Source organism: Neisseria sp. P0019.S002 (assembly GCF_051957155.1).
GTDB classification, from domain to species: domain Bacteria; phylum Pseudomonadota; class Gammaproteobacteria; order Burkholderiales; family Neisseriaceae; genus Neisseria; species Neisseria perflava.
In genome coordinates this window covers 1-56,623 of sequence record NZ_JBQCWS010000005.1, presented here as the reverse complement: position 1 = coordinate 56,623, position 56,623 = coordinate 1, and the positions used below count along the sequence as shown (strand labels likewise).

The 56,623-nt window shown below is 50.1% G+C and carries 49 protein-coding genes, 5 tRNA genes and 2 pseudogenes (1 of these 56 cut by a window edge); 27 read left to right on the top strand and 29 right to left on the bottom strand.

Translation table 11 applies throughout. The features are described from left to right. From ribA to ACTHTY_RS09025, 3 genes are all read left to right on the top strand, one after another. On the top strand, positions 1-68 hold the 3' portion of the coding sequence (gene ribA, locus ACTHTY_RS09035; RefSeq protein WP_440367291.1) for a GTP cyclohydrolase II. Its footprint begins 526 nt before the window's first position; 68 of the gene's 594 nt are visible here — the last part of the coding sequence; the start codon falls outside the window, past its left edge; it ends in the stop codon at positions 66-68. Positions 69-193: 125 nt separating this feature from the next. Then, a tRNA-Val gene (locus ACTHTY_RS09030) sits at positions 194-269 on the top strand. Positions 270-301: 32 nt separating this feature from the next. Continuing rightward, positions 302-378 (top strand) — tRNA-Asp (locus tag ACTHTY_RS09025). Between the two features lie 192 nt (positions 379-570). On the opposite strand, the gene parE is transcribed toward ACTHTY_RS09025, so the two are convergent. Continuing rightward, the gene (gene parE, locus ACTHTY_RS09020; protein WP_440367290.1) at positions 571-2,556 is read right to left on the bottom strand and encodes a DNA topoisomerase IV subunit B; all 1,986 of its coding nucleotides are present in this window, start codon (positions 2,554-2,556) and stop codon (positions 571-573) included. Positions 2,557-2,624: 68 nt separating this feature from the next. Continuing rightward, a complete protein-coding gene (locus ACTHTY_RS09015; RefSeq protein ID WP_004520487.1) occupies positions 2,625-3,161 on the bottom strand; it encodes an RNA pyrophosphohydrolase in 537 nt (178 codons plus the stop codon). Between the two features lie 328 nt (positions 3,162-3,489). On the opposite strand from ACTHTY_RS09015, the gene ACTHTY_RS09010 reads away from it, so the two are divergent. The 3 genes from ACTHTY_RS09010 to ACTHTY_RS09000 all read left to right on the top strand — a co-directional run bounded on the left by ACTHTY_RS09010 (position 3,490) and on the right by ACTHTY_RS09000 (position 6,386). Continuing rightward, on the top strand, positions 3,490-4,635 hold the full coding sequence (locus ACTHTY_RS09010; RefSeq protein WP_440367288.1) for a polyamine ABC transporter substrate-binding protein: 1,146 nt from the start codon (positions 3,490-3,492) through the stop codon (positions 4,633-4,635). A 107-nt stretch (positions 4,636-4,742) separates the two neighbouring features. Then, positions 4,743-5,015, top strand: a complete 273-nt coding sequence (locus ACTHTY_RS09005; RefSeq protein ID WP_003680574.1) for an ACT domain-containing protein — start codon at positions 4,743-4,745, stop codon at positions 5,013-5,015. A gap of 15 nt (positions 5,016-5,030) precedes the next feature. After that, complete coding sequence (locus tag ACTHTY_RS09000; RefSeq protein WP_440367287.1) at positions 5,031-6,386, top strand: PFL family protein; 1,356 nt, start codon at positions 5,031-5,033, stop codon at positions 6,384-6,386. Positions 6,387-6,454: 68 nt separating this feature from the next. Here the strand turns inward: ACTHTY_RS09000 and ACTHTY_RS08995 are convergent, their stop codons facing one another. Further along, positions 6,455-7,984 (bottom strand): helicase HerA-like domain-containing protein, encoded by a 1,530-nt coding sequence (locus ACTHTY_RS08995; RefSeq protein WP_440367285.1) that lies wholly within the window; start codon positions 7,982-7,984, stop codon positions 6,455-6,457. A gap of 240 nt (positions 7,985-8,224) precedes the next feature. Here ACTHTY_RS08995 and ACTHTY_RS08990 point away from each other — a divergent pair, with 240 nt between their 5' ends. Next, the gene (locus ACTHTY_RS08990) at positions 8,225-9,454 is read left to right on the top strand and encodes a multidrug effflux MFS transporter (protein WP_440367284.1); all 1,230 of its coding nucleotides are present in this window, start codon (positions 8,225-8,227) and stop codon (positions 9,452-9,454) included. 61 nt (positions 9,455-9,515) lie between these two features. Continuing rightward, positions 9,516-10,325: a glutamate racemase gene (gene murI, locus ACTHTY_RS08985; protein WP_049331752.1), complete on the top strand. Its 810-nt coding sequence runs from the start codon at positions 9,516-9,518 to the stop codon at positions 10,323-10,325. A 63-nt stretch (positions 10,326-10,388) separates the two neighbouring features. Here murI and nadC read toward each other — a convergent pair whose 3' ends face one another. Together nadC and ACTHTY_RS08975 are read right to left on the bottom strand one after the other, a co-directional pair. Next, positions 10,389-11,270, bottom strand: coding sequence for a carboxylating nicotinate-nucleotide diphosphorylase (nadC, locus tag ACTHTY_RS08980; RefSeq protein WP_440367282.1), 882 nt, complete (start codon positions 11,268-11,270; stop codon positions 10,389-10,391). A 73-nt stretch (positions 11,271-11,343) separates the two neighbouring features. Next, positions 11,344-12,282 (bottom strand): NUDIX hydrolase, encoded by a 939-nt coding sequence (locus ACTHTY_RS08975; RefSeq protein WP_440367281.1) that lies wholly within the window; start codon positions 12,280-12,282, stop codon positions 11,344-11,346. A gap of 156 nt (positions 12,283-12,438) precedes the next feature. On the opposite strand from ACTHTY_RS08975, the gene nadA reads away from it, so the two are divergent. From nadA to nadB, 3 genes and pseudogenes are all read left to right on the top strand, one after another. Further along, complete coding sequence (nadA, locus tag ACTHTY_RS08970; protein ID WP_250579970.1) at positions 12,439-13,551, top strand: quinolinate synthase NadA; 1,113 nt, start codon at positions 12,439-12,441, stop codon at positions 13,549-13,551. Then, positions 13,500-13,631 (top strand): annotated as a pseudogene (locus tag ACTHTY_RS08965) (IS5/IS1182 family transposase); the annotation flags it as partial. The gene nadA and the pseudogene ACTHTY_RS08965, both read left to right, overlap by 52 nt. A gap of 126 nt (positions 13,632-13,757) precedes the next feature. Next, a complete protein-coding gene (gene nadB, locus ACTHTY_RS08960) occupies positions 13,758-15,266 on the top strand; it encodes an L-aspartate oxidase (RefSeq protein ID WP_440367279.1) in 1,509 nt (502 codons plus the stop codon). Positions 15,267-15,428: 162 nt separating this feature from the next. Here nadB and pgmB read toward each other — a convergent pair whose 3' ends face one another. The 3 genes from pgmB to ACTHTY_RS08945 all read right to left on the bottom strand — a co-directional run bounded on the left by pgmB (position 15,429) and on the right by ACTHTY_RS08945 (position 19,791). Next, entirely contained in the window at positions 15,429-16,094 is a 666-nt protein-coding gene (gene pgmB, locus ACTHTY_RS08955; RefSeq protein ID WP_293203870.1) for a beta-phosphoglucomutase, read from the bottom strand. 12 nt (positions 16,095-16,106) lie between these two features. Beyond that, positions 16,107-18,365 (bottom strand): glycoside hydrolase family 65 protein, encoded by a 2,259-nt coding sequence (locus tag ACTHTY_RS08950; RefSeq protein ID WP_293203869.1) that lies wholly within the window; start codon positions 18,363-18,365, stop codon positions 16,107-16,109. A 73-nt stretch (positions 18,366-18,438) separates the two neighbouring features. After that, positions 18,439-19,791: an SLC45 family MFS transporter gene (locus ACTHTY_RS08945; RefSeq protein WP_371493165.1), complete on the bottom strand. Its 1,353-nt coding sequence runs from the start codon at positions 19,789-19,791 to the stop codon at positions 18,439-18,441. 340 nt (positions 19,792-20,131) lie between these two features. On the opposite strand from ACTHTY_RS08945, the gene ettA reads away from it, so the two are divergent. Then, entirely contained in the window at positions 20,132-21,808 is a 1,677-nt protein-coding gene (ettA, locus tag ACTHTY_RS08940) for an energy-dependent translational throttle protein EttA (RefSeq protein ID WP_003747462.1), read from the top strand. A gap of 65 nt (positions 21,809-21,873) precedes the next feature. Here the strand turns inward: ettA and mtrR are convergent, their stop codons facing one another. Beyond that, the gene (gene mtrR / locus ACTHTY_RS08935; RefSeq protein WP_440367277.1) at positions 21,874-22,509 is read right to left on the bottom strand and encodes a multidrug efflux system transcriptional repressor MtrR; all 636 of its coding nucleotides are present in this window, start codon (positions 22,507-22,509) and stop codon (positions 21,874-21,876) included. 227 nt (positions 22,510-22,736) lie between these two features. Here mtrR and ACTHTY_RS08930 point away from each other — a divergent pair, with 227 nt between their 5' ends. From ACTHTY_RS08930 to ACTHTY_RS08920, 3 genes are read left to right on the top strand one after another with little or no spacing between them, the layout of a single operon-like run. Next, positions 22,737-24,005 carry an efflux RND transporter periplasmic adaptor subunit gene (locus ACTHTY_RS08930; RefSeq protein ID WP_293203867.1) on the top strand — a complete coding sequence of 423 codons (1,269 nt, stop codon included), beginning with the start codon at positions 22,737-22,739 and terminating at the stop codon, positions 24,003-24,005. A gap of 11 nt (positions 24,006-24,016) precedes the next feature. Next, positions 24,017-27,229 (top strand): efflux RND transporter permease subunit, encoded by a 3,213-nt coding sequence (locus tag ACTHTY_RS08925; protein WP_440367276.1) that lies wholly within the window; start codon positions 24,017-24,019, stop codon positions 27,227-27,229. A 56-nt stretch (positions 27,230-27,285) separates the two neighbouring features. Continuing rightward, a complete protein-coding gene (locus tag ACTHTY_RS08920; RefSeq protein ID WP_440367275.1) occupies positions 27,286-28,692 on the top strand; it encodes an efflux transporter outer membrane subunit in 1,407 nt (468 codons plus the stop codon). A gap of 74 nt (positions 28,693-28,766) precedes the next feature. On the opposite strand, the gene ACTHTY_RS08915 is transcribed toward ACTHTY_RS08920, so the two are convergent. Beyond that, positions 28,767-30,104, bottom strand: a complete 1,338-nt coding sequence (locus tag ACTHTY_RS08915) for a GTPase/DUF3482 domain-containing protein (RefSeq protein ID WP_440367273.1) — start codon at positions 30,102-30,104, stop codon at positions 28,767-28,769. 574 nt (positions 30,105-30,678) lie between these two features. Then, a complete protein-coding gene (locus tag ACTHTY_RS08910; RefSeq protein ID WP_079453694.1) occupies positions 30,679-31,140 on the bottom strand; it encodes a winged helix-turn-helix transcriptional regulator in 462 nt (153 codons plus the stop codon). A 216-nt stretch (positions 31,141-31,356) separates the two neighbouring features. On the opposite strand from ACTHTY_RS08910, the gene alr reads away from it, so the two are divergent. Next, positions 31,357-32,415 carry an alanine racemase gene (gene alr / locus ACTHTY_RS08905; protein ID WP_293203863.1) on the top strand — a complete coding sequence of 353 codons (1,059 nt, stop codon included), beginning with the start codon at positions 31,357-31,359 and terminating at the stop codon, positions 32,413-32,415. Between the two features lie 59 nt (positions 32,416-32,474). Here the strand turns inward: alr and ACTHTY_RS08900 are convergent, their stop codons facing one another. Next, positions 32,475-33,218: a pseudouridine synthase gene (locus ACTHTY_RS08900; protein ID WP_036493902.1), complete on the bottom strand. Its 744-nt coding sequence runs from the start codon at positions 33,216-33,218 to the stop codon at positions 32,475-32,477. A 330-nt stretch (positions 33,219-33,548) separates the two neighbouring features. On the opposite strand from ACTHTY_RS08900, the gene ACTHTY_RS08895 reads away from it, so the two are divergent. Both ACTHTY_RS08895 and ACTHTY_RS08890 read left to right on the top strand, forming a co-directional pair. After that, the gene (locus ACTHTY_RS08895) at positions 33,549-35,630 is read left to right on the top strand and encodes a carbon starvation CstA family protein (RefSeq protein WP_440367271.1); all 2,082 of its coding nucleotides are present in this window, start codon (positions 33,549-33,551) and stop codon (positions 35,628-35,630) included. Further along, on the top strand, positions 35,620-35,814 hold the full coding sequence (locus ACTHTY_RS08890) for a YbdD/YjiX family protein (RefSeq protein WP_049343946.1): 195 nt from the start codon (positions 35,620-35,622) through the stop codon (positions 35,812-35,814). Before ACTHTY_RS08895 ends, ACTHTY_RS08890 begins: the two co-directional genes overlap by 11 nt. A gap of 117 nt (positions 35,815-35,931) precedes the next feature. Here ACTHTY_RS08890 and ACTHTY_RS08885 read toward each other — a convergent pair whose 3' ends face one another. From ACTHTY_RS08885 to ppsA, 5 genes are all read right to left on the bottom strand, one after another. Then, positions 35,932-36,222 carry a chaperone modulator CbpM gene (locus ACTHTY_RS08885; protein WP_003747441.1) on the bottom strand — a complete coding sequence of 97 codons (291 nt, stop codon included), beginning with the start codon at positions 36,220-36,222 and terminating at the stop codon, positions 35,932-35,934. 15 nt (positions 36,223-36,237) lie between these two features. Then, positions 36,238-37,197, bottom strand: a complete 960-nt coding sequence (locus tag ACTHTY_RS08880; RefSeq protein ID WP_440367269.1) for a DnaJ C-terminal domain-containing protein — start codon at positions 37,195-37,197, stop codon at positions 36,238-36,240. 204 nt (positions 37,198-37,401) lie between these two features. Then, positions 37,402-37,884 carry a hypothetical protein gene (locus ACTHTY_RS08875; RefSeq protein ID WP_440367268.1) on the bottom strand — a complete coding sequence of 161 codons (483 nt, stop codon included), beginning with the start codon at positions 37,882-37,884 and terminating at the stop codon, positions 37,402-37,404. 171 nt (positions 37,885-38,055) lie between these two features. Then, positions 38,056-38,760: a peptidoglycan DD-metalloendopeptidase family protein gene (locus tag ACTHTY_RS08870; protein ID WP_440367267.1), complete on the bottom strand. Its 705-nt coding sequence runs from the start codon at positions 38,758-38,760 to the stop codon at positions 38,056-38,058. 270 nt (positions 38,761-39,030) lie between these two features. Continuing rightward, positions 39,031-41,415 (bottom strand): phosphoenolpyruvate synthase, encoded by a 2,385-nt coding sequence (ppsA, locus tag ACTHTY_RS08865; RefSeq protein WP_440367266.1) that lies wholly within the window; start codon positions 41,413-41,415, stop codon positions 39,031-39,033. Positions 41,416-41,832: 417 nt separating this feature from the next. Between ppsA and ppsR the strand changes: the two genes are divergently transcribed. Beyond that, a complete protein-coding gene (ppsR, locus tag ACTHTY_RS08860) occupies positions 41,833-42,654 on the top strand; it encodes a posphoenolpyruvate synthetase regulatory kinase/phosphorylase PpsR (protein WP_036491303.1) in 822 nt (273 codons plus the stop codon). A 55-nt stretch (positions 42,655-42,709) separates the two neighbouring features. On the opposite strand, the gene dcd is transcribed toward ppsR, so the two are convergent. The 4 genes from dcd to ACTHTY_RS08840 all read right to left on the bottom strand — a co-directional run bounded on the left by dcd (position 42,710) and on the right by ACTHTY_RS08840 (position 45,615). Continuing rightward, positions 42,710-43,276 (bottom strand): dCTP deaminase, encoded by a 567-nt coding sequence (gene dcd / locus ACTHTY_RS08855; RefSeq protein WP_003680541.1) that lies wholly within the window; start codon positions 43,274-43,276, stop codon positions 42,710-42,712. A 125-nt stretch (positions 43,277-43,401) separates the two neighbouring features. Continuing rightward, positions 43,402-43,833, bottom strand: a complete 432-nt coding sequence (locus tag ACTHTY_RS08850) for a hypothetical protein (protein WP_440367264.1) — start codon at positions 43,831-43,833, stop codon at positions 43,402-43,404. A gap of 22 nt (positions 43,834-43,855) precedes the next feature. Beyond that, the gene (locus ACTHTY_RS08845; protein ID WP_440367262.1) at positions 43,856-44,638 is read right to left on the bottom strand and encodes an ADP-ribosylglycohydrolase family protein; all 783 of its coding nucleotides are present in this window, start codon (positions 44,636-44,638) and stop codon (positions 43,856-43,858) included. A 77-nt stretch (positions 44,639-44,715) separates the two neighbouring features. Then, positions 44,716-45,615 (bottom strand): recombination-associated protein RdgC, encoded by a 900-nt coding sequence (locus ACTHTY_RS08840; protein WP_440367260.1) that lies wholly within the window; start codon positions 45,613-45,615, stop codon positions 44,716-44,718. Between the two features lie 133 nt (positions 45,616-45,748). Here ACTHTY_RS08840 and ACTHTY_RS08835 point away from each other — a divergent pair. After that, positions 45,749-45,824: transfer RNA gene (locus tag ACTHTY_RS08835), tRNA-Glu, on the top strand. A 125-nt stretch (positions 45,825-45,949) separates the two neighbouring features. Then, positions 45,950-47,245, top strand: a complete 1,296-nt coding sequence (gene serS, locus ACTHTY_RS08830) for a serine--tRNA ligase (RefSeq protein WP_440367259.1) — start codon at positions 45,950-45,952, stop codon at positions 47,243-47,245. Positions 47,246-47,310: 65 nt separating this feature from the next. On the opposite strand, the gene ACTHTY_RS08825 is transcribed toward serS, so the two are convergent. The 3 genes from ACTHTY_RS08825 to ACTHTY_RS08815 all read right to left on the bottom strand — a co-directional run bounded on the left by ACTHTY_RS08825 (position 47,311) and on the right by ACTHTY_RS08815 (position 48,820). Then, positions 47,311-47,550, bottom strand: coding sequence for a putative hemolysin (locus tag ACTHTY_RS08825; protein ID WP_308880970.1), 240 nt, complete (start codon positions 47,548-47,550; stop codon positions 47,311-47,313). Positions 47,551-47,679: 129 nt separating this feature from the next. Beyond that, positions 47,680-48,492 carry a transporter substrate-binding domain-containing protein gene (locus ACTHTY_RS08820; RefSeq protein WP_440367258.1) on the bottom strand — a complete coding sequence of 271 codons (813 nt, stop codon included), beginning with the start codon at positions 48,490-48,492 and terminating at the stop codon, positions 47,680-47,682. Between the two features lie 76 nt (positions 48,493-48,568). Continuing rightward, a complete protein-coding gene (locus ACTHTY_RS08815; RefSeq protein WP_440367257.1) occupies positions 48,569-48,820 on the bottom strand; it encodes an NGO1151 family protein in 252 nt (83 codons plus the stop codon). Between the two features lie 166 nt (positions 48,821-48,986). On the opposite strand from ACTHTY_RS08815, the gene ACTHTY_RS08810 reads away from it, so the two are divergent. The 4 genes from ACTHTY_RS08810 to ACTHTY_RS08795 all read left to right on the top strand — a co-directional run bounded on the left by ACTHTY_RS08810 (position 48,987) and on the right by ACTHTY_RS08795 (position 52,075). Further along, positions 48,987-49,787, top strand: coding sequence for a hypothetical protein (locus tag ACTHTY_RS08810; RefSeq protein ID WP_440367255.1), 801 nt, complete (start codon positions 48,987-48,989; stop codon positions 49,785-49,787). Positions 49,788-49,908: 121 nt separating this feature from the next. Next, positions 49,909-50,466: a DUF3465 domain-containing protein gene (locus ACTHTY_RS08805; RefSeq protein ID WP_440367253.1), complete on the top strand. Its 558-nt coding sequence runs from the start codon at positions 49,909-49,911 to the stop codon at positions 50,464-50,466. A 144-nt stretch (positions 50,467-50,610) separates the two neighbouring features. Further along, positions 50,611-51,780 (top strand): O-succinylhomoserine sulfhydrylase, encoded by a 1,170-nt coding sequence (gene metZ, locus ACTHTY_RS08800; protein ID WP_128581722.1) that lies wholly within the window; start codon positions 50,611-50,613, stop codon positions 51,778-51,780. A gap of 88 nt (positions 51,781-51,868) precedes the next feature. Further along, positions 51,869-52,075, top strand: coding sequence for a DUF2788 domain-containing protein (locus ACTHTY_RS08795; protein ID WP_003747401.1), 207 nt, complete (start codon positions 51,869-51,871; stop codon positions 52,073-52,075). Positions 52,076-52,142: 67 nt separating this feature from the next. On the opposite strand, the gene ACTHTY_RS08790 is transcribed toward ACTHTY_RS08795, so the two are convergent. Both ACTHTY_RS08790 and ACTHTY_RS08785 read right to left on the bottom strand, forming a co-directional pair. After that, complete coding sequence (locus ACTHTY_RS08790; RefSeq protein WP_440367252.1) at positions 52,143-52,934, bottom strand: Cof-type HAD-IIB family hydrolase; 792 nt, start codon at positions 52,932-52,934, stop codon at positions 52,143-52,145. Between the two features lie 198 nt (positions 52,935-53,132). Continuing rightward, positions 53,133-54,524, bottom strand: a complete 1,392-nt coding sequence (locus ACTHTY_RS08785) for an exonuclease domain-containing protein (RefSeq protein WP_440367250.1) — start codon at positions 54,522-54,524, stop codon at positions 53,133-53,135. 115 nt (positions 54,525-54,639) lie between these two features. On the opposite strand from ACTHTY_RS08785, the gene ACTHTY_RS08780 reads away from it, so the two are divergent. Both ACTHTY_RS08780 and ACTHTY_RS08775 read left to right on the top strand, forming a co-directional pair. Beyond that, positions 54,640-54,716: transfer RNA gene (locus ACTHTY_RS08780), tRNA-Arg, on the top strand. A gap of 12 nt (positions 54,717-54,728) precedes the next feature. Continuing rightward, positions 54,729-54,803 (top strand) — tRNA-Glu (locus ACTHTY_RS08775). 91 nt (positions 54,804-54,894) lie between these two features. On the opposite strand, the pseudogene ACTHTY_RS08770 reads toward ACTHTY_RS08775, so the two are convergent. The 3 genes and pseudogenes from ACTHTY_RS08770 to ACTHTY_RS08760 all read right to left on the bottom strand — a co-directional run. Beyond that, positions 54,895-55,104: pseudogene (locus ACTHTY_RS08770) on the bottom strand (RHS repeat protein); the annotation flags it as partial. Between the two features lie 269 nt (positions 55,105-55,373). After that, complete coding sequence (locus ACTHTY_RS08765) at positions 55,374-55,613, bottom strand: hypothetical protein (RefSeq protein ID WP_006155758.1); 240 nt, start codon at positions 55,611-55,613, stop codon at positions 55,374-55,376. Further along, the coding region (locus ACTHTY_RS08760; RefSeq protein ID WP_440367248.1) for a glycohydrolase toxin TNT-related protein at positions 55,607-56,623 on the bottom strand (1,017 nt) is incomplete at its 5' end. The genes ACTHTY_RS08765 and ACTHTY_RS08760, both read right to left, overlap by 7 nt.

The following is a 56,623-nucleotide window of genomic DNA, read 5'->3' as shown; positions in this document are numbered from 1 at the left end:
AAAATGTGGAAAATGAACGTTATCTGCATACTAAAGCGGATAAATTGGGGCATTTGATTTTTGATTGATAGATGGGCATAACGGTTATTTTTATTGTTAAATAAAATATTCTATATTCTTTCAATGAGATATGTTTTTATTTAAATAAAAACCTTGCGTGTAGCCTGATTTTTTGATTTAATGTCGGCTTATCGGGTGATTAGCTCAGTTGGTAGAGCGTCTGCCTTACAAGCAGAATGTCGGCGGTTCGACTCCGTCATCACCCACCAAGTTTCCTTTCATTGTCTTTGACAGTGGATGCGCGGTGGTAGCTCAGTTGGTTAGAGTACCGGCCTGTCACGCCGGGGGTCGCGGGTTCGAGCCCCGTCCGCCGCGCCATTATTTAAAAAGCACTGATTATATCAGTGCTTTTTTATTTGTCTTAAACACACAATTTAGCTGCAAAAATAGAAACAGGTAAGTAACAGGATATTGAAATACTGTTTAACCTTAAATTCTGATGATTTTAAAAAAAAGGCCGTCTGAAACTTTTAAAGTTTCAGACGGCCTTTAGTCTATTGAAACAATGGATTAGATATCCAATTCTGCCGTATCGCCTTCTTTTTCCATCCATGTGCGGCGGGCGGCGGCTTCGCCTTTGCCCATCAGTTTGACGAAGATATCGCGTGTTTCGTCATCTGCACCTTCTGGGATTTGTACCTGCAACAGACGGCGGGTGTCGGGGTGCATGGTGGTGTCTTTGAGCTGATCGGGGTTCATCTCGCCCAAGCCTTTGAAACGGCTGATGGAATAAGCAGTTTCTTTAACGCCTTCTTTTTGCAGTCGCTCTAAAATGCTGTCGAGTTCGTTTTGGTCGAGGGCGTAGAATTTGCGGGCGGGTTTGCTTTTGCCTTGTGCGTTGACATCGACGCGGAACAGCGGCGGCTGGGCGACGTAGATGTGTCCGTCGGCAACCAGTTTCGGGAAGTGGCGGTAGAACAGGGTCAACAGCAAAACTTGAATATGCGAGCCGTCCACGTCGGCATCGGACAGTATGGCGATTTTGCCGTAGCGTAGGCCGCTTAAATCGGGATTGTCGTTAATGCCGTGCGGATCGACACCGATGGCGACGGAAATATCATGGATTTCGGCGTTACCGAAGAGTTGGTCGGGGTGGACTTCGAAGCTGTTGAGCACCTTACCGCGCAGGGGCAAGATGGCTTGGGTGGCTTTGTCGCGGGCAAGTTTGGCAGAGCCGCCGGCGGAGTCGCCTTCGACGAGGAAGAGTTCGTTTTCGCGAATGTCTTCGCTTTCGCAGTCGGTCAGCTTACCGGGCAAGACAGCGACGCCGCTGCCTTTTTTCTTTTCGATTTTTTTCACCGAACGCATCCGCGCCTGTGCCTGACGGATAGCGAGTTCGGCGATTTTTTTGCCGTAGTCCACGTTTTGGTTTAGCCACAATTCCAAAGGGTCGCCCGATACGGCGGCAACGAGTTTCAACGCGTCGCGGTTGGTCAGTTTGTCTTTGGTCTGACCTTGGAACTGCGGGTCGAGGACGCGGGCGGAGAGGACGAAGGCGGTTTTGCTGAACACGTCGTCGCTTTGTACTTTCACGCCGCGCGGCAAGAGGTTATGCAGATTGATGAAGTTGTTAACGGCGTTGAACACGGCTTGTTTCAAGCCTGCTTCGTGCGTACCGCCCAATGGGGTGGGAATCAGATTGACGTAGCTTTCGTTGGCGCACGAGCCTTCTTCCAGCCAAGTCAGGGCAAATGCTGCACCTTCGCCGATACTGAAATCGCCGTTGTGGCCGTCTGAAATGTAGTTTTCACAGGAGAAGATAGGCACGGCTTCTTGCGCGTCGGCAATGAGGTCGGTCAGATAGCTTTTCAAGCCGTCTGGATAGTGCCAAGTTTGGGTGTATGCTTCGCCTTCGCCTTTGACCGGACGGGTCAGGGAAACGCTCACACCGGGCAGCAATACAGCTTTGGCGCGCAATAATCGCTCGAGTTCGGGAATGCTGTAATTCGGGCTTTCAAAATATTTGCCGTCCGGCCACACGCGCACTTCGGTGCCGCTGTCTTTGACGGCGCATTTGCCCACTTCAGTCAATGGTTCAATGACGTCGCCACCGGAAAAGACGATGCGGTGGACTTTGCCTTCGCGTTTGACCGTTACTTCAAGGCGGGTGGAAAGGGCGTTGGTAACAGATACGCCGACACCGTGCAGACCGCCTGAAAAGGCATACGCGCTGCCGCCGTCCTTTTTGTTGAACTTGCCGCCTGCGTGCAGACGGGTGAACACGAGTTCGACTACGGGTACGCCTTCTTCAGGGTGCAGGCCGACGGGAATACCGCGGCCGTTGTCGCGTACGGAAAGCGAACCGTCTTCATGAATTTGCACGTCGATTTCAGTCGCGAAACCGCCCAACGCCTCGTCCGCCGCGTTATCAATCACTTCCTGACAGATATGGGTCGGGCTGTCGGTACGGGTGTACATGCCGGGACGTTCTTTGACCGGCTCCAAGCCTTTGAGGACGGTAATGCTGGATTCGCTGTATTGATTGTTTTTAGCCATAGGAATAATGTAAAGGCCGTCTGAAAGGAAGAAAAACAACGCTTTCAGACGGCCTGAAAGCGTTGGGGTTATAGGTTTTCTATTGGATTGCGACGGATAAAGTCTTCATAGCTTTCTATGCCGCGCAAGAAACGGGAGAGTTCGGTCAATGCGTCCAAATACACGCCGCGCTTGAAGTCGATGACTTCGTCAACCGGAGCCCAGTATTGGTGCCAACGCCAGCCGTCGAATTCAGGATGGTGGCAGGCGCGGAGGTTGACGTCGCTGTCGCGGCCGACCAAACGCAAAAGATACCAAATCTGTTTTTGTCCGCGATACGAACCGCGCCATTCGCGGCGCACCCAATGGCTGGGAACGTCATAACGCAACCAGTCGCGCGTACGGCCAACAATTTTGATGTGTTGCGGCAACAGGCCGACTTCTTCGTACAACTCGCGGTACATGGCGGTCTCAGGGCTTTCACCCGGCTTGATGCCGCCTTGCGGAAACTGCCATGAATGTTCGCGTACGCGTTTGCCCCAAAAGACTTCGTTACGCTCGTTAATCAGGATAATACCGACATTGGGGCGATAGCCTTCTCTGTCTAACACGGTGTCGCCCTTCATTAAATTCAATCGTGCAATTTTCCCACAAATTGGGCGGTTTTGACAAATCTTGAGGCCGTTTGAATAAGCCCACAGTTTTTTCCAGACGGCATGAAACCGTTTCTGAAAAAATGTTGTTTATGAATAAAACCATAGCTTCAGGCTGTCTGAAAAATGAAATTTTTTTCTGCTTTAAGGTCTTGCATTCAAAAGCTTTTTGCCGTTTAATGCAAACCTTGCTGAATCAAGGGCAAAGGACACATGCCGGCCGCCCCCACAGTTTCCCTTTTGTAAGTGGCATCTGCCACCGCTGCAATATTTTTACCCCCCGAACAAAAGGTCTGAAACCATGAAAAAATCTTTGATGGCGGCGGCAATCTTGAGCCTCGTCTTGACTGCGTGTAGCGGTGGAAAAGAAACCGCCGCAGAATCTTCCGCATCTCAAACTCAAACTTCTTCCTCTCAAACGGATAAACTCAATATCTACAACTGGTCGGATTATGTCGATCCTGCCACGCTGTCTGCGTTTGAAAACAAAACGCATATCAACGTCCGCTACGATTACTACGACAGCAACGAAGCGCTGGAAGCCAAGCTGCTGACCGGCAAGTCGGGTTATGACCTGGTTGCGCCGTCTATTGCCAATGTCGGCCGCCAGATTAAAGCCGGCGCGTATCAAAAAATCGACAAATCGCAAATTCCCGATTACGCCAATATCGATCCCGATTTGTTGAAAATGATGGAAACCGTCGATCCGGGCAACGAATATGCCGTCCCTTATTTCTGGGGTATCAATACGCTGGCGATTAACAAACAGCAGGTTCAAAAGGCTTTAGGTACGGATAAGCTGCCTGAAAACGAATGGGATTTGGTGTTTAACCCTGAATACACCCAAAAACTGAAATCCTGCGGCATCAGCTATTTCGACAGCGCCATCGAGCAGATTCCTTTGGCTTTACATTATTTGGGCAAAGATCCGAACAGCGAAAACCCTGACGATATCAAAGCAGCTGTTGAAATGATGAAAAAAGTGCGTCCCGACATCAAACGCTTTACCTCGTCCGGCTATATCGACGATATGGCGGCCGGTAATCTTTGCGTATCGGTAGGCTATGGCGGCGACCTCAATATTGCCAAAACCCGTGCTAAAGAAGCTGGAAACGGCGTCGAAGTCGAAGTATTGGCGCCGAAAAGCGGCGTCGGTATTTGGGTGGATTCGTTGATGATTCCGCGTGATGCGCAAAATGTGGCCAATGCACACAAATACATCAATCACACGCTCAATCCGGAAACAGCGGCCAAAAACGGCAACTATGTGACTTATGCTCCGGCCAGCCGTCCGGCGCGTGATTTGATGGATGAAAAATACACCTCTGACGAATCGATTTTCCCAAGTAAAGAATTGATGGAAAAAAGCTTCATCGTCTCCCCTAAGTCAACCGATGCGAGCAAACTCAGCGTTCGCCTGTGGCAGGCTTTAAAAGCAGGGCGATAATTAAAATTGAAATTTGAATACTCAGGCCGTCTGAAACAGTTTTTCAGACGGCCTGAGTGTTATAATTGTCAACACTTTTCAAATATCCTATAAGGAGAAACAGCGTTATGAACAATTCAGTCATCACCGTCATCGGTAAAGACCGTGTGGGCATTGTGTACGACGTTTCCAAAATTTTAGCGGAAAACCAAATCAATATTCTTAACATCAGCCAACAGCTGATGGACGATTTTTTTACCATGATTATTTTGGTGGACACTTCAAAATGCACCAAGTCGCGTCAAGAGGTTTTGGATTTGTTTGCAGAAGAGAGTAAAAAACTCGCGCTTGATATCCGTATGCAAAACGAAGAAATTTTCCAAGCCATGCACCGTATTTAAGTCGGAGGAAGAGCCATGAGTATTCAATCCGGCGAGATTTTAGAAACCGTCAAAATGGTGGCCGACCAGAATTTTGACGTGCGCACCATTACCATCGGTATTGATCTGCACGACTGTATCAGCAGCGATATCAATGTGTTGAACCAAAATATTTACAACAAAATCACCACAATCGGCAAAGACTTGGTGGCGACGGCAAAATATCTATCTGCCAAATACGGCGTACCGATTGTGAATCAGCGCATTTCCGTTACGCCGATTGCCCAAATCGCCGCGGCCACTCATGCCGATTCTTACGTCAGCGTGGCGCAAACTTTGGATAAAGCTGCCAAAGCGATAGGCGTGTCTTTTATCGGCGGCTTTTCCGCGTTGGTGCAAAAAGGCATGTCACCTTCGGATGAGGTGCTGATCCGTTCCATTCCTGAAGCGATGAAGACTACCGATATCGTGTGCAGTTCCATCAATATTGGCAGCACGCGCGCCGGTATCAATATGGATGCGGTCAAGCTGGCAGGCGAAACCATCAAACGTACGGCTGAAATCACGCCCGAAGGTTTCGGCTGCGCCAAAATCGTCGTGTTCTGTAATGCAGTAGAAGACAACCCGTTTATGGCGGGCGCGTTTCACGGTTCGGGCGAAGCGGATGCCGTTATCAATGTCGGCGTTTCCGGCCCGGGTGTTGTAAAAGCCGCGTTGGAAAATTCAGATGCAACGACATTGACCGAAGTTGCGGAAGTAGTGAAGAAAACTGCTTTCAAAATTACCCGCGTGGGCGAACTTATCGGCCGCGAAGCCTCAAAAATGCTGAATATTCCGTTTGGTATTCTCGACTTGTCGTTGGCACCAACCCCTGCCGTCGGCGACTCGGTGGCACGCATTCTTGAAGAAATAGGTTTGAGCGTCTGCGGTACGCACGGCACAACAGCGGCTTTGGCATTGCTGAACGATGCCGTGAAAAAAGGCGGCATGATGGCTTCCAGCGCGGTCGGCGGTTTGAGCGGCGCATTTATCCCTGTTTCGGAAGACGAGGGCATGATTGCGGCTGCTGAAGCCGGTGTGCTGACGTTGGACAAACTCGAAGCCATGACCGCTGTCTGCTCCGTTGGTTTGGACATGATTGCCGTTCCCGGCGATACGCCTGCTCATACCATTTCCGGCATCATCGCCGACGAAGCCGCCATCGGCATGATCAACAGCAAAACCACTGCCGTGCGCATTATTCCGGTAACCGGCAAAACCGTCGGCGACAGCGTCGAGTTCGGCGGCCTATTGGGCTACGCGCCTGTAATGCCGGTCAAAGAAGGCTCATGCGAAGTGTTCGTCAACCGAGGCGGTAGAATCCCGGCTCCTGTTCAGTCAATGAAAAACTGATTGGTTTGATGAATAAAAAAGGCCGTCTGAAATTGATTTTCAGACGGCCTTTTATGTTTGCAGGCTGATTATTTGAACATATTTTTAATAATGCCCATTACGCTGCGTGAAATGGCGTTGGTTACTTGGCGGTTGATTTGGCTGCCGATGGCGTCGGCAACGTTGTAGCCCAAACCTTGGCCGGATTTTTTACGTCCGCCGCTCAAACCGCCGATCAGTCCGCCGAGGATGCCGGGATCAGCATTGGCAGCCTCTTTTTCTGCGGTTTTTTGCGCTTTTTCCTGCTCTTTGGCGGCATTTGCGGCTTCTTTTTCAGCGGCAGCCTGGCTGTCTGCTTCGGCCAATGCTTCAAAAGCGGAGTAGTTGTCCACCATGTCTTTATAGGTCGGATACAAATCGTCGTTTTGGAACAAACGGTTGCGCTCTTCTGCAGCAAGCGGGGTTAAGGAAGATTGCGGCGGCAGGATGAGGGCGCGTTCTACCGGCTCGGGCATACCTTTTTCATCAAGGAAGGAAACGAGGGCTTCACCGACGCCGAGTTCGGCAATCGCTTCGGCAACTTTGATGTTTGGGTTGCTGCGGAAGGTTTCGGCAGCGGCTTTGACTGCTTTTTGGTCGCGCGGTGTGAAGGCGCGTAGGGCGTGTTGTACACGGTTACCCAGTTGGCCGAGAATGGTATCGGGCAAGTCGAGCGGGTTTTGGGTGACGAAATATACGCCTACGCCTTTGGAACGGATCAGGCGCACGACTTGTTCAATTTGTTCGACCAGCGCATTGGCGGCATTGTCGAACATCAAATGCGCTTCGTCGAAGAACATCACGAATTTTGGTTTGTCCAAATCGCCAACTTCGGGCAGGGTTTCAAACAACTCCGCCAACATCCACAGCAAAAACGCGCTGTACATACGCGGCGAGCGCATCAGTTTTTCGGAATTAAGGATGTTGATGATGCCTTTGCCGTTGTCGGTTTGCATCCAGTCTTGCAGGTTGAGGGAAGGTTCGCCGAAGAATTTTTCTGCGCCTTCGTTTTCCAAAGTCAGCAGTTGGCGTTGAATCGCGCCGATACTGGCGGCAGAAACGTTGCCGTATTGTGTGCGGTATTCCGAAGCGTGGTCGGAAACGTGTTTCAGCATGCTGCGCAGGTCTTTCAAGTCCAGAATGTGCCAGCCTCTGTCATCGGCAACTTTGAACACGAGGTTGAGCAGGCCTTCTTGCGTGTCGTTCAGATTCATCAGGCGGGCCAAAAGCATGGGGCCCATTTCAGAAACGGTTACGCGTACGGGAATACCGGTTTCGCCGTAAACATCCCAAAAACGCACGGGGAAATTTTGCAGCCATTGCTCGCCCAAATCAAACTCGGCGATGCGTTCGCCCACTTTGCCGCTGTTGGCACCGGCTTGTGCGATGCCCGACAAATCGCCTTTGACATCGACCAAGAATACAGGGACGCCTTCGCTGCTGAAGGCTTCTGCCATACGGCGCAGGGTAACGGTTTTACCCGTACCGGTCGCGCCGGCGATCAAGCCGTGGCGGTTGGCCATTTTGCCTTGGATTTCGAGCGTTTTCCCGTCGGCACGCGCAATTTGAAATGTAGTCATGATTATTCCTTAGAATCCGTGATGTGAAACAATTTGTTGTCTTAAAAACAAGCATTTTAACGTTTGCGGCGAGGGGATTCAACCAAGCAAAGTTTCAGACGGCCTTAAGTTTTGCAAAGGTTTTTTTGCAGTGATTGGACAAGGTTGAAATCTGCTATAATTCCATCCAATCCGCAACCGTCTGACAAGGCGGTTATTTTCTTTGTTTTTTGAATATTTTTTACGAAAGCGAAAGTCGGAATGACTGCACAACAAGCCCCTTTGGGCGAAAAAACCATGGCCGTGCTGATGGCGATGTTGGTCGCGCTGATGCCGTTTTCTGTCGATGCTTATCTGCCTGCGATTCCCGAAATGGCGAAGTCGCTGGGTTCGGACATCCACCGTATTGAGCAAAGCCTGAGCTTTTTTATGTTTGGTGTGGCGTTTGGTCAGGTGGTCGGCGGTTCGATTTCGGATATTAAAGGCCGCAAACCTGTCGCCTTGGTGGGCTTGAGCATTTACTTTGCCGCCGTCATCGGTTTGACGATGGTGAATAATGTCGAGCAGCTGCTGAACTTACGTGCCGTGCAGGCGTTTGGCGCGGGGATGACCGTGGTGATTTCTGGCGCGATGGTGCGCGATTATTATTCCGGACGCAAAGCCGCGCAGATGTTTGCCTTAATCGGCATTATTCTGATGATTGTGCCGCTGATGGCGCCGATGATTGGTGCAGGCTTGCAGAATTTGGGTGGCTGGCGCATGATTTTCGGCTTTCTGGCCTGTTATTCGCTACTGCTTTGGGGGTTGATGTGGTATTTCCTGCCCAAGCCGCACCAAAAAGGCAAAATCAGCATGGACGTGTTCGGCGTGGTGGCAGGCAGGTTTAAACGTGTTTTGAGAACGCGTGCCGCAATGGGCTATCTGTTTTTCCAAGCTTTCAGTTTTGGTTCGATGTTTGCCTTTTTGACCGAATCGTCGTTCGTGTACCAACAACTGTATCATGCTTCGCCAAACCAATACGCTTGGATATTTGCGCTCAATATCATTACCATGATGTCGTTTAACCGCGTTACCGCATGGCGTTTGAAAACCGGTACGCATCCGCAAAACATCCTCAAATGGGGTATTATCGTCCAATTCGTCGCCAATTTGCTGATGGCGGTTTTGGTGTTGTTACTGTCTTTGCCACCTTTGTGGGCTTTGGTGTTGTGCGTGATGTTTTCAGTCGGTACGCAAGGCTTGGTCGGTGCGAACACGCAAGCCTGCTTTATGGGCTATTTTAGCGAAGAGGGCGGCAGCGCAAATGCCGTTTTGGGCGTGTTCCAATCCCTCATCGGCGCATCGGTCGGCATGGCGACAACTTGGTTGCATAATGGTTCTGCCTTGGTAATGGCCGGTATGATGTTGAGCTCGACCGTGTGCGGTATCGTACTGTTGTGGGTTTGCTCGCATCAGGCTTGGATGGAAAACGATAAAAAAGAATATGTTTAACCTTCAGGCCGTCTGAAAAACGGTTTCAGACGGCCTCGACTTTATATTGAAGAAATTAACCATGAGTACCAGCAAACAACGCCCCATCGGCGTATTCGATTCCGGCGTCGGCGGCTTGACCAACGTCCGCGCCCTGATGGAACGCCTGCCGATGGAAAACATCATCTATTTCGGCGACACCGCACGCGTTCCCTATGGCACCAAATCCCGCGCCACCATCGAAACCTTCGCCATGCAGATTGTCGATTTCCTGCTGGAAAACGATGTCAAAGCACTCGTCATCGCGTGCAACACCATCGCTGCCGTTGCCGGACAAAAAATCCGCCAAAAAGCAGGCAATATGCCCGTATTGGACGTCATTTCCGCCGGTGCGGAAGCTGCTTTGCAAACCACTAAAAACAACCGAATCGGCATTATCGCGACCAACACCACCGTCAACAGCAATGCCTACGCGCGTGCCATCCATTCAAAAAACAACGACACGCTGGTGCGCACACAAGCCGCGCCCCTGCTTGTGCCATTGGTAGAAGAAGGCTGGCTCGATCACGAAGTCACCCGCCTGACCGTGCGCGAATACTTGAAGCCGCTTTTGGCCGACGACATTGATACGCTGGTGTTGGGTTGTACCCACTTCCCACTGCTCAAACCGCTTATCGGCCGCGAAGCACAAAACGTTACCTTGGTCGATTCCGCCATCACCACCGCCGAAGCCACCGCCAAAGCCTTGGCACAAGCAGGTTTGCTGAATACAGAAAACGACAATCCGGATTACCGTTTCTACGTCAGCGATATCCCACTGCGTTTCCGTACCATCGGCGAACGCTTCTTGGGCAGAAGTATGGAGCAGATTGAGATGGTAACGTTGGGTTGATGAGTAATATTAAAGGCCGTCTGAAATTTCAGACGGCCTTTTTGCTTTATAGCCAACTCGAACTTAAGCCACGAAATCCAAGCCTATGTCCAACGAGCGGCTGCTGTGAGTCAGATAGCCGAGGGCGATGCTGTCCACGCCGGTTTGCGCCACGCGCTTCAGGCGGTCGAAGCCGATGCCGCCCGATGCTTCGCAATAGACGGTGTGAGGGTGGGCGGTTTGCGTGTGGCAGCGGTTTGCCGCTTCTTTCAGGGTTTCGTCGTTCATGTTATCCAGCAAAATCCGTTCCGCGCCCGCCGCGATGGCTTCGTCCAGTTGTGCCAGCGTGTCCACTTCGATTTCCACGCAGGTCAACGGTCCGACCGCCTGTTTTGCCTGCTGCACGGCTTGGGCGATGCTGCCGCAATAGGCGAGGTGGTTGTCTTTGATGAGTACGGCGTCGTCCAAGCCCATGCGGTGGTTCACGCCGCCGCCTGCTCTGACGGCGTATTTTTGCAGGACGCGCAGCAGGGGGATGGTTTTGCGGCTGCACACGATGTCTGTACTGTATTCGGTGACTTCGGCAACGGCACGCGCGGTGGCGGTGGCGATGCCGCTCAAGTGCGTGAGGTAGTTGAGCGCGGTTCGTTCGGCGGCGAGCAGTGCGCGGGCGTTGCCTTCGACGGCGGCAAGCGTCTGACCTGCGCGGACGGTTTGTCCGTCTTGGATTTCGGCTTGGAAGCGGACGGACGAATCCATCGTCTGAAAGGCGAGGCGCGCCAAGTCCATGCCGGCGATGACGCCGTCTTTGCGGCTGACGAGGAAGAGTTTGGCGGTTTTGTCGGGGGCGATGACGGCGGCAGACGTAATGTCGCCGCGCCTGCCCAAATCTTCGCTCAAGGCTTGTTCGATCATAGGGCGCAACAGGGTGTCGGGCAGGGGGAAGAGGGTATTTTCAGACGGCATGGGGTTTCCTTTGTTGAAAAATATTGGTGTTGCGGCGAGGGTAAAACTTCATTTGAGGCCGTCTGAAAACGGGCTAATGGCTGCCCAGCGGCAGTCCGATGTCCGAAATCAACCTGTCGGGCAGGACGTCGTCGCGGAAGCGGTAAAGCTGCGCGGGACGGCCTTTGCTGCCCGATACGCCGGTATCCGACGGCTCGATGAGGTTTTGCTGCTGAATCTGGCGGCGGAAGTTTTGCTTATGCAGCAATCTGCCGCTGATGGCTTCGACGCTGTTTTGCAGTTGCAGCAGCGTGAATTCGGGCGGCATCAGTTCGAAAATCACGGGGCGGTATTTGATTTTGGCGCGCAGGCGGGACAGTGCGGTCGCCAGTACGCGGCGGTGGTCGTGGCGCATGGGCTGCCCCGTGAGCGCGAAGTCGAAGTTTGCCTGTGGCTCGGCGGCTTCCGCTATCAGGCCGCTTTCATACAGCATTTCATAGCGTTGCAAAACGTATTCTTCCGACCAGTTTTCCGGTTCGACGCCCCAACACAAATGAATGCGTTTGAGCCGCTTTTGGCGCACTTCCTCCGTATCCGCCGAGTTTGCCCAAATGCGCAAGCGGCTGACGATGGCGTCGCGATGCCCGCCGTCGGTGCGCAAATCTTCCCACGGGAAATAGCCGTAGCAGTCCTGCCATTTCGCATCCGGGTGCAGGATGCTGTCGGCTGCCTCGCGCACCAGCCCTAGATAGCTGACGTACAAGACAGGCAGGCCTTGCTCGTTTTGACGGCGCGTATCGACAAAGGTGTAAAGCTGTTCTACATAACCCATGGGCTGAGATGTCTGCTTGGCGACCCACATCCTGACCCCTGCCTGCAAGGAGTGGCGAAGTGGTGCAAGCAGGCCGTTGGGCAGCAGCGTGCCTTGGGCAACGGTCAAAACCCTCAAGCTGCCGTTTGTAATGGCGATCAGTACAGGAACCAGTTCGACGATACTTTGCGTATTGGCTGCTGTTTCAGGATAGGCATCCATGCGTGGCTTTCATTCAAGAGAAAACCTTATTGTAAACCAAAGCGGTTTTCAGACGACCTTGCATATTATACTCAAGTTGAGCATAATATAAAAACTATTTGAAACATAGACGGCAAACCTTTATGCCGTCTGAAAAAACAGTCACAAGGAAACATCATGCAAACCGCCGCCCGCCGCTCGTTCGACTACGATATGCCCCTCATTCAGACGCCGACTTCTGCCTGCCAAATCCGTCAGGCGTGGGCGAAGGTTGCCGACACGCCCGACCGCGAGACGGCAGGCCGTCTGAAAGATGAAATCAAGGCTTTGTTGAAGGAGAAAAACGCGGTCTTGGTGGCGCATTATTACGTTGATCCGCTGATTCAGGATTTGGCTTTGGAAACGGGCGGATGCGTGGGCGATTCGCTAGAGATGGCGCGCTTCGGCGCGGAACACGAAGCCGGTACGCTGGTGGTGGCGGGCGTGCGCTTCATGGGCGAGAGCGCGAAAATCCTCTGCCCTGAAAAAACGGTGCTGATGCCTGATTTGGAGGCGGAATGTTCTTTGGATTTGGGCTGCCCGGAAGAGGCGTTTTCGGCGTTTTGCGACCAACACCCCGACCGTACGGTGGTAGTGTACGCCAACACTTCCGCCGCCGTGAAAGCGCGTGCCGACTGGGTGGTCACGTCTTCGGTGGCGTTGGAAATCGTGTCGTATCTGAAATCGCGCGGCGAGAAGCTGATTTGGGGGCCCGACCGTCACCTCGGCGACTACATCCGCCGCGAAACGGGCGCGGATATGCTGTTGTGGCAGGGTTCGTGCATCGTCCATAACGAATTCAAAGGGCAGGAATTGGCGGCGTTGAAGGCGGAACACCCCGATGCGGTGGTGCTGGTTCATCCCGAATCGCCGCAAAGCGTCATCGAACTGGGCGATGTGGTCGGCTCGACCAGCAAACTGCTGAAAGCTGCCGTATCGCGTCCCGAAAAAAAATTCATCGTGGCGACCGACTTGGGCATCCTGCACGAAATGCAAAAGCAGGCGCCCGACAAAGAATTTATCGCCGCCCCGACGGCGGGCAACGGCGGAAGCTGCAAAAGCTGCGCGTTCTGTCCGTGGATGGCGATGAATTCACTGGGTGGCATCAAACACGCCCTGACAAGCGGACACAACGAAATCCTGTTGGACAGAAAGCTGGGCGAAGCCGCCAAACTGCCTTTGCAGCGTATGCTCGATTTCGCGGCAGGACTCAAACGCGGGGATGTGTTCAACGGCATGGGGCCCGCCTGATTTGCCGTCCATATTATAGTGGATTAAATTTAAATCAGGACAAGGCGACGAAGCCGCAGACAGTACAGATAGTACGGAACCGATTCACTTGGTGCTTCAGCACCTTAGAGAATCGTTCTCTTTGAGCTAAGGCGAGGCAACGCCGTACTGGTTTAAATTTAATCCACTATACCGTTTCAGACGACCTCTCAAACAAGGACAACACCATGCAAACCGATTGCGACGTATTGATTGCCGGAAACGGGCTGGCGGCACTGACGCTCGCCCTGTCGCTGCCTGAATCGTTCCGCATCGTCATTTTGTGCAAAAACAGGCTGGACGACACAGCCAGCCGTCATGCACAAGGCGGGATTGCGGCGGCGTGGTCGGGAGAGGACGACATCGAAAAACACGTTGCCGATACTTTGGAAGCGGGCGCAGGTTTGTGCAACGAAGCCGCCGTCCGCACCATCCTGACGCAGGGCAAACCGGCAATCGAATGGCTGCTGGCGCAGGGTGTGGCGTTCGACCAAAATAATAACGACCTGCACCTGACGCGCGAAGGCGGGCATACCTGCCGCCGAATCGCCCACGTCGCCGACTACACGGGCGAGGCCGTTATGCAGAGCCTGATTGCCCAAATACGCCGCCGCCCGAACATCCGCGTTTGCGAGCGGCAGATGGCGTTGGACATTCAAACCGAATCAGGCGCAGCGTGCGGGCTAACCGTCCTCGACCGCCGAACGCAAGAAACCTACCGCATCTGCGCCCGCCATACCGTACTCGCAGGCGGCGGCTTGGGACAGATTTACGCCGCCACCACTACGCCGCCCGAATGCACGGGCGACGCCATCGCCATGGCGATACGCGCAGGCTGCACAGTCGAAAACCTCGAATTTATCCAATTTCACCCCACGGGCTTAGCAAGGCCGTCTGAAAACGGCCGCACCTTCCTGATTTCCGAAGCCGTGCGCGGCGAAGGCGGTATCCTGACCAACCAATCGGGTGAACGATTTATGCCGCATTACGACCGCCGCGCCGAACTCGCGCCGCGCGATATCGTTGCCCGCGCCATCGCCGCCGAAATCGCCAAACAAACTCAAGACTTCGTCTCACTCGACATCAGCCATCAACCCGCAGCGTTTGTCCGTCAGCATTTTCCGTCCATCCATCGGCACTGCCTGTCCCAATGCGGCTTGGACATCACGCGCCAAGCCATCCCCGTCCGCCCTGTGCAACACTACACCTGCGGCGGCATCCAAACCGACCCCAGCGGCAGAACCTCCCTGCCGCAGCTCTACGCCTTAGGTGAAACCGCCTGCACCGGGCTGCACGGAGCCAACCGCCTCGCCAGCAACTCCCTGCTCGAATGCGTCGTTACCGCCAGACTTGCCGCCCAAACCATCGCGGACGGACAAGCATTCCAAACTGTATCGTCCCAAAGGTCGTCTGAAAACCCCTCCGCCAAAGCAGACATCTTTTCAGACGACCTCCAAAACACCTTCAGCCGCCCCGTCCTGCAAGCATTCAACCAACGCCATCTGGGCATCCTCCGCAACGATACCGACCTGCGCCGCGCCATCGCCCAACTGCGGCTTTGGAAGCAAAACCAAGCCGAACCGCACACCGTGTACGAATACGAAAACCGCAACCTGATAGAATGCAGCCTCGCCGTCGCCCAAGCCGCATACGCAAGGCGGCAAAACATCGGCGCGCATTTCAATAGTGATTGTTAAGGTTGGCTGGTCAGAGAAAATCTTTCAAATAAATTTGAATAGCATGGTTGAAAAGTTGGTATTCAGTTTTTAGGGTTGAGTAGGTTGGGTTATCACTCTGTTCTAAAAGCAGAAAGGCCGTCTGAAATATTTTTCAGACGGCCTTTTTACTTCCTTAATGTTTTATCTACCTGACTGTTCCCACACGCTTTGCAGATAGGCGTAGGTCAGCTCGGCGGTGTCGGACACCAGCGCGATGTCGCTGCCCAAGTCTTCGGCTTTGCCCACACCGATGGGCAAGGCACCGGCGGCTTTGATGGCGGCGACGCCGGCGGCGGCGTCTTCGATGCCGATGCAGCGGCGGATGTCCGCGCCCACGCCCTCGGCGGCGGCGAGGAAGATGTCGGGGGCGGGTTTGGAATGCGCGACGGCGGCAGGGTCGGCGACGGCGTCGAAGAAGTGGGTCAGCCCCATGCGTTCTAGCAGGAACGGGCCGTTTTTACTGGCAGACGCGAGGGCGATTTTTTTGCCGTTTGCTTTCAATGCTTCCAGCAGCGGCAAAATGCCGGGATACACGTCTTCGGGTTTGACTGCCTGAATCATCTCGACGTAGTTGTCGTTTTTGCGGCGGGTCAGTTCGGCGAACTCGGCTTCGCTGACGGTTTTGCCGCCGTGCGCGAGGATGCGTTTGAGTGAATCGTCGCGCGACACGCCTTTGAGCTGCTCGTTAAACTTGCGGTCGATGCTGATGCCCAGTTCTTCGGCAAGCTTTTTCCATGCGCGGTAGTGGTATTCGGCGGTGTCGGTGATGACGCCGTCGAGGTCAAAGAGCACTGCTGTAAAAGTCATTTTGCGCTCTCCTTATTTTTCCAACGCAACGGTGTGGCTGCCGTTGAGCGTGATGTCTTTGCCGTACACCTGCAAATCGAGCGGCTCGCCTTTAAGCAGGGTGAAGACGACGTTTTCTTTGCCGACGGCGACTTTAATCAGACGGCCGCGGTAGTTGATGTGGAAGGCGTAGCCTGTCCACGCACTCGGCAGGAACGGCGCGAAGCTGAGTTTGCCGCCCCAAGTTTTCATTTGGGCGAAACCTTGGACGATGGCGAGCCACGAGCCGGTCATGGAAGTGATGTGCAGGCCGTCTTCGGTGTCGTTGTTGTAGTTGTCCAAGTCCAGGCGGGCGGTGCGCTGGTACATTTCCACGGCTTTTTCTTCTTTGCCCAGTTCGGCAGCAAGGATGGCGTGGATACAAGGCGACAACGAGCTTTCGTGCACGGTCATCGGTTCGTAGAAGTCGAAGTTGCGGCGTTTTTCGTCGATATTGAAACGGTCGCCAAAGAAGTAGATGCCTTGCAAGACGTCCGCCTGTTTGATGAAGGGCGAACGCAGGATTTTGTCCCACGACCATTTCTGGTTGAGCGGCAAATCGTCGGGCGAAAGCGCGGACACGGGGCGGATGTCTTTGTCGAGGAAGCCGTCGTGCTGCACGAATACGCCGAGTTCTTCGTCATGCGGACGGTACATATTCGTGCTGATGTCCGCCCATTTTTCCAACTCGGCGGCACTCACGTTCAAATCAGGACGCGGGTATTTCGCCAAGGCTTCGCGGGTGTAATCCAATACCCATGCGGCGAGGGTGTTGGTGTACCAGTTGTTGTTGATGTTGTTTTCGTATTCGTTCGGGCCGGTTACGCCGTGAATCATGTATTTGCCGTTGCGTTTGGAAAAGTGGACGCGGTCCGCCCAGAAGCGGGACACTTCGACCAAGACTTCCAAGCCTTCTTTGGCAAGATAGCTTTCGTCGCCGGTGTAGTTGGTGTAGTTGTAGATGGCGTAAGGAATCGCGCCGTTGCGGTGGATTTCCTCGAAAGTGATTTCCCATTCGTTGTGGCACTCGATGCCCGTAAACGTTACCATCGGATAGAGTGCGCCCGCCAAGCCCTGTTCGCGCGCGTTGTGCTGCGCCTGCGGCAGTTGGTTGCGGCGGTATTGCAGCAGGTTGCGGGTAACTTCGGGTTCAGCCAGTGCGAGGTAGAGCGGCACGGCGTAGGCTTCGGTGTCCCAATAGGTCGCGCCGCCGTATTTTTCGCCGGTAAAGCCTTTCGGGCCGATGTTCAGGCGTGCGTCTTCGCCGTAGTAGGTGGAGAACAGTTGGAACAGGTTGAAGCGGATGCCCTGCTGCGCTTCGTCGCTACCTTCGATGACCACGTCGGCGATTTCCCAACGGTGCAGCCAGCCTGCTTTGTGCGCGTCCAGCAAGGTTTCAAACGCAACGCCTGCGATTTTTTCCGACAAGGCGCGGCCAGCGGCTTTCACTGCTTCCAAGCCTTGATAATCACGGCTGGTGGTAACAATCACGCGTTTTTCAAAAGTTTCGGGCGTGCCGCCGACTTCGGCTTGGAAAGAATTAGAGACCTGCCAGTCGGTTTGGCTGCCGCTGAGGGCTTTGAAGCTGCCGGCGAAGGTTTGCTCGGCGTTGACGATGAATTGTTCCACGCCGAAAGGGTTGGCAACGGTTTGGGTGGCAATGTAGGAGAGGCCGTCTGAAACGCCTTTGTCTAATACCTGCCAGAATTTTTCTTCGTAGTTGGAGTCTTCGTTTTTCACGTCGGCATCGATGATGGAATCGATGCGGACTTGGTGGGTTTTGCCGTCAACGGATACGGCTTCCCAGCGGATGAGAGCCAGCTCTTTTTGCGCGACGGACAGGAATTTGCACACATCGAAACGCACGCCGAATACGGTGAACGAGCGGCGCAACACGCCGTGCTGCATATCGAGTTCGACGGAGAAGTCGGCAACGTCGTTTTTCACCAAGTCCACCTCTTGTCCATCGACAAAGATTTTGACTTTACTGAAATTGAGCGCGTTGATGGCTTTGCCAAAATATTTGGGGTAGCCGTTTTTCCACCAGCCGACGCGGGTTTTGTCGGGGAACCACACGCCAGCGATGTAGGTGCCCAAGTGGCTGTCGGCGGAGTAGGTTTCTTCAAAGTTGCCGCGCATACCCATATAGCCGTTGCCCAAGCTGGTCAGGCTCTCTTGCAGCCGTTTGTGTTCTTTTTCCAGTTTTGCCGAACGCAGTGTCCAAGGGCTGACTTCCATGATTCTTGTATACATTTATGAAGCTCCTGTTATTAAAATTGTAAGTTCGACAAAGGTTTCAGACGGCTTTGCCGATGGTATTGATGGATTATTCGCCGTGGGTCTCTTTAATCAGACATACTGAGAAGGCTCCCAGCAGCAAGACCGCGCCTGCAACCAAGAACATGGTTGCCTGATGGCTGCCCAGCATAGGGAAGAGGATAAAGCTCAGCAGAGAGGCGACGATTTGAGGCATACAGATAGAGCCGTTGAACAGACCCAAATAAGTACCCATGTGTTTGCCTGAAAGGGCATTGGTCACAATCGTCAAAGGATAGGTAATGATACCGGCCCACGCAATACCGATTAAGGTATAAGACAACACCAGTGCGTATTGATTGCTGATGAAGAAAACGGAGAAGAAACCGAGTGCACCCAAAGCCAAGCAACCGAAATAACCGACTTTATGGTATTTATTCGGTACTTTTGCCAGAATAAACGAGCAGATAACGGCAGCAATGGATTGTACCGCCGCCAAAACGCCGTACCAGTTGCCTGCTTCCTGATAGCCTACGGAAGAGGCGTCTGTTGTCTGCCAAACATTTTCTGCAATCGCGCCTGCCGAGTAAGTCCACATATATTGGAAGGCGAACCAACAGAAGAATTGCACTAAAGTGACCGTCCAAAACGCTTTAGGCGCGGTTTTTAAGAGTTCGAACCAGTTGGCTTTTTCCTGATTCGCGGCGACATCGATGCCGTGATAGCGGGCGTAGGTTTCCGGATCGTATTCTTTGACTTTGAAGATGGTGAACGCACTGGTAATAATAAGTAAGGCTGCACCCACATAGAATGCTACGACCACAGTTTGCGGCACGACGCCTTTTTCGGCCGTGTTCGCCAAACCGATATACGCAAACACAAACGGCAGAATCGCCGCCACAACCGCGCCCGTATTTGCTAAGAAACTTTGAATGCCGTAGGCGTAGCTTTTCTGCTCCTCGTTGACCATATCGCCGACCATCATTTTAAACGGCTGCATTGCCATATTGGAGGACACGTCCAACAGCGCAATCATCAGCGCGCCAAACGACAAAGCCGCCAAAGAAGCGTAGCCAAAACCGAAGCTGCCCGAGTTCGGCATCAGAATCATAACGATGACCGCAATCAGCGTGCCGTAAAGCAGATAGGGCAGACGACGGCCGCCCAAGCGCGGCATCCAAGTGCGATCTGAGTAGTAGCCCACAATCGGCTGAACCAACATACCAGCCAATGGGGGCAGAATGAAAAACCAGCCCAAATTATGCGGGTCAGCGCCTAAAGTTTGAAAAATTCGGCTCATTTGTGAGCTTTGCAGGGTAAAGGCCGTCTGAACGCCGAGATAGCCGAAGCTCAGCATCCAAATCGTACTTTTTGCCAGTGACGGCAAACCTTGTTTTGCTGTTTTTTGCGTATTTTCCGACATGAGGTAAATCCTTTTTTTAAAAAGTATTTTTATTGAGAAATCTGAAAGGTTCCTTGGTGTGGTGTTCTCTGTCGTTATTGTTTGTGTGCGTACTTTCAAGGATATAGGTGCATTTTATGAAGCGCGCCGGATATTGGCAATGCCAGTTCAAGGATAAACTGGCTTAAATCAAATTTTTTGCGGTTTGGCATTGATACCGTCGGGTAATGAGGGTATCGGTTCGGCTCGGTGTATATTTTGATGCTTATTTCTATTTTCAGACGGCATTTGAACAAGCAAGTATTTGGGCAATAGGTTAAAATGGGCCGTCTGAAATTTGTTTGACGGAAACGAGAAAACTATGTCCCAACAATACGTCTATTCTATGTTGCGCGTGAGCAAGGTTGTGCCGCCGCAAAAAACCATTATTAAAGACATTTCCCTTTCATTTTTCCCCGGTGCAAAAATCGGTTTGCTTGGTTTGAACGGTGCGGGTAAATCTACTGTACTGCGGATTATGGCGGGCGTGGATAAAGAATTTGAGGGCGAAGCCGTGCCGATGGGCGGCATTAAAATCGGCTACCTGCCGCAAGAGCCCGAGCTTGATCCTGAGAAAACTGTGCGCGAGGAAGTGGAAAGCGGTTTGGGTGAAGTGGCTGCCGCGCAGAAACGCTTGGAAGAAGTGTATGCCGAGTACGCCAATCCTGATGCGGATTTTGACGCGTTGGCGGAAGAGCAGGGCCGTTTGGAGGCGATTATTGCGGCTGGTTCATCTACCGGCGGCGGTGCGGAACACGAATTGGAAATCGCTGCCGACGCGCTGCGCCTGCCTGATTGGGATGCCAAAATCGGCAATTTATCCGGCGGTGAAAAACGCCGTGTGGCTTTGTGCAAACTCTTGTTGAGCAAGCCCGATATGCTGCTGCTGGACGAGCCGACCAACCACTTGGACGCAGAATCTGTCGAATGGCTGGAGCAATTCTTGGTGCGCTTCCCCGGTACAGTCGTTGCGGTAACACACGACCGCTACTTTCTCGACAACGCTGCCGAATGGATTTTGGAACTCGACCGCGGCCACGGTATTCCGTGGAAAGGCAATTACTCGTCTTGGCTGGAACAGAAAGAAAAACGCTTGGAAAACGAGGCGAAATCCGAAGCCGCACGCGTGAAAGCGATGAAGCAGGAGTTGGAATGGGTGCGCCAAAATGCCAAAGGCCGCCAAGCCAAGTCCAAAGCGCGTTTGGCTCGTTTTGAAGAAATGAGCAACTACGAATACCAAAAACGCAATGAAACGCAGGAAATCTTTATCCCTGTTGCCGAGCGTTTGGGTAACGAAGTGATTGAATTTGTGAACGTTTCCAAATCGTTTGGCGATAAAGTGCTGATTGACGATTTGAGTTTTAAAGTACCTGCGGGCGCGATTGTCGGCATCATCGGCCCGAACGGCGCGGGTAAATCTACGCTGTTCAAAATGATTTCGGGCAAAGAGCAGCCTGATTCCGGCGAAGTGAAAATCGGGCAAACCGTGAAAATGAGCTTGATCGACCAAAGCCGCGAAGGTTTGCAAAACGATAAAACCGTGTTCGATAACATCGCCGAAGGCCGCGACATTTTACAGGTTGGTCAGTTTGAAATTCCCGCCCGCCAATATTTGGGACGCTTCAACTTCAAAGGCAGCGACCAAAGCAAAATCGCAGGTCAATTGTCTGGCGGCGAACGCGGCCGTCTGCACTTGGCAAAAACTTTGTTGAGCGGCGGCAATGTGTTGCTGCTGGACGAACCGTCCAACGACCTCGACGTGGAAACCCTGCGTGCGCTGGAAGACGCATTGTTGGAATTTGCCGGCAGCGTGATGGTGATTTCGCACGACCGCTGGTTCCTCGACCGTATCGCTACGCATATTTTGGCTTGTGAAGGCGACTCTAAATGGGTGTTCTTCGACGGCAACTATCAGGAATACGAAGCCGACAAGAAACGCCGTTTGGGCGAAGAGGGCGCGAAACCGAAACGTATCCGTTACAAACCGGTAACACGTTAATTAGGTTTGAACCAAAAGGCCGTCTGAAACTTTTAATGTTTCAGACGGCCTTTTATTTTTGATGTTTATGATTGTTTTCTTAATTGCGGATGGTTTTCCAATGTATCAATGATGATTTCAATCATGCGTGGGGCAGTTTGCGCCAAATCGAAGCCTTGACCTGAAGAAAGCCAGCGCCAAATCAAGCCGTCTAATGAAGACTTGATGAAGATGACCGCCATGTCGATATCTAAATTATCCGCCAACGCTTTTTGTTGTACCGCATCAGTCAGGACAGCAACGATTTTTTCACGCCATAGAGATTGGTGTTTTTTAGCGATGGCAATAACCGCCTCGTTTTGCTCGGTGTGTTCGCATTTTAAAAACAAAATGCTGTGGAATTTATAGTGAAGCTCGTTGTGTTGCAGGCGCTCGAAAAAACGGGTCAGGGTCAGTCGGAAGCTTGGCCAAGCCTGTTCGTTATTATTGTTCGAGTCTTCTTTTATGCAGCTTTCGATGTCGTCGCAAATCCGTTGGAACAAGGCGTCAAACAAATCTTCTTTGTTTTTGAAATGCCAATACAGCGCGCCGCGCGTTACGCCTGCGGCTTGGGCGATTTCGTTAAGCGAGGTGCGGGCAATGCCTTTCTGATAAAACGTATCCAATGCGGCAAGCATGAGATATTCTTTGGTTTTTAAGGCTTCGGTTTTGGTTCTTCTCATGGTTTTTTTGTAGGAAATATAAATTTATGGTTCGGATTATAAAAAATTACTTCTGAACATGCAAAAATGTATGTATAATTCAATTCAATACTTGATAGTGTTTCTCAACACTATATAATCAGCCTGTTTTTCATAAAAAACAGGCAATTTCTGTTTGTGAAATATGAGATTAAAGTAATCAATTTTTAATTAGTCAAACCCTTATTTATCATAGAGATAGGAAAATTATGGCTCTTTATGCTTCTAAAATGATGCGTGTCGCGGCAATTGCAGCAGCTACTGCGTTGGCGCTTTCCGCTTGCGGCAAAGGTGATGAAAAAGCAGCCGGCCAACAGGCGCAAGGCAGTCAGCAACAGCAAAAACAACCTGCGCCTGAAGTGCGCGTGGTCACTGTGCATCCGGAAGTCGTTGCATTGACAACCGAGTTGCCGGGCCGTCTGGAATCATTGCGTACTGCCGAAGTTCGCGCCCAAGTCGGCGGTATTCTGCAAAAACGCCTCTTCCAAGAGGGCAGCTATGTGCAAGCCGGTCAGCCTTTGTACCAAATCGACAGCTCATCTTATGAAGCAAACTTAGAAAGCGCACGCGCCCAGTTGGCGAGTGCACAAGCTACTTTGGCCAAAGCGAACGCCGACCTGGCCCGCTACAAACCGCTGGTTGCCGCCGATGCCATCAGCCAACAAGAATATGATGCGGCCGTAACGGCCAAGCGTTCGGCAGAGGCAGGCGTCAAATCCGCTCAAGCAGCCATCAAATCTGCCGGTATCAGCCTGAACCGATCCCGCATTACTGCGCCAATTTCCGGCTTTATCGGTCAATCTAAAGTTTCTGAAGGTACGCTGCTGAATTCTGGCGATACCACTGTTTTAGCCACCATCCAACAAACCAATCCGATGTATGTCAACGTTACTCAGTCTGCGAGTGAGGTCATGAAACTGCGTCAACAGGTTGCCGAAGGCAAATTGTTGGCGGCAAACGGCGCGATTGCAGTGGATATCAAATTTGACGACGGTACGGTTTACCCTGAAAAAGGCCGTCTGCTGTTTGCAGATCCGACTGTCAACGAAACGACCGGTCAAATTACCTTGCGCGCCGCCATTCCTAACGACAGAAATATCTTGATGCCGGGCTTGTATGTACGCGTGTTGATGGAACAAGTGGCAGTGGATAATGCATTTGTAGTGCCGCAGCAAGCAGTTACCCGCGGTTCGCAAGATACGGTGATGGTGGTGAATGACAAGAGCGAAATGGAAGCGCGTGTCGTGACCGTTGCCCAACAGCAAGGTAGCAATTGGGTGATTACAGACGGCCTGAAAGACGGCGACAAAGTGATTGTTGAAGGCATCAGCATTGCCGCTATGTCGGGTGCTAAACAGGTAACGCCGAAAGAATGGACGCCGCCTGCAAGCGCTGCGGCAGCAACAACGGCAGTTTCAGACGGCCAAGCTGCATCCGAGGCCAAGCCTGAAGCTAAAGCTGCATCTGAAGCCAAATAAGGAACGCATGAATGTCTAAGTTTTTTATTGACCGCCCCATTTTTGCATGGGTTATTGCGATTTTTATCATCGCAGCGGGTATTTTCGGCATTCAAAAACTGCCGATTTCCCAATATCCGTCCGTTGCTGCACCGACCATTACTTTGCGCGCTACTTATCCGGGCGCTTCTGCTCAGGTAATGGAAGACAGCGTACTGGCCGTTATCGAACGTAATATGTACGGTGTGGAAGGTTTGGACTATATGACGACTTCTGCTAATTCCAGCGGCAGCGGCAGCGTCAGTCTGACGTTTACACCGGAAACCAATGAAGATTTGGCGCAGGTAGACGTGCAGAACAAATTGTCGGAAGTGTTGTCCACATTGCCCTCTACCGTACAGCAATATGGTGTAACCGTATCTAAAGCGCGTTCCAACTTCTTGCAAGTGGTCATGCTTTCTTCTGAAAAGCAATCCATTGAGGAAATGAACGATTACGCCCAGCGCAATATCATTCCTGAACTGCAGCGTATCGACGGGGTAGGGCAGGTACAATTGTTTGGTGCGCAACGCGCCATGCGTATTTGGGTTGACCCGAAAAAACTGCAAAACTACAACTTGTCTTTTGCAACGGTAACCAACGCACTGGCTACTCAAAATATCCAAATTTCTGCAGGCTCTATCGGCTCTTTGCCGGCGGCTGCAGGTCAGACTATTTCAGCAACCGTTACAGCGCAAGGTCAGCTGAGCACTGCTGAAGAGTTCGGCAACATCATTTTGGTATCCAATACCGACGGCTCGAATGTCTATCTGAAAGACGTTGCCAAAGTCAGCTTGGGTATGCAGGACTATTCTTCTTCCACCCGCTTGAACGGCGTGAATACCACCGGTATGGCAGTGATGCTGTCTAACAGCGGTAACGCTTTGGCAACAGCGACTGCTGTGAAAGAAAAAATGGCGGTTTTGCAGAAGTATTTCCCAGACGGTATGAGCTGGAAAGTTCCTTACGATACTTCCAAATTTGTGGAAATTTCGATTGAGAAAGTGATCCATACGCTTTTGGAAGCCATTGTTTTGGTATTCTTGGTGATGTATCTCTTCCTGCAAAACATCCGCTATACGCTGATTCCGACTATTGTTGTACCGATTTCCCTGTTGGGCGGTTTTGCCTTTATCTCATACATGGGTATGTCGATTAACGTATTGACCATGTTTGCGATGGTATTGGTGATCGGTATTGTGGTCGATGACGCGATTGTGGTCGTTGAAAACGTTGAGCGTATTATGGCGAGCGAAGGTTTGTCGCCTAAGGCTGCCACCAAAAAAGCGATGGGTCAGATTTCCGGCGCGGTTATCGGTATTACTGCCGTGTTGATGTCCGTATTTGTGCCACTGGCAATGTTTAGCGGTGCAACCGGTAACATTTACAAACAGTTTGCCTTGACCATGGCGGCATCTATCGGCTTCTCCGCATTCCTTGCCTTGACGCTGACTCCGGCATTGTGTGCCACCATGCTCAAACCGATTCAGAAGGGTCATCACGAAGAGAAAAAAGGTTTCTTCGGTTGGTTTAACAAAAAATTCGACAGCTGGACACACGGCTACGAAGGCTGGGTTGCCAAAGTCTTGCGCAAGACTTTACGCATGATGGTTGTCTATATTGGTCTGACTGTTGTGGGCGTATTCTTGTTTATGCGTCTGCCGACTTCCTTCTTGCCGTCTGAAGACCAAGGTAACTTGATGTTGAGCGTGCAGCTGCCTGCCGGCGCAACCAAAGAGCGTACCGATGCAACTTTGGCTCAAATCACCCAACTGGCGAAATCTGTACCTGAGATCGAGAACATTATTACCGTTTCCGGCTTTAGTTTTAGCGGTTCCGGCCAAAACATGGCTTTGGGCTTTGTCATTCTGAAAGACTGGAGCGAACGTACTGCTCCGGGCAGCGATGCGACTTCTATTTCCGGTAAGTTGACCGGCATGATGATGGCTACGCTGAAAGACGGTTTCGGTTTGGCGATTGTGCCTCCTGCCATTATGGAATTGGGTACAGGCTCCGGCTTGACGATTTACCTGCAAGACCGTAACAACAGCGGCCATGCCGCATTATTGGCCAAGCGCAATGAGTTGATTGACAAAATGCGCAAAAGCGGTTTGTTTAACCCAAGTACCGTCCGTGCGAGCGGTTTGGAAGATGCGCCGCAGTTGAAAATCGACATCAATCGTTCCGCCGCAGCCGCACAAGGTATTTCGTTCTCTGATATCCGTACTGCTTTGGCTTCTTCTTTGGGTTCGTCTTATGTCAACGATTTCCCGAATCAAGGCCGTCTGCAACGCGTGATGGTACAAGCTGATGCGAGTGCCCGTATGCAGCCTGCCGATATTCTGAACCTGACTGTACCGAATAAATCCGGCGTGGCCGTACCGCTTTCTACCATTGCTACTGTTTCTTGGGAAAACGGTATGGAACAAAGCGTCCGCTTCAATGGTTATCCGGCAATGGAGCTTTCCGGCTCTCCTGTTAATGGCGTATCTTCCGGTCAAGCCATGGCTGCGGTACAGCAAATGGTTGAAGAAATGGGCGGCGGTTACAGTCTGGAATGGGGAGGTCAGTCTCGTGAAGAGGCTAAAGGCGGCTCACAAACTGTCGTGTTGTACGCATTGGCCGCTGCCGCTGTATTCTTGGTATTGGCTGCTTTGTACGAAAGCTGGTCTATCCCGTTGGCGGTTATCCTTGTGATTCCGTTGGGCTTGATTGGCGCGGCATTGGGCGTGACCGGCCGTAACATGTTTGAAGCATTGCTGGGCAGTATTCCGGCATACGCCAACGATATCTACTTCCAAGTCGGTTTCGTTACGGTGATGGGTTTGAGTGCGAAAAACGCGATTTTGATTATCGAGTTTGCCAAAGACCTGCAAGCGCAAGGCAAGAGCGCGCTTGAAGCTGCGCTTGCCGCCGCACACTTGCGTTTCCGTCCGATTATCATGACTTCGTTCGCCTTCATCTTGGGCGTGGTGCCGCTCTATGTTGCCAGCGGTGCCAGCTCCGCCAGTCAACGTGCGATTGGTACGACCGTGTTCTGGGGTATGTTGATCGGTACGATTCTGTCTGTGTTCCTTGTGCCTTTGTTCTATGTGGTTGTGCGCAAATTCTTTAAAGAAACTGCACACGAGCATGAGATGGCCGCCAAACACGCCGCTGAAGCCGGCATGATTGAAGACGGTAAACACGATTCAGACAAGCACTAAAGCAAAGGCCGTCTGAAAATTTTTCAGACGGCCTCAAAATGCTAAAGGATTCTAAAATGAAGAAGATTACATTCAAACCTGTACTGACCGCCGTTGCCGCAGCCGTGGCTTTGTCGGCCTGTACCATGATGCCGAAATATGAGCAGCCCCAAGTTGCCGTGGCCGATACGTTTAAATACGACACTGTTGACGACGGTATCCGTGCCGCTGAATTGGGTTGGCAAGATTACTTTGCCGATCCGCGCCTTCACCGCCTGATCGACATCGCATTGGAACGCAATACCGATTTGCGTACGGCCGCGCTGAATGCGGAAATCTACCGCAAGCAATATATGATTGCGCGTAATAATTTGTTGCCAACCGTCAATGCTAGCGGTACAGGTTCGCGTCAAGGCAGCTTGAGCGGCGGCAGCGTCAGCAGCCAATACAGTGTGGGTTTGGGCGCAGCCTCTTATGAACTTGACCTTTTCGGCCGTGTCCGCAGCACCAGCGAAGCCGCGTTGCAAGGTTATTTCAATGTGGCCGCCAACCGCGATGCCGCCCATCTGACCTTGATTTCTACCGTTGCCAAAGCCTACTTTAACGAACGCTACGCTGAAGAAACCATGGCATTGGCACAACGCGTGTTGCAAACCCGTGAAGCGACTTACAAGCTCTCGCAATTACGCCATAAGGCCGGCGTGATTTCCGCCGTTGATTTGCGCCAACAGGAAGCGCTGATTGAATCAGCCAAAGCCGATTACGCATCCGCGGTGAAAAACCGCGAGCAAGCGCGCAATTCCTTGGCCATGCTGATTAATCAACCTTTGCCTGAAGATTTGCCTGCCGGTCTGCCTTTGAGCAAGCAGTTCAAATTGACCAAACTGCCTGCCGGTTTGAGTTCGGAGGTGTTACTCAACCGTCCGGATATCCGCGCGGCCGAACACGCGCTCAAACAAGCCAATGCCAATATCGGCGCGGCTCGTGCGGCGTTTTTTCCACGCATCAGCCTGACCGGTTCTGTCGGTACCGCTTCCGGCGAGTTGAGCGGCCTGTTTAAAAGCGGCACGGGTATTTGGGCTTTTGCACCATCCATCACTCTGCCTATCTTTGATTGGGGCACAAACAAAGCCAATCTTGACGTAGCCAAACTGCGCCAACAGGCACAAATCGTTGCTTATGAAGCCGCTGTTCAATCCGCATTCAAAGACGTTTCCAATGCGTTGGTTGCACGCGAACAGCTGGATAAAAGCTATGCCGCTTTGAGCAAACAAAGCCGTGCCTACAACGACAGCCTGCGCCTCATCAGCCTGCGCTACAAACATGGCGTATCCAGTGCATTAGATTTGCTGGATGCCGAGCGCAGCAGTTACAGCGCAGAAACTGCTCTTTTGGCTAATCAGTTGACCCGTTTGGAAAACCTTGCCGACTTGTATAAAGCACTTGGCGGCGGTTTGAAACGCGAAACCAAAGCTGCCGAATAAATATTTGCCTGCTAAGATTAAAAGGCCGTTTGAAACATTTGGGTTTCAGACGGCCTTTTTATTATGCGGCAATTCTAAGCTTTTAATTTCTCGCTTAAAGTGGCGGCATAGGCTGCGCGTTCGTTGCGGCTGGCTTCGGGCTGGTGTGTGTTGAGCGAAGACCATTTGCGGTTGCTGCGCGCTTTGTTGAGTTCGCTTGGCAATTTGGCTGCATTCCATGGCGCTTTGCGTTCGTTTAACTCGATATGCGATTGGGCAGCGTGGCCGCGCGTTTGCAAGACGTGCAACAAATCCAGTGCGCGTGCGGCGAGCAGGGTAAGGGTTTCCGGATCGGTATGCAGGGTTTGTCGGCCGTTGATTTTGTCGGTGATGTCTTGGGCATTGGGCAAAATGCCGCCCAACAGTCCGCCGATGGCTGTGCCCAAACCAAGCGAGCCGCCAAGCGTGGCAATGTCCAAACCCAGGCCGATGAGAGCGCCTGCGGTTGCGCCGGTACCGGTACGGATGCCGTAATGTTTGAGCAACTCGCTGTCAAACGGATCTTGTTTGAAGGCTTTGGGCATCCATGTGCTGTCGCTGCCGACTTCGTCGTGATAGAAGCGGTAAAGTGTGAACAGGCGTTGTTGCATTTGCCGCTCAAGTTGGCGGATTTCCGATTGCATGACTTCCAAAGTCGGGGCAGGGTCGTCGTTTTCGGCAATTTCTTGGGTGAATGCGGCGGCATCCAGTAGAAAATCAGCAATTTCACGGCGCGCTTCCGTATCCAGCCGTTGCCACTCGCGACGGCGCATATTGATGAGGCGGTCTAGGATGTCGCGCTTAGGTAACATGGTGGCAAGGTTGTCCCACAATCGGATTTCGCCTTCAAAGTCGAAGGCAACAGTATCGAAACCGGCGTAAACATGCAGGTTTCTGCGGGCGAGCATATTGGTCCAAGCAGTCAGGTCTTGATTTTGGGTGAAGTTGAACACGGGCATGATGGGCTTGGCGCACCAAGACAAAATGGTCAGCTCGTCTTTGTATTTGTCGAGGACGGGTTCCCGCGCATCGATGACGTACATGGCCATATCGCTTTGCATGACTTGGCGCAGCACTTTGGCTTCTTGGTTGAACTCGTGATGCGCTTCATGATTGTTGAGGAATTGCTGGATGCGTTCAATACCGTCATCGCGTGCAGATGTGTGGGTTTCCAGCCAATCCAACACGCCGCCGGCATCTTCAAGGCCGGGTGTGTCGTAGAGGTAAACCAAGCTGTCGTCGCCGTCGTTGATGAGGGCTTCTTCGACATGGCGCGTGGTAGAAGGTGCGTTTTTCACTTCGCCGAAGGTACTGTCGCGCAAAAGCGTACGTAAGAGCGAGGTTTTGCCTGTGTTGGTATGGCCGACGACGGCAAGGGAAAGTGGGGTGGTCATGGTCTTTGGGTTGGGTTGATATGGACTATGAATGTGTGAGTATGGAGCCGTTTATCTTTAGTGGCAATATATGTTTCAGACGGCCCTAAATTCTTTTTATATATGGGCGAAAATAGCTAGAAAAAGAGGGGAATAGCGACTTTGTTGTTTTTTGGCAAAATACTTGAAAATAGATAGGAAAACAGTTGACAGTCGGGTAGAAGGCTAGGATAATTCGCGCCGTTGAGTTGCTTGATGCAGCTTGATTTTTCTCCTCTATTTCTCCTTTGTAGACTTGGCGCATATCAAAACGGTATGCGCATTTTTTTATCTACATTGAAACATGATTACATTTAAGATCTGTTAATTGAATAATTAAGAAACTTTACAAGAAAAATACTTGCGCGGTTGAATATCTTGTTGCATAATTCGTTTCGTTAGCTGGTTCGAGTAGTCAGTTAATAGTTTCTCCTCTATTTCTCCTTTGTAGACTTGGCACACATTCTGTCGGATGTGTGCATTTTTTTTGCCTATTTAAAATAAAGGCCGTCTGAATGTTGTAATCTTTCAGACGGCCTTTGTTTGTTGAATAGAATTAGATGTCTAATACTACTTCTTCTTTGACTTCTTCCATGACAACATAGCTGCGGCTTTCGGACGCAGCCGGCAGTTGCAGCAGGATGTTGCCGAGCATATCGCGATAGGCGGACATATTGGGCAGGCGGACTTTGATAAGGTAGTCGTATTCGCCAGAGACCAAGTGGCATTCCAGAATTTGCGGAATCTTCAGTACTTCGCGTTTGAAGTCTTCAAAAATATTGCCGGATTTGGAACGCAGTTTCAGCTCGACAAAGACCAAGAGGCTTTGGCCTAAAGCATGAGGATTCAGATGGGCGTGATAGCCGGTGATAAGGTTGTCGCGTTCCAAGCGGCGGACGCGTTCGGTTACCGGCGTGGTGGAGAGGCCGACTTTTTCAGCCAATTCGGTCATGGGGATACGTGCGTTTTGTTGTAGGAGCTTGAGAATTTTTAAGTCGGTTTTGTCGAGTTCTTTCATGGTCTTGATGTCTGTCGTTTTCATTTGGATTGAATCATAACCTTAAAACAGCCTGAGAAGAAGCATAAATGCCTAAAGGTGCGCATGAGGTCTAAATTATGAATAGATTATTCTTGTGTATTTCATGGAATCCTGTGTAGTTTTTGACCTATAATATTTACTTCAAAGTAATGGGGCAGGCCGTCTGAAACGGAATGCCGATAAGAGGAATACATTATGCGTCCGCTCAATGCGCAAATCCGTTTGGATAATTTACGTCAAAATTATCGTTTTCTCAAAGAGTTGCACGGCAATAAATTGTTGGCTGTGATTAAGGCCGATGCTTACGGGCATGGTGCGGTCAGATGTGCACACGCGTTGGCGGATATTGCCGACGGCTTTGCGGTGGCAACGGTAGATGAAGGCGTGGAATTGCGTCAAAACGGCATTAAAAACCCGATTGTTTTGTTGGAAGGCGTATTCGATGCTGCGGAGTATGCGGATGTTGACCGTTATGATTTGTGGCCGGCAATCGGCAGTCAATGGCAGCTGGAGGCGTTTGTGCATCATGAGTGGCAACGTCCGACAACCGTATGGCTGAAAATGGACTCAGGTATGCACCGTGCCGGTTTCTTTCCACACAATTATGCCGCGGCCTATACTGCATTGAAACAATCCGAATCGGTTGAAAATATTGTGAAATTCAGCCATTTTGCCTGCGCAGACGAACCGGAAAACGGCATGACCGAAATGCAGCTTGAAGCATTTGATTTGGCGTGTGAGGGTTTGGAAGGCGAAGAGAGCTTGGCCAATTCCGCCGCGATTTTGAACGTGCCTGAAGCACGCCGCGATTGGGGCCGTGCCGGTCTGGCCTTATATGGTATTTCGCCTTTCGGCGGCGTGGATGAGCGTTTGAAACCTGTTATGCGCCTGACTTCCCGCGTTTTCGGCGAGCGTGTGTTGCAACCGCATTCTCCGATTGGCTACGGAGCAACGTTCTACACCAGCAAATCTACCCGTGTCGGTTTGATTGCCTGCGGCTATGCCGACGGTTATCCGCGTCGCGCTTCCACTAATTCCCCTGTGGCAGTGGATGGCAAACGCAGCCGTATTATCGGCAGGGTATCTATGGATATGATTACGGTTGAGCTGGAAGCCTCGAAAGAAGGCTTGGGCGCGGAAGTCGAGCTTTGGGGCGATGTGATTAATATCAATGAAGTTTCCGAAGTTGCCGGTATGATTCCGTACGAAATTCTCTGTAATATCAAACGTGCGAAGTTTACGTATATCGAGTAAGCAGTAAAAGATCAGGCCGTCTGAAATATGTTTTCAGACGGCCTTTTTATTAGCTGCAATTAAAACGATTCGTCAGCGCGTAAATAACGCCATTTGCCCGGCGGCAGTCTGCCGAGTTTGACTTTGCCCATGCGGATGCGTTTCAAACCGACGACGCGTAGGCCGACAAGTTCGCACATGCGACGGATTTGGCGTTTTTTGCCTTGTCGCAAAATAAAGCGCAACTGGTCTTCGTTTTGCCATTCAACTTTGGCGGGGCGCAACTTTTCGCCGTCCAAACTCAAGCCGTGGTTGAGTAGGGCGAGGCCTTTGTCGTCCAGTTTGCCACGGACGCGGACGAGGTATTCTTTTTCGCTGCTGCTGTTTTCACCAATCAGTTGCTTGGCAATGCGTCCGTCCTGGGTGAGTACCAACAATCCGACAGAATCAATATCTAGGCGGCCGGCAGGAGCTAAGCCGAATTTGTGTTTTTCGCTGAAAGGGATACGGCTGTCGTCGCCTTCCCAATGGTTGTCGGCTGTGATGAGTTCGGCGGCGGACTTATAGCCTTTTTCTGCCTGCGCGCTGACGTAGCCGACAGGTTTGTTCAGCAGGATGGTTACGCGCGCGGCTTGTTTTTCATGGGCTTGTTTGTTGAGGTCGATGCGGTCGCGCTCGGTGACTTTTTGACCGAGTACGGCGGTTTGGCCGTTTACTTTGACCCAGCCTTGCTCGATGTAGCTGTCTGCCTCGCGGCGCGAGCATAAGCCTAATTGCGCCATGCGTTTGGAGAGGCGCATGGTTTCGGAATCGTTGTTTTGCATGGTATGGCAATATAGAGAAATGGGAATATCGGATTATAGCATTGACCGTTTGTCAGGCCGTCTGAAAACTGAATATTTGGGTTTTCAGACGGCCTTTCGTTTGCTATATGTTAAGGAATATTTGGTTTTGAAGTAAAAAATGAAGGGTATATTGTCTGTTTGTGTTAACCTTACGGACGAACTAATCATTTTGTTTTCAGTCGAATTGGGGTTGAAATGACATTTCACTCATGAAATCATGAAGACTATAATGACTGGTCTTTCTGAAGCGCATTAAGGCAGTTTGTCGCTAAAGCAAGCCTTGGTGCATCACGTTTTAAGGATAAATCAATGAAATCGCTCAAATCATTTTTGATTTGGGGCATTGTGGTTTTGGTCGGCCTGGCCTCCTTTACCACTTTGGCCCTCAGTCGCGGCGAGCGTGTCAGTGCGATTTGGATGGTTACGGCCGCCATTTCGGTATACTGCATTGCCTACCGTTTTTACAGTCTTTACATTGCCAACCGTGTGATGCAGCTTGATCCTAACCGTCTGACTCCGGCAGAACGCCACAATGACGGCTTGGACTATGTTCCCACACATAAAGGCGTACTGTTCGGCCACCACTTTGCCGCTATTGCCGGCGCAGGCCCTTTGGTTGGTCCTGTATTGGCAGCGCAAATGGGTTATCTGCCCGGTACTTTGTGGATTATCTTCGGCGTGGTATTTGCCGGTGCCGTACAGGATATGATGGTACTGTTTGTTTCTATGCGTCGTGACGGTAAGTCTTTGGGCGATATCGTGAAACAAGAACTCGGTACCGTCCCCGGCGTGATTGCATCCATCGGTATTTTGATGATTATGGTCATCATTATGGCGGTATTGGCGCTGATCGTTGTGAAAGCATTGGTTCACAGCCCTTGGGGTACGTTCACCATCGCAGCGACTATGCCGATTGCCCTGTTTATGGGTATCTACACCCGTTACATCCGTCCGGGCAAAATTGGCGAGATTTCCATCGTCGGCTTTATTTTGCTGATGTTGGCTGTGATTTATGGTGAAGATGTTGCCCACAGCTCCTTCGGCCATTGGTTCGACCTTGACGGCATTCAGCTGACTTGGGCGATTATGATTTACGGTTTCGTGGCTTCCGTATTGCCGGTTTGGCTCTTGCTGACTCCGCGCGACTATCTGTCTACCTTCCTGAAAATCGGTACGATTGCAGCTTTGGCTTTGGGTATCGTTATTGTTAACCCGACTCTGCAAATGCCTGCAGTTACCCACTTTATTGACGGTTCCGGCCCGGTATTCTCTGGTGCATTGTTCCCATTCTTGTTCATTACCATCGCTTGTGGTGCGGTTTCAGGCTTCCATGCGCTGATTTCTTCAGGTACCACGCCAAAAATGGTGGAAAACGAAACCCACGTCCGCATGATCGGTTACGGCGGCATGATTATGGAAAGCTTTGTGGCCATTATGGCGCTGGCTGCCGCCGCTTCGCTTGAGCCAGGCGTGTACTTCGCGATGAACAGCCCGGCCGCGCTGATTGGTACAGATGCCAACACAGCTGCCGAAGTCATCACCACTAAACTGAATTTCTCTGTTGATGCCGCAACTCTGTTGCATACTGCTAAAGAAGTGGGCGAAAACACCATTCTGTCCCGTGCAGGCGGTGCGCCAACCCTTGCAGTCGGTATGGCACACATCATGAGCCGTCTGATTCCGGGTGAAGCCATGATGGCGTTCTGGTATCACTTTGCTTTGCTGTTTGAAGCCTTGTTCATCTTGACCGCGGTTGACGCCGGTACACGCGTTGCCCGTTTCATGATTCAAGACTTGGGCAGTATCTTCTACAAACCATTCGGTAACACCGACTCTATCCCTGCCAACTTGGTTGCCACATTCTTTGCCGTGGCATTGTGGGGTTACTTCCTCTATACCGGCGTAACCGACCCTCTGGGCGGTATTAACTCGCTCTGGCCGTTGTTTGGTATCGCCAACCAAATGCTTGCAGGCGTAGCGTTGATTATGTGTACCGTTGTATTGGTGAAAATGAAACGCGACCGCTATGTTTGGGTAACCTTGGTTCCTGCTGTCGGCGTATTGTTCGTAACCTGCTATGCCGGTTTGCAAAAACTGTTCCACAGCGACCCACGCGTCAGCTTCTTAGCTCATGCAGGCAAATACCGCGATGCCTTGGCCTCAGGCGAAGTCCTTGCCCCAGCTAAAGACATTGGCGAAATGTCACAAATCATCTTCAACGACCAAATCAATGCCGGTCTGACCGCTTTGTTCCTGGCAGTTGTCGTGATTGTCGCCGTGTACGGTTTCCGTACCGCCATGAAAGCCCGGAAAGTCGGTTGGCCAACTGCTAAAGAAATTCCAGCAGTGTACCGTGACGGTAAACAGCCGGAGGCTCAAAGTGAAGCATAAGCTCGCATCTTGGTGGAAAACCATCAAGTTGACAGCGAACTTGATGGCTGGTGTCCCAGATTATGAAAACTACGTTGCCCGCCAGCGCAAACATAATCCCAACGCGCCGGTCATGACTGAGCTGCAATTCCAAGACTACTGCCGCAAACGCCGTTGCGGCAGCAACGGCGGACGCTGTTGTTAATGAAGGCATAAAAAGGCCGTCTGAAAATATTTTCAGACGGCCTTTCATTATGGAATATCAATAAACATCAAAAACTTTGTCTTGTCATCAATATTCAATCGAACAACTTGCCAATATTTACTCTTCTTCGAGCAGTACCAGCGGACGCTGTATTTTTCTGAGTTCTTCCACCTCGTCCAACAGCCGCATAATCAGCCCCAATGCAGGAATGCCGGCCTCAAAATCACGGCTTAAGCGTTGTGCGCGACGGATGCGGGCAAGATGAAAACCACTGAAGGTGCTTTTTTCGGGCGCACCATCTATGCTGATGATGTCTTCTGCTATAAGTTCCAACAGCCAATCACGACGGCAGCGGCTGGCGGCAACGATTTCTTCAAAAGTAAGGGTAACATCGGAGGACTGAATCATAATTTATCCTTTCTTTTATGCTTGTTTCGCGGCAAAGTGTTCGGCCAATTTTTCCCATGCGGCACGGTCGGCTTCGCTCTCTACTGGCGGAACATTAATGCGGATACTGAGATAAAGGTCTCCGGCTTCTTTTGCAGGAATACCTTTGCCTTTGAGGCGGATGCTTTTACCGCTTTGGCTGTTGGCAGGCAGATTGACCTGTAAGCGGCCTGAAGCGGTAGGGACGATGATTTTGCCGCCCAATACGGCTTCCCAAGGTTTGACATCTATTGTTTGATATACGTCTTTCCTGTTTTTGACGTATAAATCAGGTTGGTCGTGGAACTTGATTTTTAAGTACAAGTCACCGTTTTCTCCACCGTTATATCCCGGCAAACCTTGACCGGCCAAACGGATTTGTTGGCCTTCTGCAATGCCTTTGGGGATTTTGACGTTGAGGGTTTTATTTTGATAAACCGCACGTCCGTATTCGTCTAGAGTCGGCACATTCAAAGTCATGCTACGTTCTGCGCCAACATACGCTGCGTAAATATCAATACTCAATTCAGCATGTTGATCCTCGCCTTTTATTGGGCCGCGGGGTTGCTCGGAACGAGTGTGGGATTGGCGGAATGATGAAAACAGATCTTCAAAATTGAAGTCTCCCGCTCCGAACGGTTCGCCTTCATGACGTTCATAGTGGAAGCCGCCACCGTTAAATCCATTGCCAAACGGATTGCCGCCTTGACCGAACGGATTGCCTCCGGCGCTGCGTCCGTAAGGATTAGCCAACATTTCATCGTATTCGGCCCGCTTTTCTTTGTCGGAAAGCGTTTCGTAGGCACGGTTGATTTCTACCGTGCGTTCGGCTGCGTCAGGTTCTTTGCTGACATCGGGGTGGTATTTGCGCACCAGTTTTCGGTAGGCTTTTTTGATTTCGGCCTCATCCGCATCTTTGGCAACGCCTAGTATTTCATAATAGTTTTTTTCTGCCATGTTATTCCTTTGACTGCTCATATACAAAATTCTTATAGTTTTAATAATTGAGGGTAGATATTCTAAAATCAAGGGCGTTAGAAATAAAATTCTCTATTTCTGACAATGATTAATGGATAATTTAATTCTTTGTTCCTAGAGAAATAGAAAATATATAGGCCGTCTGAATACGGTTTTTCAGACGGCCTTTATCAAATTGGGGTTTTATTTATCTTGAGAGTTTTTTTGTTCGCGGACCACCCATTGGGCAATATCTGAACCCAATACTTTAGAAGTGCGGTTCAAGACGGCGCAAGAGCTTTTATAAGCGCCAAACATGCCACCGGAAGAGTTGCGGGTAAAGGTTTTTTTATTAACTTGTTTGCCGTCAACATACAAAGTGGCTGAAACCGCCATACCTTTGGCGTGACCGATAAAGGCATTGCCTGCACTCATGGCGGAAGTGATGGCGATATCTGCGTATGTACCTTGTTTTTTACCGTCACGGACAACCGTTACATCGCTTTTGGCTGCAGTTTCTTGCAAAGATTTGGACATAATACTGCCTACTTCTAAACATTCCGAAACGATACGGGTATCGATTTCTTCTTTGTCGCGGTAAGGGATGCTTTCATCAATATGGACATCTGCACTGGCAAATGCAGATGCAAACAAGAATGCGGTTGCAAGGATACGGTTAGGAGACATAGTAGGGTACCTGAAATGGAATGTTAAAAAGAGTTGTTATTGTATAACGGCATTTACACTCAATCAACATAAGTTAAATAGGAAAAGATTTTGTTGAAATAGCTGTTATAGCAAGATAATCAAAAGGCCGTCTGAAATAAAGTTATTTCAGACGGCCTTTTGATTAAGGTATTAATTTGTTCTAGTCAAATAAGGCAGGGGATCGACTGCTTTGCCGTTGAGACGAACTTCAAAATGCAGCTTGACGCTGTCTGAATCGCTGCTGCCCATGGTGGCGATAACTTGACCTGCTTGGACTTTTTGATCTTTTTGTACCAAAAGCGTGTCGTTATGGGCGTAGGCGGTAATGGTGTATTCATTATGGCTGATCAAAATCAGCTTGCCGTAGCCGCGGACTTCTTCGCCAACGTAGATAACGGTACCGGCTGCGGCGGAACGGATTTGTTGGCCTCGTGTGCCTGCAATATCTATGCCTTTGCTGGTTGTGCCGTTGTAGCGTTGGATAATGGAGGATGAAGCGTTATCGGTCGGCCATTGCAGGTTCAATCGGTTGATTGGGGTAACGGCAGTGGTTTGGCGTTGCTGCGTTGCGGTGCTGCGTGGGGCGACATGGCGGCGGACGCGCAATACTTGGCCGACTTCGATTTGTGAGGCGTTGGGAAGGTTATTCCATGCAACCAGTGTGTTGACATTTTGTCCGTAGCGTTTGGCGATTTGGGTCAGGGTATCGCCGGGGCGGACTTTGTAGTAGCCGTCAGGTACGGCGCGGTTGGAAGAGGTATTGTTGCCGGCGCAGGCTGCTAAGACGACAATGGTGCTGATGAGTGCCAGACGTTTCAAGGCCGTCTGAAAGGTGGAAATAAAGTTTGTATTCATGGATTATTTCAAAATGTATCGTTATGCTGTGTATGATAGATAAGAAGAGTGGAAAAAGGTTCACTCAAAAGGCATGGAATAAACTACATAAAGGCAGTATATTAACATTGAAAATTTGTGGATATATCGGCATATTTTTTTATCATTTTGATGATAAAGAACTTTTTTAGTAAGGTAAAAGAAAGTGAAAGTTTTTTCAGACGGCATTGAGCAAGGCAATAAAAATCCCCTGCCGGGATAAACGGGCAGGGGATTTTTGTCTCATCGAACTTATTTGTTCAATTCGTTAGCCAGATACAGCCAGGTTTCAATGACGGTATCAGGGTTGAGCGATACGCTTTCGATACCTTCTTCAACCAGCCATTTGGCAAAGTCCGGATGGTCTGATGGACCTTGACCGCAAATACCGACGTATTTGTTTTGTTTGCGGCAGGCAGAGATTGCCAAGTGCAACATCACTTTAACGGCAGGGTTACGCTCGTCGAAGGAGTCAGATACCAAACCGCTGTCACGGTCGAGGCCTAGGGTCAGCTGGGTCATGTCGTTAGAGCCGATGGAGAAGCCGTCGAAGTATTGCAGGAATTGTTCTGCCAATACAGCGTTGCTTGGCAACTCGCACATCATGATCAGGCGCAGACCGTTTTTGCCGCGTTCCAAACCGTTTTCTTTCAGGGCTTTAACAACAGCTTCTGCTTCACCCAAAGTACGAACGAATGGAAGCATGATTTCGACGTTGGTCAAACCCATTTCATCGCGAACGCGTTTCAAGGCTTTGCACTCGAGTGCGAAGCAGTCTTTGAAGCTGTCAGCGACATAACGCGCCGCGCCGCGGAAGCCCAACATTGGGTTTTCTTCATGCGGTTCGTAAATGCTACCACCCACCAAGTTGGCGTATTCGTTGGATTTGAAGTCAGACATGCGGACGATGGTTTTGCGTGGGTAAACCGAAGCAGCCAAAGTTGCCACGCCTTCTGCGATTTTATCGACATAGAAGTCGACAGGGGAGGCATAGCCGGCGATGCGGCGGGTAATTTCCGCTTTCAATTCGTCGTCTTGTTTGTCAAATTCCAACAAGGCTTTAGGGTGGATACCGATTTGACGGTTGATGATGAATTCCATACGTGCCAAGCCGATGCCTTCGCTAGGCAGGTTGGCGAAGCTGAATGCCAATTCAGGGTTACCAACGTTCATCATCACTTTGACAGGGGCTTTAGGCATGTTGTCCAAAGCAACATCGGTAATTTGTACGTCCAGCAGGCCGGAGTAGATGAAGCCGGTATCGCCTTCGGCACAAGATACGGTAACTTCTTGGCCGTCTGAAAGCAGATCGGTTGCGTCGCCGCAGCCGACTACGGCAGGAATACCCAATTCACGCGCGATAATCGCTGCGTGGCAGGTACGGCCGCCGCGGTTGGTCACAATGGCGGAAGCACGTTTCATCACCGGTTCCCAATCCGGGTCAGTCATGTCGGTAACGAGTACGTCGCCCGCTTCAACGGAATCCATCTCGGAGGCATCTTTCACCAGGCGTACTTTGCCTTGGCCGACTTTTTGACCGATGGCACGGCCTTCGCACAAGATAACTTTTTCGCCGTTGATGGAGAAGCGGCGCAGGTTGCGGCTGCTGTCTTCTTGGGATTTCACGGTCTCAGGACGGGCTTGCAGGATGTAGAGTTTGCCGTCCAAACCGTCGCGGCCCCATTCGATGTCCATTGGGCGGCCGTAGTGTTTTTCGATGGTCAGCGCGTAATGGGCCAACTCGGTAACTTCGGCGTCGGTAATGGAGAAGCGTTGACGGTCTTCTTCAGGTACATCGATGTTGGTTACAGATTTACCGGCTTCGGCTTTGTCGGTAAAGATCATTTTGATTTGTTTCGAACCCATGGTTTTGCGCAGGATAGCCGGTTTGCCTGCTTTCAAAGTAGGTTTGAATACATAGAATTCGTCAGGGTTGACCGCGCCTTGTACGACGTTTTCGCCCAGACCGTAAGAAGAGGTAACGAAAACGACTTGGTCGTAACCGGATTCGGTATCGATGGTGAACATCACACCGGAGGCGCCGCTGTCAGAGCGCACCATGCGTTGTACGCCTGCGGAAAGGGCAACGATGTCGTGTTCGAAGCCTTTGTGGACACGGTAAGAAATGGCACGGTCGTTGTACAGGGAAGCGAATACATGGCGCATGGCTTCTTTAACGTTATCCAAGCCGTTGATGTTCAAGAAGGTTTCTTGTTGACCGGCAAAAGAAGCATCCGGCAGGTCTTCTGCTGTTGCGGAAGAACGTACGGCAACGGAAATGTCCGCACCGCCGGCATCGGCAACCATTTTGTTCCAAGCTGTTTCGATTTCAGCATCCAGCTGCTCAGGGAACGGAGTATCCAAAATCCATTGACGGATTTCTTTACCCACGCGCGCCAACTCGGCAACGTCTTCAACATCCAGTTGTTTCAGGGCTTCGGAAATACGCTCGCTCAGACCATTGTGAGCCAGGAAAGCACGATAAGCTTCGGCTGTGGTTGCAAAACCGCCGGGAACGCGCACGCCTTTTTCAGTCAGTTGGCTGATCATTTCGCCCAAAGAGGCATTTTTACCGCCCACTCGCTCAACGTCAGTCATACGCAGGTTTTCAAACCAAATAACGTAGTTTTCGGCCATTTGTGTGTCCAATCCAATCCAAAAAATGTTAAAAAAGAAACAAATCCGCCTGCTTATTGTAGCCATTCGTTTGATGGCTGTCATGTGTTTTATCTTTTTAAAAATCACAAATTCGTCTGTGATGTTGTGCTTTTCAGGCGTGTAGCCTTCTGAAATGTGAATATCAGATTCATGTTTTTACGTGTTATCTTCTTGTTAAATATGGAAAACAAAATAAGTTAATAAATTTGATAAACAAGATTTATTTTGCAATGTTAGAATAAAATTCCATAAAATAGAAAAAAATAAAATTTTGTGCCAATTTAAAAATTGTTCAAATTTGTTGTAATCCTGTGTAATCTATCGGGAATCGCTTTATTGCAAAGGCTGTAACTGCTATGATTGCCGTCTGAAACGTTACCATCAAGAGGATTCATTATGACTGATCCACGCCAAGTCTTCTATATTTCCGACCGAACCGGCCTGACCGCTGAAAATATCGGTGAAGCCTTGCTGAACCAATTTGGCAATGTTGAGTTCAAACGCCATACCTATCCGTTTATCGATACGCCTGAAAAAGCACGTGCTGTTGTAGACAAAGTCAACCAGTCAGCTGAAAAATTCGGCGTGCGCCCGATTGCTTTTGTCAGTGTGGTCAATGACGAAATCCGTGAAATTATCAAGAAAGCCAATGCGTTCCATATTAATTTCTTTGAAACCTTTCTCGGTCTTTTGGAAAAGGAACTCAATACGGAGGCGGTTGCCGCCCGGCAGGGGCACCACAGTATCGGCAATACCCAACGCTATGATGCGCGTATGGAGGCGGTCAATTTTTCACTGAATCATGATGACGGCGTCAGCGATAAAAACCTGCAGGAAGCGGATGTGATTTTGATGGGCGTGTCCCGTTCGGGCAAAACGCCGACCTGTCTCTATCTGGCCCTGCAATACGGTATCCGCGCCGCAAACTATCCATTGATTCCCGATGATTTGGAATCGACCGATTTGCCGCGTATGGTCAAACCTTATAAAGACAAGCTGTTCGGCTTGACCATTCAGCCTGAGCGTCTGCAGGCTATCCGTCAGGAACGCCGTCCTAATTCGACCTATGCCAAAATCGATACTTGCCGCAGCGAGATTGCCGATGCGCAGAATATGTTCAAACGCCACGGTGTGCCGTTTACCAATACAACGGATAAATCTGTGGAAGAACTCGCCGTTCATATCTTGCAGGCTTGCAAGCTGAAACGCCGTTTCTAAATGAAATGATAAAAGACCGTCTGAAACTTCAGACGGCCTTTTTTTATTTTGTATATTAGGTCTTGGGCAAGGTAACACCGGTTTGTCCCATGTATTTGCCGTTTCGGTCTTTGTATGAAGTTTCGCAGACTTCATCGCTTTCAAAGAATAAGACTTGGGCCACGCCTTCGCCTGCGTATATTTTTGCCGGTAGCGGCGTGGTGTTGGAAAACTCAAGTGTAACGTAGCCTTCCCATTCAGGCTCGAACGGGGTAACGTTGACGATAATGCCGCAGCGTGCGTAAGTGGATTTACCTAAGCAGACGGTCAGGACGTTGCGCGGGATGCGGAAATATTCGACTGTGCGCGCCAGTGCAAAGGAGTTGGGCGGAATGATGCAGCAGTCGTCTTCGACTGTAACGAAGTTTTTCGGGTCGAAGTTTTTCGGGTCGACGATGGTGCTGTTGATATTGGTGAAGATTTTAAATTCATTGGCACAACGGATGTCGTAGCCGTAGCTGGATGTGCCGTAGGAAATGATGCGTTGGCCGTTGGCCTCTTTGATTTGGTTGGGCTCGAACGGCTCAATCATGCCGTGTTCCTCGGCCATGCGGCGTATCCATTTGTCGGATTTAATGCTCATGGTGGTTGTCCTGGGGTAAGGGTTGTTTAGAAATTCTTTGAAATCAACACAACAGCCTTTAGGCGGGCTTGTTCATTGATGTTTCAGACGGCCTAAAAGCTGGATAAGACCGTCTAAAAGGCTGTTTATTTGGTTTTGGACGCAGATTTCTTAGGCAGTTTGACTTCTTTAATCATACCGTCTTCGCATTTCATGATGAAGACTGGTGTGCCGTTTTGGGAGGCGGTAAAGTTTCCGTGCGCCCTGCCTTTTTTGAATACGCCTTCCAGCGTCATATTGCGTAATTTGGCGCTGTTGGAGGAGAAAGGTTCGATAAAGGTTTCGCTGTTGCTGGAAACGGTATATACGCCTTTGCCGTCAAATTTGCCGTCTTTGAAGGCTCCGACATAGCTGCGGCCGTCTTGGCATTTCCATGTGCCTTTGCCGGATGGTTTGCCGTCTTTGCCGACATCGCCATCATAAGCGCAACCTTTTTCCTGATAAGGATTGATGGTTTCGGCAATGGCAGGCGTACCCAGCATAAAGGCGATAGGGAGTAGGGCGAGGTATTTCATCATTTATTCCTTTTTGCAGGCAGTTTCAGACGGCCTGATATTGGGATTCAAAAGTCAGCAGGGTTTCAGCAATACGGCGTGGCAATATGGCTAAAGCGTGTTCGCGCATAGACGTAGGGATACCGTAGTAGGCTTCAGCAATACTGCCGGTAATGGCCGCCAAGGTATCGCTGTCTCCGCCTAGGGAAACTGCCAGTCGGATGGCGTGTTCAAAATCATCGCTTTCAAGAAAGGCGGTAATCGCTTGAGGTACGGTTTCCTGACAGCTTTCGTTGAAATGATAATGCGGGCGGATTTGGTCGCAACTTTGGCTCAAGTCGTAGCCGAATTGTCGTGTAATGTTTTCTTTGATTTGCGCTTTGCCCATACCGGTACGCGCCCAAAAGATGGCGGCAGCTACGGCTTGTGCACCTTTAATGCCTTCCGGATGGTTGTGCGTTACGATGGCGGATTGTTCGGCAAAATGCAGGGTTTCTTCCAATGTGGCAAATGCCCAACCAACGGCAGAAACACGCATGGCCGAGCCGTTGCCCCAGCTATTATAAGGTTCTGGATCTTTCCATTCTATCCATTGTGAGAAGCGGCCGCCATATGCGCCTTTGGGGCAGGGATATGCCCTACACCAGCCTTGTAAAATAGAGGCCAAATTATTGTTGCAGCCTTGTAAAACCCAATCGGCAATGGCAACAGTGCAAATCGTGTCATCGGTAAAGTCGCTGTCGGGGCTGAAAATATCGAAATCGGTGTGACGGTAGTTGTCAAACTCGAATCGTGAACCGGCAATATCGCCGATGATTGCGCCCAACATCATGACATCCTTTCTGATACTTCTATTTATATTTCAGATGGCCTTTGATATTCCCAATCGAAAGGCCGTCTGAAAAATTACTCTTGCCAGCCGCCTAAATAAGAAACCAGTTCTTCCAACATGGTGCTAATGGCTTCGGTCATCAGGATTTGTGAGGCAAAGGCGAGGCTGGCGGCATCGTCGCCGTTGCTTTCGGCTTCTTCTTGCAAAACGTCCAGATACTGGATGCGTTTGAGCGTAAAGTCTTGGGTGAGGATGAACGCGATTTGTTCACGCCATACCAAGCCCAACTGGGTAACGGTTTTGCCGTTTTTGACGTGTTGTACCACTTCGTCGGCGGTCAGGTCTTGTTTGGAAACTTTGACGACCGGAACAACATCGCCTACGCCTTTGAGTTCGCAATCGCTGTCCAATTCAAAACCGCCTTCGCAATGGCCTTGCAGCAGCCAGCTGGTCATCAGGGAAGAGGGCGATTGTTTGGTGTTGGGCAGCGAGGCTTCTAAACCGCCCAACGCTTCGCGCAACTTGGTCAGGATGTTTTCCGCTTTGGCAGAGGCGGCATTGTTGATCAAAAGATACCCGTGGCGCGTGTCGAAAATCGCCTGTGTGCGGCTGCTGCGCGTAAAGGCACGGGGCAGCAGGTCGTCAGTAATCTGTTCTTTCAGTTCTTGTTTTTCCTTGCGGCCGACATTGCGCGCTTCGTTGTTTTGGATTTCCAAAACCTTTTCATCCAAAATATCGCGGATCACGCCGGCAGGCAGGACTTTTTCTTCTTTTTTCAGAGCAACGCGCCAAGTGTAATCGGCAGGGAAAACCAGCTCGGGCGAAAAGGAAACCGGCGTGGCAAAGCCTTCGCTAAACCAGTCCAAACCCTGACAATGGGCAAATTCGGATTGCGCCAATTTGTCGGCAAGGACTTCCAATTCGGGCAATTTGTCTTTGTTGAGCGGATAAAAACTGATTTGCTTAAACCACATGGCGAGTTTTCCTTTTTATTAAAACCGGCATTATACAGGGAAAATAACATACGGAAATCGGCAGCATCTTTAAAAATGCAGTAAAGGCGTTGACAGAAGAAAAGGCTTTCTGTATAGTTCGCGCTTCGGTTACGCGCCCATCGTCTAGAGGCCTAGGACACTGCCCTTTCACGGCGGCAACCGGGGTTCGAATCCCCGTGGGCGTGCCAGGATTCTTAAAAAACGCTCCTGCTTTTTGCAGGGGCGTTTTTTGTTTTCAGACGGCCTGCCGCTGTGAAAATATCTTTAAATTGGTTTACAATAATGCCATTCCGAATCTTAACGAGAGAATACAATGTTAGACATCCAATTGCTCCGCAGCAATACCGCCGCAGTCGCCGAACGTTTGGCCGCACGCGGTTATGAGTTTGATACCGCGCGTTTCAACGCTTTGGAAGAGCAACGCAAAGCCGTTCAAGTGAAAACAGAAGAGTTGCAGGCTTCACGCAATAGTATTTCCAAACAGATCGGTGCGTTGAAAGGCCAAGGCAAACACGAAGAGGCTCAAGCTGCAATGAATCAGGTTGCCCAAATCAAAGTGGATTTGGAGCAGGCTGCTGCTGATTTGGATGCGGTTCAGAAAGAATTGGATGCATGGTTGTTGAGCATTCCGAACCTGCCGCACGAAAGTGTGCCTGTCGGTAAAGACGAAACTGAAAACGTTGAGGTCCGCAAAGTCGGTACGCCGCGAGAATTTGACTTTGAAATCAAAGACCATGTTGATTTGGGCGAGCCTTTGGGTTTGGATTTTGAAGGCGGTGCGAAACTTTCCGGCGCGCGCTTTACCGTGATGAAAGGTCAAATCGCCCGTCTGCATCGCGCTTTGGCTCAGTTCATGCTGGACACGCATACGCTGAAACACGGCTATACCGAACATTACACGCCTTACATTGTGGACGATCTGACCCTGCAAGGTACGGGCCAGCTGCCTAAATTTGCAGAAGATTTGTTCCACGTTACCCGCGGCGGCGACGAGAGTAAGAAAACGCAATATCTGATTCCGACCGCCGAGGTGACGCTGACCAATACTGTTGCCGACAGCATTGTGGCCGGTAGCGATTTGCCGTTGAAATTGACTGCGCATTCCCCATGTTTCCGTTCCGAAGCGGGCGCATACGGTAAAGACGTGCGCGGTTTGATTCGTCAGCACCAATTCGACAAAGTGGAAATGGTGCAAATCGTTCATCCGGAAAAATCATACGAAGCGCTGGAAGAAATGGTCGGACACGCTGAAAATATTTTGAAAGCGTTGGAACTGCCATACCGCGTGATTACTTTGTGCACCGGCGACATGGGCTTCGGCGCAACCAAAACCTACGACTTGGAAGTTTGGGTTCCTGCGCAAAACACCTACCGTGAAATTTCCAGCTGCTCCAACTGCGAAGATTTCCAAGCACGCCGCATGAAAGCGCGTTTCAAAGATGAAAACGGTAAAAACCGTTTGGTACATACTTTGAACGGCTCAGGCTTGGCAGTCGGCCGTACTTTGGTGGCCGTTTTGGAAAACCATCAAAATGCCGACGGCAGCATTAATGTTCCTGCTGCGTTGCAACCGTATATGGGCGGCGTGACCAAATTGGAAGTAAAATAATCGTTGTTTAAATAAAAAGGCCGTCTGAAACTTGGGTTCAGACGGCCTTTTCTATGATTGAACAATTATTTGTTGTGTTGACGGAAATATTCCCATTCTTCGACAACGGTACCGTCAGGCAAGTGGCACACACCGTATTCGCCACCATCTTTGTCTTTTTTGATTTCGGATTTGCCGCCTTGTTTGACGCAGAATTCAGAAGCCGGATTGGCCACGCCGACGTTGGGGGATTCTTGTTTTTCAGAAGCGGAGCAGGCAGCCAGAGCAGTGGCGGCAGCGAGGCTGAGGATAAGGGGTTTGATCATGACGTGTCTTTCATTTGAAGGATAAAAACAAATGGATTATAGGGGATGCTTTCGTTTAATGGCGTTAACTAGATTAAAGGCCGTCTGAAAACTTTTCAGACGGCCTTTAGTTTAGGAAGTCAAACCAGATTATTTGGCTACTTCGGCTTTTTCTGCTTTTTCGCCTTCTTTAGCAAAGTATTTGGCGTAAATTTTGTCGTATTCGCCACTTTCGCGTACTTTTTTCAGCGCATCGTTCAACATTTTGATGGTGGCTTCGTCGCCTTTGCGTGCAGCGATACCGTAGTTTTCGATGGTGAAGTCAGGCAGGGAGATGAAATCCAGGCCTTTGGTCGGGTTGTTTTTCACATAGTTGGCAATAACCGCGCTGTCGCTGACGACGGAATCCAAACCGCCGTTTTCCAATTCTTTGATAATCAGGGGAACGCTTTCAAAGCGGGCAATTTTCGGATTGTCGTTGCCCAAGAGTTTGGAAACGGAGAAGTCGCCGGTGTAGCCGGTTACCACGCCGACTTTGGCCATGTTTTTCAGGTCTTCGGAGGAAGCTACTTTTTTGCCTTTGGGAACGAGGACAACTTGGGTGATTTCAAAGTATGGATCGCTGAAGAGCATGCTTTGTTTGCGGTCGTCAGTGATGGTTACGCCGGACATAACGATGTCCACATCGCCGTTGTTCAGAGAAGGGAAGAGGCTTTCCCATGGCTGGTGTTTGAATTCGACTTTGAAGTTGCCGGCTTTGGCCATGGCATTCATCAAATCTACGTCAAAACCTTCTACTTTGCCGGCAGAATCCAAAGATTCAAATGGGGCAAACTCGGCGTTAGAGCCGACACGGTACACTTTATCGGCAGGAGCAGAGGCATTGTTGCTTTGACCGCCGCAGGCAGTCAGGGCAAGGGCGGAACAAGCGAGGGCAGTGGCCAGCCATTTTTTCATGTTCATGATATGTGCTTTCTTAATAAAATGTTAACGGATAAAATCTTAGTTTAGCATAATTTTGTGAACAAACTAGCTGAAATTAGTGGTCTTTTTCTCGGAAAAATGCGTAGGTTACGTCATGGAAGAGGTCGGTGTGCGGGCTGTCTTCGTAGTTCAATTCTGCCAACGCGTCTTCAAAGGCAAGCTGGATGGATTCTACGGCATCGTTGGCCATGTCGGAGGGCAGGGAACGGATAAGGCCTTTGAGGGCGGTGGCGAGGACGTGATTTTGCATACGCAAAACGTCGTTGGCTTCTTCCAAGTATTCGAGGCGTTGTTCGATGCTGCTCATGATGTATCCTTGAGGGTATATTAAATAAAATAGTGATTATATAGTGAATTAATATTAAAATGTGACGCTTGCGCCGGCTTGCCGGATATGTCCAACCATCGGCCGTATTTCAAGTGATTTTAGGTTTGAATGCGGTTCACAATAAAAATGAAAAAACGAGATTATTATGGAAAACAACCGTCTTGACCCCACAGCCCTCGAGGAAGAAGACCTGAATTGGGAAAAACGCTTGGAAAGATTGCGTCAGGCACGACAATTCAATACTGCGCCGACTCATGTGCCATTGGTCAAAAAATCGGACGACGCTGTCGATGTTGCGCCCAAAACCGCGTCTAAAAAAGAATATAAATTAGATGCGGACAATCGTGAAAAAGTATTGGAAGAATATTTGTACCGCTGGCAGTTGGAACACAATACTGCCCTTGCCGACGAGGGCGAGGCAGTGGAAACTGATGCGATGGTGGTTTTGCAGGACAACTGGTTGAGCGCGCAATCGGCATTGCAGGCTGCGGCTTCAGAGCGTCATATTGAATCAACGCGAACCGTCAGACTGAATCCGAAATCAAGTGCCGTAGATTTTGATGCGCCTGAAGTGGAAGAAACTGAAAAACCGGAAAATGATGATGCGCAAGCGGCTGAAGAGGCGGTTTCAGACGGCCTTGAACAAGAACCGGCCATTAATGTCCATATTAATGTATTAAACCCGCAGGTGATCGGCCGTCGGCAAGTATTCTGCGTTTCTGAAAAAGATTTGACCGAGCGTCTGATTAAGCGTTTGCGTCCCCATGTGGCCGATGCGGTCAACGGCATGATTCGGATTGCCGTACAAAAACAAATGGCCGTGTTCACTTACCAGTTGCAGCAAATGCTGAACGAGCAGGCGCCAGGCTTGGTGGAAGATGTATTGGAACATAACGTCAAACGTATTTTGGACGATATGAAGACTGAAATGAAATACCGCCGTTGAGTATCCTGGCCGTCTGAAAAGTTTCAGACGGCCTTCGGCGTAAAATTCCCTTAAAATTTTACGAAGCGTGTATAATAGCGGCTCACGTTTTCGTGATAAATATCCTTTCTAAATAGTTGATATGCCCGATGCAGAATCGGGCATTTTTTTTGAGATTGTTATGAATAAAAATAAAATCATTGTATTGCTGATTGCTTTGGTTGCCGTATTTGCTTATAACAAAATGCAAAACAAGCAGCCGGTACAATCGCAGAATCAGCAGAAAATAGAAGTCGTTCAAAAACAAAATAATTCGGGCAAAAAGAATGCCGATACGGCTCAGCAGCAAATCGGTTTGGGCAAATCAGCTGAAGCGGTTTTGAAACAGGCGTTTGAAAACGAGCAAAGCGATATTCAGGTTGAGGGCGAGGGCACGGTATGGAAAACCCTGCCGGATGACAACAAAGGTACGCGCCATCAACGCTTTATTTTGAAGCTTTCCAGCGGCCAGACGCTTTTGGTGGCGCATAATATCGATTTGGCCGATAAAATCAAAGGCTTGAAAAAAGGTGATAAAGTAGCATTTTACGGCGAATACGAATGGTCGGAGCAGGGCGGCGTTATCCATTGGACGCACCATGACCCGTCAGGCCGGCATACTGACGGCTGGTTGAAACACGATGGCCGCCTTTATCAGTAAAAACGGTTTTCCTGTTTTTTCAGACGGCCCAAAACACGGCCTTCGGCTTGAAAGATGGTAGAAATCGGCGCAAAATGTTAACAAGTTAAACAGACGGAAAAATATTGTTCCGTCCATTGGAATACACAGTAGATTGGAGAATAAATGAACAAAAAACTTCATCCGCAAACGCTGGCCATCCGGGGCGGCAAAGAGCAGACCGAATATCGCGAGCACAATCAGGCGCTGTTTTTGACCAGCAGCTTCATGTGGGAAAGCGCGCAACATGCGGCAGATTTGTTTTCCAAAAAAATTAAAGGCTTTACCTATACCCGTACAGCCAATCCGACTACTGCCGCTTTTGAAAAACGCATTGCCGCATTGGAAGGCGCAGAGCGCGCGGTAGCCACTTCGACCGGTATGTCTGCAATTCAGGCGGCGTTTTTTACCTTCTTGCAAGCAGGCGACCACGTTGTTTCCAGCCGCAGCCTGTTCGGCACGACCGTCGGTTTCATCAACAACATCGTTACCAAGTTCGGCATCGAAGTCAGCCATGTATCGCCGGTTGATGTAGATGAATGGAAAGCGGCAATCAAGCCCAATACCAAACTGTTTTTCTTGGAAACTCCGTCCAACCCTTTGGGCGAAGTTGCCGATTTGGAAGCGCTGGCTGAACTGGCGCACAGCATCGGCGCGCTTTTGGTGGTGGACAATAGCCTCTTGTCGCCAGCCGGTTCGCAGCCTTTGAAACACGGTGCGGATATTTCTGTTTCTTCCGCAACCAAAGCGATTGACGGTCACGGCCGCGTGATGGGTGGCGTGTTGGCCGGTTCGGAAGAATTGATGACGCAAGTTGCCATGTATTGCAACTCTTGCGGTTTGGCGATGTCTCCGTTTAACGCATGGCAGTTGTTGAGTGGTGTAGAAACCTTGTCGCTGCGTATGGAAAAACAGTTTGACAATGCGTTAAAAATCGCCCAATGGCTGCAACAACAGCCGCAAGTCCAAGCCGTGTACTACACCGGTTTGCCCGACCATCCGCAGGCAGAGCTTATCCGCAAGCAACAAAACGGTGGCGGCATCGTCATCGGCTTTGAAGTCGCCGACCAAGAAGCAGCATGGAAAGTCGTGGACGGCGTGGAGCTTTTCTCCCGTACTGCCAACCTCGGCGATGTGCGTTCAACCATCACCCATCCGTGGACAACCACGCACGGCCGGATGCAGCCTGAAGAAAAACTCGCCGCCAATATCCGCCCGGGCTTGATCCGTCTCTCTGTCGGTTTGGAACACATCGACGATTTGATTGATGATTTGCAACAAGCATTGAACAAATAATCTAAAAACAAATTTCAGACGGCCTTAAATTTTAATAGGCCGTCTGAAAGCAATTAAACACACATCTTAAGAATAAAAGGAAAAAATAATGTCTGAAGCAGAATTTGCCTCGTGGGCAATGAAAATCCTCCTCACCGGCCTGATTATCTTTTTGGGTTTTATCGTTTGGAACTTGGGTAAAGAATCCAAAGCCGGTAAATTCGGCATTGCCATGCTCTTCTTGGTTTTGGGCTTGGGTGTGTTTGGATTTGTATTCAAAGAATTGCTGATTAGCTTTTTGGTATTGCCGAAATAAGCAGGAAGCTTATAGATAGAACAAGGCCGTTTGAACATTTTTTCAGACGGCCTTTTGATTTGATGTTTTAAATTACACCTAATTCTTGCAGGCCGCGCAATACGCCGTCTTCATCGACACTTGGGCAGACGAATTGTGCGGCGGCTTTGGCCGCTTCTTCGCCATTGCCCATGGCAACGCCGAAGCCGACGGTTGACAGCATTTCCAAGTCGTTGAAGCTGTCGCCGAATGCCATTACTTTGCTCATATCAATGCCCAGTTTTTCCACTGCGTGGGCGATGCCCCGTGCTTTTGAACCTTCTTTGCGCAGCAGGTCCACAGCATATTCATGCCAGCGGACGGATTTGAAGCCGTGTTGCTGGGTTAGCGGTTGCAGGATTTTTTCTTCTTCCTTATCCACAAAGACCAACATTTGATAAACTGGCTGTTTGCGGAAATATTCTTTGTCGGTCAGGAAGTTGGGCAGGATATGCGATAAGCCTTCGACAACGCGCGGCGAATGGGAGGAAACGGCAATTTCTTGGTTGTTGACAAAGGCGTAGTCTATTTTGTGTTGTTCAACCAGGTTGATGGCGGTTTCGATGTCGGCAATGTCCAAAGGGTAGCTTTGCAGGGGGTCGCCGCGAAAGGAAATATATTGGCCGTTGATGGTAACGAGCATGTCGATACCGCATTCTTGAATCAAGGCTTTGATTTTGGCAGGAATAGCGGCTTCAGGACGGCCGGTGGCAATGGCAGTCAAAATGCCTTTGGCTTTTAATGCGCGCATGGCTTGGGCAACTGAAGGACGTAAGGTATCCGTGTATTTGCGGTAGAGGGTGTCGTCGATGTCAAAGAAGATGATTTCAGGGTTGTTCATGGTTCACTCGTTGGGCTGTGTATACACAGCTTTCATTGAAAATTGTGTGAACAGCTTGTGTATAAATTGGTTTAGTATTTGATTGCTATTATAAAAATAAGTTCTGATTAAATTTTAGGCAGATTTTTATTTTTGGAATAAAGCGGAAAGTTATTCACAATAGGCCGTCTGAAAATTTGGTTTTCAGACGGCCTTGTTTTAAGCAATCAAACGGATATTTTCTTTGTCTTGCCTGAATTTGTTTTTAATCACGAGAGGCAGGCTGCTGTCGAAATACCAGCTTCCATCAGGCAATGCCAACGCGCCACCGGCGCAGAGCAGGGTAATGCTGTTTCCGGTCAGGGGGTCGGTTTCGGTAATTTCAATTTCGTGCGCTTTGCCCCAATCGGTTACGGGGAGTAGGGCGGCAAGCTCGGTAATGCGTTGGTTTTGATGTTTGATACCGTTTGGCTGGCGACAGTTGCCATTGCATTTTCCGACAGCCTCGACAGGGCAGGGTTCGCCTTTTGCGTAGCTGGTCGGCAAAATGTTGAGCGAATCTGGGCAGAGTCTGTGTTCTTGCGACCATTGCGTCAAAGCGCGTTTGGCTGCTTTTTTGTGGGCAAACAAACCATAAGGGCGCCAATTTCTGGTGCCGCTATTTAACAAGACAATGCGTGCTTGAAGGCTGCCGTGTTCGTCAGCGATAAAGCGGACGGTAGAAAACGATGTGGACTTTTCAGACGGCATCAGTTGGTATTCCTGCATGGTCTGGGCTTTGAGCCATAATGTATGAAGCTGTCCGACTGCCGGAATAAAACGGATGGAGGCTGCGGCTTTGATGTGTGGCGGCAGTTTTTTGCTGTGCAACAGGGTGGCAGTTTCGCTGTATGCACGTTCATGTGCTTCAATGGTTTGGGCTTTGCCGAAATGGTCAAGCCAAACCAATACGCCGTAACTGTCAGGCAGGGCATAGAGCTGTTGGGCAAGCGAATCAGGCAGCCAAGTGGGCAACATTTTCGGATTCATCAATACACGGACGTGTTCGTCCCATTGTTGATGATTTTTTTCTGCCAGACTTAATTCGAGATAATCACACAATGCGGCAACATCGGTCATGGCACGGTGGCGGTTGGCCGTCTGAATGCCGGTGCGTTCGATAATGCTGTCGAGACTGTGTTTGTAAAACTCAGGATACAGGCGGCGAGACAGTTGAACCGTACAGAGCGAGGGTGCGGCAAAGTCAGTATGGATACGGGCAAACTCGTGGCGCAGGAAGGTGTAGTCAAAGCGGCTGTTGTGTGCAACAACCACTGCACCTTGCAACAGCGGCAACAAATCGGCTGCAATATCGGCAAAGACAGGCGCGTTTTTCACCGTTTCATCATGAATTCCGGTCAGCCTGGCAACAAATTCGGGAATGCTGCGGCAAGGATTGACCAATTGCTCGTAATGTGTGGCGCGTCCTTGATCAAAACGAACAAGGGCGACTTCCGTTATCCTGTCTTGATAGAAATTTCCACCGGTCGTCTCCAAATCCACCACGACCACAGGCCGTCCCAAACGGGAAAATGCTTCGGATAAGAGCGGCCAGCGTGCGAAATCTGACATTTTATTCTCTGTAAATTCAATAGCAAATGCGCATTTTACACGCTGTCTGCAAGTTTTCCAAATAAAACGCTTGACAGTAAATAGCCCTCTCTTTATAATTCAAATCTTTCTTGATGCACCCGTAGCTCAGTTGGATAGAGTATCTGGCTACGAACCAGAGGGTCGGGCGTTCGAATCGCTCCGGGTGCGCCACAGAAAATCTCCGCGCCCATCGTCTAGCGGTTAGGACATCGCCCTTTCACGGCGGTAACCGGGGTTCGATTCCCCGTGGGCGTGCCAGTTACTTTAAAATAAGCCATCACTAAAGAATAGGGATGGCTTATTTTTTTCACATTTAAAAGTTTATAGTTATTTAATTTTGCAAAGGTCTCAGGTAGTTGATTTGTCTGCCGTCGGGCAGGACGGTGGCGGTACGGTTGCCGTTGAAGTCGTATTGGTAAACGGTTTCCTGAACTTTGTCGTTCTCGCGGGCAAGGGTATGGATTAAGCGTCCCAATACATCACGTTTGAACTCGGTAATCCGCAGCGGGGTTTGGCTGTCGAGGCTGTCTGAAAGCGGAGCGACGTCTTTTGGGGCAATGCAGTTGCGCCATCAGTTTAGTGGTGAGGGGGCGTTGTAGCCGTAGCTTGTGGTGTAACCAACAAGAGAGAAATTTGGTAGAGGTCGCCTGAAAGTAAGTTTTCAGACGAACTCTACATCAATCAGTAATGAAATTGTTAAAGAATCGATAGCTCAGACGCCTTCAAAGAAGATTTAGATGTCGCTTAAAAAGTAGAAGCAGCGTGTATGTTACGCACATACCCCATACCATAATTAAAAGTTTCATACAGGCTACAGTTTGCTTTTTTTCATTCGAAAGAAAAATTTAACATTTTTGATAACCGATTTATAAAATATAGAATTGCCAAATGTTCATCTTGGTAACAATATTCTTCGGTTCTCAATCCTCTTTCAGAATAGAATATATGCCATTTTTTATTTTCTTCAACAATACATAATGATTCATCATTTACTTCATTGATTGAGTAACTATCTTCTGGTACACCTTTACTTTTAAGATATGAATTTAATTCATTAATTTTTAACATTTTCCTATTTTCACCTCTTCCAGATGCCCAGATTCTATATATGATTTAACAGATTTTGGTAATTCATACTGTGTCCCTAATCCAATCTCTCCGAACCACGGCATAATTTTACTTGCAGCTACATTATCAATTGGTTTCAGTACCCTATATATGGTATAAGGCTTTTGATTAGAACCAGGAGGTAAGGCTCTCATAGGGTATGGTGTTCCTACTGGAGATACAAATGTTCCTCCTGGATAACCATACCTATCAACAAGAGTGCCAACCGGAAGTGTAATACTCCTTACTTCACCTAAAGCGCCTCTATTAGGAGGCCAATATGGTGCGGGCAGATTTTTATTTAAACCTAGGACATCAAGCCACTTATTCGTATTAGGCGCAAACTGATACAAATTATCTCCACCCAACAACCCAATAGGATCCTGATTCACAAACCGACCCGCATCAGGCTCATAGTACCTGAAGAAGTTGTAATGCAGCCCCGTCTCACGGTCGGCGTACTGGTTTTGCAGGCGGAACGGCTGGTGCGTCGTTCCCGTTACGTTCGTCTCGTTCTTCAGTTTACCCCAACCGTAATAGTCGCCGAACCAAACCAGGTTGCCGTCCTTATCGGTCATCTCTCTCGGGATGCCGATTTGGTCGCAGTGGAAGTAGAGGATTTGTTGTCTACTTTCGCCGTCTTCGGTTGTCCAATTGCGTACCTGTGCCAAAGGTTCGTAGCTGTCGGGATCGGTGTAGAGATAGGTATATCTGCCGTCCGGTTGGATTTCTTGCAAGAGGTGGCTGCCGTCCCAAACGAAGCGGGTTTCCTCTTCGAGGCCGTCTGAAACTTCTTCGTTTTTCAGACGGCCTTTGCCTATCCTTCTGCCCAAGGCGTCGTAGGTGTAGGCCCAAGTCTCTTTCGTGCCGTCTTTTTTGAAGATTTCGGCTTTAACCAGTTGGTCATGCAGATCGTAGAAATAGTTCTGCACTTCGCCGTCGGCCAGTTCGCGGTGGATCAGGTTGCCGAA

Excerpts from the sequence above, each read along its gene's own strand:
- ACTHTY_RS08825 (WP_308880970.1), bottom strand. The coding sequence starts at position 47,550 with ATGATCAAACCCCTTATCCTCAGCCTCGCTGCCGCCACTGCTCTGGCT.
- ACTHTY_RS08975 (WP_440367281.1), bottom strand. The coding sequence starts at position 12,282 with ATGGATGCCTATCCTGAAACAGCAGCCAATACGCAAAGTATCGTCGAA.
- ACTHTY_RS08950 (WP_293203869.1), bottom strand. The coding sequence starts at position 18,365 with ATGTATACAAGAATCATGGAAGTCAGCCCTTGGACACTGCGTTCGGCA.
- ACTHTY_RS08895 (WP_440367271.1), top strand. The coding sequence starts at position 33,549 with ATGAAATCGCTCAAATCATTTTTGATTTGGGGCATTGTGGTTTTGGTC.
- ACTHTY_RS08930 (WP_293203867.1), top strand. The coding sequence starts at position 22,737 with ATGGCTCTTTATGCTTCTAAAATGATGCGTGTCGCGGCAATTGCAGCA.
- ACTHTY_RS09000 (WP_440367287.1), top strand. The coding sequence starts at position 5,031 with ATGAGTATTCAATCCGGCGAGATTTTAGAAACCGTCAAAATGGTGGCC.
- ppsA (WP_440367266.1), bottom strand. The coding sequence starts at position 41,415 with ATGGCCGAAAACTACGTTATTTGGTTTGAAAACCTGCGTATGACTGAC.
- ACTHTY_RS08815 (WP_440367257.1), bottom strand. The coding sequence starts at position 48,820 with ATGAGCAGCATCGAACAACGCCTCGAATACTTGGAAGAAGCCAACGAC.
- ACTHTY_RS08845 (WP_440367262.1), bottom strand. The coding sequence starts at position 44,638 with ATGTTGGGCGCAATCATCGGCGATATTGCCGGTTCACGATTCGAGTTT.
- ACTHTY_RS08880 (WP_440367269.1), bottom strand. The coding sequence starts at position 37,197 with ATGGCAGAAAAAAACTATTATGAAATACTAGGCGTTGCCAAAGATGCG.
- ACTHTY_RS09010 (WP_440367288.1), top strand. The coding sequence starts at position 3,490 with ATGAAAAAATCTTTGATGGCGGCGGCAATCTTGAGCCTCGTCTTGACT.
- nadB (WP_440367279.1), top strand. The coding sequence starts at position 13,758 with ATGCAAACCGATTGCGACGTATTGATTGCCGGAAACGGGCTGGCGGCA.
- ACTHTY_RS08990 (WP_440367284.1), top strand. The coding sequence starts at position 8,225 with ATGACTGCACAACAAGCCCCTTTGGGCGAAAAAACCATGGCCGTGCTG.
- metZ (WP_128581722.1), top strand. The coding sequence starts at position 50,611 with ATGAACAAAAAACTTCATCCGCAAACGCTGGCCATCCGGGGCGGCAAA.
- ACTHTY_RS08850 (WP_440367264.1), bottom strand. The coding sequence starts at position 43,833 with ATGATGAAATACCTCGCCCTACTCCCTATCGCCTTTATGCTGGGTACG.
- ACTHTY_RS08910 (WP_079453694.1), bottom strand. The coding sequence starts at position 31,140 with ATGAAAGAACTCGACAAAACCGACTTAAAAATTCTCAAGCTCCTACAA.
- ACTHTY_RS08810 (WP_440367255.1), top strand. The coding sequence starts at position 48,987 with ATGGAAAACAACCGTCTTGACCCCACAGCCCTCGAGGAAGAAGACCTG.
- ACTHTY_RS08995 (WP_440367285.1), bottom strand. The coding sequence starts at position 7,984 with ATGACTACATTTCAAATTGCGCGTGCCGACGGGAAAACGCTCGAAATC.
- ACTHTY_RS08945 (WP_371493165.1), bottom strand. The coding sequence starts at position 19,791 with ATGTCGGAAAATACGCAAAAAACAGCAAAACAAGGTTTGCCGTCACTG.
- pgmB (WP_293203870.1), bottom strand. The coding sequence starts at position 16,094 with ATGACTTTTACAGCAGTGCTCTTTGACCTCGACGGCGTCATCACCGAC.
- nadC (WP_440367282.1), bottom strand. The coding sequence starts at position 11,270 with ATGCCGTCTGAAAATACCCTCTTCCCCCTGCCCGACACCCTGTTGCGC.
- mtrR (WP_440367277.1), bottom strand. The coding sequence starts at position 22,509 with ATGAGAAGAACCAAAACCGAAGCCTTAAAAACCAAAGAATATCTCATG.
- ACTHTY_RS08805 (WP_440367253.1), top strand. The coding sequence starts at position 49,909 with ATGCCCGATGCAGAATCGGGCATTTTTTTTGAGATTGTTATGAATAAA.
- ACTHTY_RS09005 (WP_003680574.1), top strand. The coding sequence starts at position 4,743 with ATGAACAATTCAGTCATCACCGTCATCGGTAAAGACCGTGTGGGCATT.
- murI (WP_049331752.1), top strand. The coding sequence starts at position 9,516 with ATGAGTACCAGCAAACAACGCCCCATCGGCGTATTCGATTCCGGCGTC.
- ACTHTY_RS08925 (WP_440367276.1), top strand. The coding sequence starts at position 24,017 with ATGTCTAAGTTTTTTATTGACCGCCCCATTTTTGCATGGGTTATTGCG.
- ppsR (WP_036491303.1), top strand. The coding sequence starts at position 41,833 with ATGACTGATCCACGCCAAGTCTTCTATATTTCCGACCGAACCGGCCTG.
- ACTHTY_RS08765 (WP_006155758.1), bottom strand. The coding sequence starts at position 55,613 with ATGTTAAAAATTAATGAATTAAATTCATATCTTAAAAGTAAAGGTGTA.
- ACTHTY_RS08920 (WP_440367275.1), top strand. The coding sequence starts at position 27,286 with ATGAAGAAGATTACATTCAAACCTGTACTGACCGCCGTTGCCGCAGCC.
- nadA (WP_250579970.1), top strand. The coding sequence starts at position 12,439 with ATGCAAACCGCCGCCCGCCGCTCGTTCGACTACGATATGCCCCTCATT.
- ACTHTY_RS08915 (WP_440367273.1), bottom strand. The coding sequence starts at position 30,104 with ATGACCACCCCACTTTCCCTTGCCGTCGTCGGCCATACCAACACAGGC.
- dcd (WP_003680541.1), bottom strand. The coding sequence starts at position 43,276 with ATGAGCATTAAATCCGACAAATGGATACGCCGCATGGCCGAGGAACAC.
- ACTHTY_RS09015 (WP_004520487.1), bottom strand. The coding sequence starts at position 3,161 with ATGAAGGGCGACACCGTGTTAGACAGAGAAGGCTATCGCCCCAATGTC.
- ACTHTY_RS08790 (WP_440367252.1), bottom strand. The coding sequence starts at position 52,934 with ATGAACAACCCTGAAATCATCTTCTTTGACATCGACGACACCCTCTAC.
- ACTHTY_RS08795 (WP_003747401.1), top strand. The coding sequence starts at position 51,869 with ATGTCTGAAGCAGAATTTGCCTCGTGGGCAATGAAAATCCTCCTCACC.
- alr (WP_293203863.1), top strand. The coding sequence starts at position 31,357 with ATGCGTCCGCTCAATGCGCAAATCCGTTTGGATAATTTACGTCAAAAT.
- ACTHTY_RS08900 (WP_036493902.1), bottom strand. The coding sequence starts at position 33,218 with ATGCAAAACAACGATTCCGAAACCATGCGCCTCTCCAAACGCATGGCG.
- ACTHTY_RS08840 (WP_440367260.1), bottom strand. The coding sequence starts at position 45,615 with ATGTGGTTTAAGCAAATCAGTTTTTATCCGCTCAACAAAGACAAATTG.
- ACTHTY_RS08785 (WP_440367250.1), bottom strand. The coding sequence starts at position 54,524 with ATGTCAGATTTCGCACGCTGGCCGCTCTTATCCGAAGCATTTTCCCGT.
- ACTHTY_RS08820 (WP_440367258.1), bottom strand. The coding sequence starts at position 48,492 with ATGAACATGAAAAAATGGCTGGCCACTGCCCTCGCTTGTTCCGCCCTT.
- ACTHTY_RS08885 (WP_003747441.1), bottom strand. The coding sequence starts at position 36,222 with ATGATTCAGTCCTCCGATGTTACCCTTACTTTTGAAGAAATCGTTGCC.
- ACTHTY_RS08875 (WP_440367268.1), bottom strand. The coding sequence starts at position 37,884 with ATGTCTCCTAACCGTATCCTTGCAACCGCATTCTTGTTTGCATCTGCA.
- serS (WP_440367259.1), top strand. The coding sequence starts at position 45,950 with ATGTTAGACATCCAATTGCTCCGCAGCAATACCGCCGCAGTCGCCGAA.
- ettA (WP_003747462.1), top strand. The coding sequence starts at position 20,132 with ATGTCCCAACAATACGTCTATTCTATGTTGCGCGTGAGCAAGGTTGTG.
- parE (WP_440367290.1), bottom strand. The coding sequence starts at position 2,556 with ATGGCTAAAAACAATCAATACAGCGAATCCAGCATTACCGTCCTCAAA.
- ACTHTY_RS08870 (WP_440367267.1), bottom strand. The coding sequence starts at position 38,760 with ATGAATACAAACTTTATTTCCACCTTTCAGACGGCCTTGAAACGTCTG.